Origin of the sequence: Luteibacter sp. W1I16 (genome assembly GCF_050434905.1) — a bacterium.
GTDB lineage: Bacteria > Pseudomonadota > Gammaproteobacteria > Xanthomonadales > Rhodanobacteraceae > Luteibacter.
Genome location: NZ_JBNDJJ010000001.1, coordinates 3,558,831 through 3,616,501, shown reverse-complemented (window position 1 = coordinate 3,616,501; position 57,671 = coordinate 3,558,831). Strand labels below are relative to the sequence as shown.

The following is a 57,671-nucleotide window of genomic DNA, read 5'->3' as shown; positions in this document are numbered from 1 at the left end:
GCGATCGGACATCAGGAGGACCTCGATGTCCTTGGCCTTCAGCGCTTCGAGCTGCGGGCTGCCGGCGGCGGCCGCGTAGCTATCGGCGGTGACGTACCAGATGGTGTCCTGCCCCACCGCCATGCGGCCGATGTAGTCGTCGAAGGAAACCGTCTTCGCCGAACCTTCGCCCTTCGTGGAAGCGAAGCGCAGCAGCTTGGCGATGCGTTCGCGGTTCGCCGTGTCCTCGACGATGCCTTCCTTCAGCGTATTGCCGAAGCCAGCGAGGAAGGTGGCGAACTTCTCCGGCTCGTCGCGCGAGATCTTCTCGAGCAGGTCGAGCACGCGCTTCACGCAGGCGCTCTTGATCCGCTCGAGTTGGCGGTTCTGCTGGAGGATTTCCCGGCTCACGTTGAGCGGCAGGTCGTCGGCATCGACGACACCACGGACGAAGCGCAGGTAGTTCGGCAGGAGTTCTTCGGCGGCGTCCATGATGAAGACGCGCTTGATGTAGAGCTTCAGCCCCTTGCGTTCGTCGCGTCCGCCCATCATCAGGTCGAACGGCGGCTGCTCGGGCACGTAGAGCAGCGTCGTGTAGCTCTGGTTGCCTTCGACGCGGTTATGCGTCCAGGCCAGCGCATCGTTGAAATCGTGGCCGAGCGCCTTGTAGAAGTTCTGGTATTCCTCGTCGGTGATCTCGCTCTTCGGACGCGACCACAAGGCGGACGCCGAGTTGATCGTCGTCCACTCGGTCGGGTCCGGCTTGCCGTCCTTTTCGGCCGGCATGCGGATCGGGAAGGCCACGTGGTCGGAATACTTGGTTATGGCGCTACGCAGCGTCCAGGCCTTGAGGAACTCGTCCTCGTCGGCCTTCAGGTGCAACACCACGGTGGTGCCGCGCTCGGTGACGTTGGTGTCTTCGAGGCTGTACTCGCCCTTGCCGTCACTTTCCCAGCGGACGCCCTCGACGGCGGGCAGGCCGGCGCGACGGGTGATCACGGTGACCTTGTCGGCCACGACGAAGGCGGAGTAGAAGCCTACGCCGAACTGGCCGATCAGGCGGGCGTCGGCTTTCTGTTCGCCGGAAAGCGCTTCCAGGTAACGCCGGGTGCCGGAGCTGGCGATCGTGCCGATATTGGCGACGACCTCGTCCCGGCTCATGCCGATGCCGTTGTCGCGGACGCTGATGATTCGCGCCTCCGGATCCCAGCTGACCTGGATGCGCAGGTCGGCATCGCCATCGGTGAGGCTGGGATCGGCCAGCGCTTCGAACCGCAGCTTGTCGCAGGCGTCGGAGGCGTTGGAGATCAGCTCGCGAAGGAAGATTTCCTTGTGCGAGTAGAGGGAGTGAGTGACCAGATGCAGGACCTGGGCGACTTCGGCTTCGAACTTACGGGTTTCCTGGCTCACGGTGCCGTTCCTTCAAGGTGGGACAGACACCGGATTATGTGGGCGGGGCGGGGCCGAAAAAAGGGAGGCCGGGCGGTGGGACTTCCTGGCCGGGCGCCCCGCGCCCAGATCGCCGACAGGGCCGGCTCCCACCAGGGCTTTGGTGGGAGCCGACCCTGTCGGCGATCGGCTAGCCTCAGCGTGCGTTCTGCAACGCGGCGATCCGCTCCTCGATCGGCGGATGGCTCATGAACAGGCGCTTCAGGCCCGTGGCCAGGTGTCCGGAAATACCGAAGGCCTGGATCGTCTGCGGCAGCGACGTGTCGCCATGGTTGGCCGACAGGCGCTGCAGGGCCGAGATCATCGAGGCCCGGCCGGCCAGGTTGGCGCCGGCCGCGTCGGCGCGGAATTCGCGCCAGCGCGAGAACCACATGACGATGATCGAGGCGAACAGGCCGAACACGATCTGCAGGACCATCACCACCACGAAGTAGCCCATGCCGCCCTCGCCGTCGCGATCGCGGCCACCGCTGAGCCAGCTGTCGACGACGCGGCCGACCACGCGCGCCAGCACGATCACCAGGGTGTTGAGCACACCCTGGATGAGGGTCAGGGTGACCATGTCGCCGTTGGCGACGTGGCCGATCTCGTGGCCGAGCACGGCCGAGACCTGCTCGCGGTCCATCTGCTGGAGAAGCCCGGTGCTCACCGCCACCAGGGCGTTGTTACGGCTCATGCCAGTGGCGAAGGCGTTCATTTCAGGGGCGTCGTACACCGCCACCTCGGGCATGCCGATGCCGGCCTTCTCGGCATGGCGGCGCACGGTCTCGAGCAGCCAGCGCTCGGACTCGTTGCGCGGCTCGGTGATGACCTTGGCGCCGGTGGACATCTTCGCCATCCACTTGGAGATGGCCAGGGACACGAAGGCGCCGCCCATGCCGAACACGGAGGCGAAGACGATCAGGCCGCCGATCCCCATGCCGCGCTGGGCGGCCCACTGGTCGATCCCCAGCACATGACAGACGCTGGTGAGCAGGACGATGACCGCGAGGTTGGTCGCGACGAACAAAGCAATACGTTTGAACATGGCTTGTCTCTCTCATGGCGGCTGGCGTATGGCGCCGCCTGGTACAAGTTTTCGGGGCGAACGCTGAACATTCAATGCCGGAGGCCCCGGCTCCCAACGGAAAGGCGTCCCGGAGCGGGTGGCCGGATACCGGCATCGCCTAAACTGTGCACCCGGCGCCGTACGGCTAATGAGAAACCTCTCAACCCGCTTCCCGATGACACACCAACGCTACCGCGGACGCTTCGCGCCCTCTCCCTCCGGCGCCCTGCATTTCGGCTCGCTCGTGGCCGCGGTGGGTAGTTGGCTGGTCGCGCGCCACGCCGGAGGCGAATGGCTCGTGCGCATCGAAGACATCGATCCACCACGCGAGGTTCCCGGATCGGCCGCCGCGATCCTCTCGACCCTTGACGCCTTCGGCCTGTCGCCCGACCGGCCACCGGTCTACCAGTCGCTCAGGGGCGACCTTTACGAAGCCGCCTTCGACAGGCTCCGCCACGACGGGCACGTCTTCCCCTGCTGGTGCAGCCGTTCCGACCTGGCCGACCATGGCGGCATCCATCGCGATGGCCGCTGCGTCGCACCGCCCGACCCGGCGCGACCCGCCGCCTGGCGCCTGCGGTCGCCCGACCTGACGATCCGCTGGCACGATGACCTGCAGGGTCCCCAGGAGGAAAACCTGCGCGAGGTCGCGGGTGATTTCGTGATCCGCCGGGTCGAGGGCTTCTGGGCCTACCAGCTCGCCTGCGTGATCGACGACGGCGAACAAGGCGTGACGCACGTGGTACGCGGCGCCGACCTGCTCGATTCGACCGCCCGGCAGATCTACTTGCAGCGCCTGCTCGGGCTGCCGCTTCCGGGCTACCTGCACCTGCCCCTGGTCCTCGATGACGAGGGACGCAAGCTGTCCAAGTCGACGGCCGCGCTGCCCGTGGACCCCGCCGACCCGCTGCCCGCGCTGCGCCACGCGCTTGGACGGCTAGGCGTCGAAGCGCCCGCCGGCGCGACCGGCCCGGCCAGCCTGCTGCGCGGCGCTCTGAACGGATTCGAACCTGCGGCGCTACGCCGCAGTAGCCTTACCCCCAGCCCGACGTTATAAGAATCGTTTGCCCGGCGACGGGCCATCACAGGAATCAGGCGAGGATGAAGCAAGGCATCACGCAGCGCACGGCACTGGTGACCGGCGGCACGGGCGGCATCGGTACGGCGATCGTGCGCTACCTTGCCCGGCAGGGCCACCGGGTCGCCACGAACTACCGCGACGAGGCCCGCGCCGCCGCCTGGCGCGAAGACATGATCCGCGATGGCATCGACGTGGTGATGGTGCCGGGCGACGTCTCCGACCCCGTTTCGGCGGAAGCCATGATCCGCGCGGTGGAAGACCTCGCCGGTCCGGTCGAGATCCTGGTCAACAACGCCGGCATCACCCGCGACACCACCTTCCACAAGATGGATTACCAGCAGTGGACCGAGGTGGTGAACACCAACCTCAACGCCTGCTTCAACGTCACCCGCCCGGTGATCGAAGGCATGCGCTCCCGGCAGTGGGGACGCATCGTCCAGATCAGCTCGATCAACGGGCAGAAGGGACAGTACGGCCAGGCCAACTACGCGGCGGCCAAGGCGGGCGTGCACGGCTTCACCATTTCGCTGGCACAGGAAAACGCGCGTTTCGGCATCACCGTGAACACCGTCTCGCCGGGCTATGTCGGCACCGACCTGGTGATGGCCGTGCCCGAGGACATCCGCGCGAAGATCGTCGCGCAGATCCCCGTCGGCAGATTGGGCAGGCCCGAGGAAATCGCGCACGCCGTGGCCTTCCTCACCGCCGAGGAATCCAGCTGGATCACCGGGTCCAACCTCGCCATCAACGGCGGGCACTACATGGGCTGGTGACGGCTAGATCCGCAAGTCCGTCATCGAACGTGGCTCGCGGATCGTCACCCCATTGTGGTGTGCCCGGAACCTCGCCATCACCTTGTACGCCACGCGGCGCGCACGCATCACGGAACCGAGCGGGCGGTGCGCGGCGATGCCGTGCCAGGGACTGAAGGCGAGGCCATCGTCGATCGCCGCGCGCCGGACGGCGTTCCACGCCGGCTGGGGCGGCAGCACGATGCGCGCCACGTCGATGTAGGGGCTTTTCTCTTCCGGCCACGCCACTGACGCATCTTCGATCGGCATGGTTTCCGGGTCGGTGCAGAACTGCACGCGCACCTCCCATTCACCGCCCTGGCTGGCGAAATGCTCCACCATCGCCTCGCGCAACCCGTTGCGCTTGCCGTTGACGTTGAGTTCGGCGTCGGTGAGCGCGGTGAGGTTGGGCGAGTGCGGCGCGATGGACAGCTTCACCACGTAGTCGCCGAATCGCAGGGGTGCCTGGCTGTAATAGGTGTCGCCCAGAGGATGGGTCTCCGGCTGGCCGCCCAGGTTCAACAAGGTGGCGCTCCTGCCGCCGAAGGCCTCGATCACACGCTCGGTGCCGCGCAGCACCGCCGATAACGCCTTCTTCGCGCCTTCGGCCCGGTCGGTCGTGGCCGCGACCAGCCTCAGCGAACTGGCGAAGCGCTTCGCGTTCGGGGCGGAAAACACCGGCCCGTTGACGAGGACGAAGTCCTGGGTCACGTCGCCCTCGCTGCCCGGCAGGCGTTCGCCTTCCACGCCGATGATCTTCACCGCCATCCCGCGCGGCGTGGAGACACTGTCGTCGAGAATATCGCCCGGGACGGTCGACAGGCGCATGACCAGTGGGTAACGCCCCTCCCGGGCGAAAATGCCCTGGGCGAGTTCCCGGGGCAAGTCGCCGGGCACGACCAGTTCGCCGGTAAGCAATGCATGGCTCTTGGCGTGCACGGAACGGTGCGCGTGCTTGTCGTGTTCCAGCGTGGTCTGGTTGATCCGGGTGAGTGTCTCGATCAACTGCTCGACGGTTTCGGCCTCGTCCGGCTCGACGCGCTCCAGCGACTCGTCGAAATGGATCGGCGGCGGGTGCAGGGAGAGGGGCATGGCGGGGCTCGCGCGGCTGGGTCGCACGATCTTGGCCCCGCTGTCGTGAAGGCTCGGTGGGTGGCCGTTACATGAGCTTGTAGCTGAACGTGAGGTTCCAGCGCTTGTCCCGGTCGTTGCTTTCCGGCGGTTTGTCGCCGGTCGGCCACGCCAGGGCGAAGTCGATGGAATAGTGCTTGCTGTCCGAGGCGCGCACGCCGACGGCAGCCGAATCCAGCCGGTCGATCAGCGGACGGGCCCCGTTGAGGTAGACACGCGCCGTCTGGTACGCGACATAAGGAACGACGGATTTGATCCACTTCGCGCCCGAAACGAAGCTGCGGTTGGCCTCGGCGGACACAGCCCAGCCACTATCGCCCGCCGCGTCGCCGGGGTCATAGGCATAGGCGAACGAAGGGCCACCGAAGTTGATCTGTTCCGTCGACGGGAGCGCATCGTCGCTGTACTGGCCCGTGCCGCGCAGCACCGTGCCGAACCGGTGCGCCCATTCCTTCGACCAGCCGAAGTTCGCGGTATAGCGCGTGAATGCGACATCCGGCATGGCGATGCCCAGCACGCCGATGTTACTCACCGCCCTCGAATACGCCCCCATCCCGTCGAACCCGTGCGCGATGGCGAACGCGAACTGTCGCGACGTCTTCTCACCGACCTTCAGCCAGGACAGCTCCGCGTTGAGCACGCGAACGCTCGATTGCAAGGCGAGCATCACGCCGGTGTCGACATTGCGATAGCGGTCGTCCTGGCGCGACGCATAAATCCCCATCGTGAGGTTGACCCGCTGTGTGTTGTTCAATACCAGCGGATAGATCGCCGAAAGCGCGAGCCTCTCCTGGGTCAAGCGGTGATCGAGGTACGACGGCAATTGCTCGTCGGTGTCAGGCTGTCCCCAGTAACGGCTGGCGTCCAGCTTGGCCTGCCAGCCACGGGAACCGATCGGCTGGAGATACGCCGCCGAATAAAGCCGCTGGCCGCCGCCGTTGGGAAACAATGTGGAAAGACTCAGTTGTTCGCCGAGGGGCGTCGCACCGTTTTCGAGAACGGACAACACGCCCTGCACGCCCGGATGGTTGAAGTCGAGGCCATAGGTCAGGTCGTAGCGTTGCCGCTTCACGTCCAGGTCGAGCCTGGTCGCACCATCAGTCGTCGTGGGCGGAGCCACGTTCGCGGTGACCTTCAGGCCCGGCAACTGGCCGAGCAATTGCGTGTAGCGCTCGAAGGTTTCCTGACGTAACGGGCGCTCGCCGACGATGTGCGCGGCCATGGCGCGAATGCGCGGCTCCAGGTTCCCCGCGTCGCCGCGCACATCCACGTTGGCGACGTAGCCTTCCACGACCTGGATCTTCACCACGCCACCGGCGAGCGTCTGGCTCGGCACGAACGCGAACGACAAGGCGTAGCCACGCGCCTTGTACATCGCGGTGACGCGATCGGCCGCCGCGACCAGGTCGCCGACGGTCGTGTCCTTGCCACGCATTGGCGCGAACACGGCCGCGACCTCGGCGAAGGGTATCGACTTCACCCCGGTCACGTCGAAACGCGAGGGTGTCAGGTGCGTGGCGAGCAAGGCTTCCAGCGCCCGGGTGGGCGCTTGTACGTTGACCTTCACCGACGGTGCCTGCTGCGGCGTCTCCGTGCGGGGAAGGGTCTGCAAAGGGTTGGCGGGGGCGCGTACCTGCGCCTGTGAGGAACACACGACGGTCATGCCCAGAAGGCAGCCGAACCATCGATTCATGGACTCTCCCTGATGACTGACTCGTGGCGTGGGCCGAACGCCCTGCACGTGGCCCGAAGGCCGCGAAGGGTGGCGCATCCGCGCCACCCTTCGCCGCTGCCGCCTTAGCGGCGCTTACCGAACAGGCCCTTCAAGGCGCCGCCATTATCGGCATCGGCCGTGCCTCCGATGGCCCCACCCGTCAGGCCGCCAACCAGGCCACCGACGACACCGCCCACGGTGTTGGTCACGCCGCCAACGACGCCACCGAGCCCAGCCGTGCCACCGGTGCTTCCGCCGCCGGCCGCGCCGGTACCCGTCACGCCAGCGACACCGTTGACGACCGTGCTGACGGCTCCGGTGACACCGGACAGCGCACCGCCCGAGTTGACCGCCGCGGTCGCACCGTTGCCGATGGTCGTCACGGCACCGCCCAGCGTCGTCGTCAACGGCGCCAGTGGTGCGAGCGTGCCCGAACCGACACCGGACACCGTGTTGCCCAACGCGGCGACCGTGCCTGTCGCACCCGCGAGCGTGGTGCCCACGGTGTTACCCGCACCCGGGGCGGCGGTACCCAGGCCCGAGGACAGGCCCGTGCTCAACGGAGCGAGTGCTCCGCCCGCACTTTCCACCGTGCCGCCAAGGGTCGAGGTGAGCCCACCCAACTGGCCCGGCACCGGTGCACCGGCAAGGTTCGCGCCCAGGCTCGAAATGCCCGTGCTCGCACCGCCGACCAGGCTGCCCGAGGCATTGCCCGCCGCGGCGACGAGATTGCCCGAAGGAACCGGCGACGTGCTGTCACCGACGGCACCGGCGATAGGCGTCACCACATCGCTGAGGGTCTGCGTCAGCGAGCCTACCGCCGACGATTCCAGCACGCCGTCGAGCTTCCCGCCGACCTGCTCGACACCCGAGCCGACGAAGGACACCGTGGTGCCCAAGGCGCTCGTGATCGGGGTGATCGGGGTACCCGCTCCCACGGTGCTCACGCCACCGCCCAGGTCGTTCACCGCGCCACCCACCTGGACCACGACGTTGCCGAGGCTGTCCGTGGTCGTACCGATGGGATCGGACGTGTTGCCGATCTGGCCGAGGCCATCGCTGATGCCGTCGCCGAGGGTGGTCACGGCGCCACCTAGGCCATCGACAGCACTGCCGACGCCACCGGTGAGGCCACTCGTGCCACCGAGGATGGTGGTCGAAGGCAATTGCGTGCCGATGCCGGAGACCGCGCCGCCAATGGCGGAAACGATATTGCCGGCTCCCGTGGCGATCGTGCCCACGGCGTTGCTGGGCGGGGGCGTGCCTGTGCCGCCGCCTCCACCACCGCCGTCACCGCCGCCACCCGTGCCACCGCCACCTCCGCCGGTGCCACCACCACCACCGCCGGTGCCACCACCACCCGTTCCGCCACCGCCGCCACCGGTGCCGCCTGTACCTCCGCCGGTACCACCCGTGCCGCCACCGGTCCCTCCGCCGGTTCCGCCGGTTCCGCCGCCTCCGTCGCCGCCGCCGTCACCCGTCCCGCCCGCACCGCCGGGGTTGATCGTGCCGCCGCCCGCACCGCCTCCCGACCGCGTGGAGCCGTGGCCGCTACACGCCGTGATGGATACCGAAGCGGCGAGGATGCAGCTCGCCAGCAAGGTACGGGTAAGGATTTTCGTGAATTTCTGCTCGCTCATGATCACTCCTTGGGCGCATGCGCCCTGGGTAGTGCCCCCTGCCATATGGGAGCCGAACATCGACTGTGACCCTCGTCACACCCGTACTCATGAGACGCCCAGACCGGCAGCCGAAGTGCGCAAAAGCGGCAATCCGGGGGTATTCCGCCATGAATTTTCGGCAAAAAGCGGTGGCGGGGGGAGCTGGCGGGTGGGAAGCGGGCTGGCCCGCGATTCGCCACCCTCAGGCAAGTGAACGAGGCCATGCACCGCAGTCGAGCGAGCGGCGACAAGCCTCACCGCAAAGCCTGTTCGCCAGCACGAAAATCGAGGCATCGCGGGCGAGCCCGCTTCCCACCCGGCAGCTCCACTCGCCGCGCACCTAACCAACGCGAGGGCGAAGGGAGCCGAAAACGCGGAAATAAAAAAACGCCCCGGCAAACCGGGGCGTTCCGTGAAACCGTATCCGGCGAAATGCCGTTTCAGTGCACGGTGAAAAGCTTGTCGAAGCCCGCGATGCGCAGGGTGTTGCGCAGGTCGGCGCTCGCGTTGACGATGCGGATCTCCGCGCGGTCGCCGCCCGCGTGCTCACGCAAGAGCATGAGCATGCCCAGTGCGGAACTATCCATGCCGACGACCTGTTCCAGGTCCAGCACGTAGCTGCGTGCCGGGCTGACATCGCCCAGGCAGGCGTCGTGGAAGGCGCGATGGATCGAGAAGTCGAAGCGCTCGCCCAGGTGAAGGGTGAGGCAGCCCTGTTCGGTATCGTGATGCACGTTGATGGCCATGGATGCTTTCCTCAGAACAGGTCGATGTCGCCGGCAGCCATGGACTGCTGGAGGGCGGGGCCGCGCGCGCGCAGGCGGGCGCGCTCACGCTGCTCGGCCAGGCGGGAACGGACGCGCTGGGCGCGGGCGCCGAGTTCGCTGGCGTCGGACGGCGCGCAGGCCAGTTCCTCGATGTCGCGGGTGCAGTCGGCGGTGATTTCCTGGAGTTCGACCAGGCGCGAACGGGTCTGATGCAACAACTGGCTGAGGATGTCCTCGAACTGCAGGGAGCGGATCGTCGTGGAGACGTCGTTGCCCAGGCCACGGTTGATCGAGGCGGCTTCGTCGGCGGCCGCGCTGGTGCGGGCATTGGACTCGGTGATGGTCGCCATCATCTCGTCGATGCCGCCCTTGGCGGACAGCGCCACGTTCATGTCCTGCGACGCCATGTGGCCGACCAGCTCGCGCAGCTGCTCCATCGCCGTGCGCGAACGCTCCACGTGCGTGCCGATCTTCTCGTTGAACTGGTTGCTGTGCTGGGCGAGGTTGCGGATCTCGCCGGCCACCACCGCGAAACCCCGGCCGGACTCGCCGGCGCGCGCGGCTTCGATCGCCGCATTCAGCGCCAGCAGGTTGGTTTCTTCCGCGATCGTGTTGACGTTCTTCAGCAGCGCGAACACCGCGTCCATTTCCTTCGCCATGCCGTCGATGCGATAGACGATGCGCAGGCTCTCCCGGGACAACTGCACGATCAGGCCGACGAAGTGTTCTAGCAGACCGGCGGTGCGGTCGGCGAAGTCCCGCACCGAAATGCCCTTGCCGCCGCCCTCGATGATTTCGCTGAGCAGCTTCTGCTGCTTGCCGGTCTTGTGCGAGAGGCCGTTGAAACCACCGCCCAGTTCAGCCACCGCATCGCGCAGAAGGTCGAGTGCCTGGTTGAGTTCGCGGCTGGCATGGCCGAGTTCGTCGACGATGGCGCTGCGGACGTCTTCCATCGCTTCGCGTACCGACGCTTCGTCGCTGGCGTGGCTGCTCAGCACCACTTCCACTTCGGGCACAGGGGCGGAACGCAGGCTGATCGCGATCCAGGTCGCGGTCAGGAGGGCCACCACGACCGGGGCGACCCAGGCCGAATGGAACACCAGGACCAGTACCAGCGCGATCGCACTGGCGGTGAAGCCGACGGAGTGTTCGTTCTTCGGGATCAACATGATGACGTCTCGTTGTTCAGGTGCCGACGCGGGCGGCGGCGGGCACGGGGGTATTGGCAAGCGCGAGCAGGCGCGCGGCGATGGCGTCTAGCGGCAACATCTCACTGGCGGCGCCCGCCTTCCACGCGGCGCCGGGCATGCCCCAGACCACGGAACTGGCTTCGTCCTGGACCAGGGTCGGCGCACCGATTTCCTTGAGCTCGCCCAGGCCACGCGCGCCATCGTCACCCATGCCGGTGAGCAGGCAACCGATGGTGGCGGCGCCGACGCTGGCCGCCATGGAGCGGAACAACACATCCACGGCCGGCTTGTGCCGGTTCACCGGCGGACCATCGTGCAGGCGGCAAACGTGGCGCGCGCCGTCCCACATCACCAGCAGGTGCTGGCTGCCGGGCGCGATGTACGCATGCCCCGGCTGGATCGGCTGGCCGTCGCGGGCTTCGCATACGCGCATCGCGGAGCACGAATCCATGCGCGCCGCGAACGGGCCGCTGAAAGCCGCCGGGATGTGCTGGGTGATGACGATGGGCGGTGCCGTGGGCGGCATGGCCTCGAGCACGACACGAATCGCCTCGGTGCCGCCCGTGGATGCGCCGATGGCGATGATCCGCGTGCCACCACGGCTGCCCGCCGTCTGCGCGCGCGGCAGCACCGCATCGGCGGAAAGGCGCGGCGCGACGTCGAGCTTGACCACGGCGGCACGCTCACGAGGCTTGGCTCCAGCGGCGAGCCGCACCTTGGCGCAGATCTCCGGCGCATGCTCCATGAAGGTATTGGCCAGGTCAGCCGCGGGCTTGGTGAAGAAATCCACCGCGCCCAGTTCCAGTGCACGCAGGGTCACGTCGGCGCCCCGCTCGGTCAGCGTCGACACCATCACCACGGGCATCGGGCGAAGGCGCATCAGGTTGTCGAGGAAGGTCAGGCCGTCCATGCGCGGCATCTCGACGTCGAGCGTGAGCACGTCGGGATTGAGTTGCTTGATCTTGTCGCGGGCGATCAGCGGGTCCGCGGCGGTGCCGACCACCTCGATGCCCGGATCGGACTCGAGCATGGTCGACAGCACCTTACGCACCAGGGCCGAATCGTCGACGATGAGAACACGTACTTTCTGCATGGGCTCTTGCAACTCGGTGGTGGAACGAAGATGAGGCGAGGCCCCCCGACGGCACGCGTCAGAACAACTCCACCTCTCCCTTTATCGGATCGTCGGCCAATCGCTTGAGGTATCGTTTCTCGCGATCGGCCAGGCTGTGGTCATGCGTGGAGCGCAACTGGCGCACGCGGACCTTGCCGCTCACCGGGAAGAACTGGACCTGGCGCGGATAGATATCGCCCACGTCGGCCGCGCACAGTTTCAACTTCTCCGTGGCGATATAGCGCTGCACGAAGGCGATGTTGCGCTGGCCGATGTCGGTCATGGTGGCGAGCACGCGGCCGCCGCCGAAGATCTTCACTTCGAGATCGTCACGCTTGCCGCCGGCCTTGAGGATGGCGTTGATCAGTTGTTCCATGGCGTCGTTGCCGTAGCGCGCCGCGCGGCCGACGGTGGAACTCCAGCCGTCTCGCTCGCCCGCCGGCTCGGGCAGCATGAAGTGGTTCATGCCACCGATGCGGCGCCGCACGTCGCGCACGCAGGCCGAAACGCACGAACCCAATACCGTGGAAATCATTTCTTCCTGCGTGCTGACGTAATACTCGCCCGGCAGGATCTTCACCGTGACCACTTCCTGCGCCGGGTCCCAGAACCGGCGCACGTGCTCGAATCCCGGCAGCACGCTCTTCGGATCGAAGCCCTGGAAGGTTCGCGGTTGTACGACGAACGTGTCGCTCATGTACGCTTCCGGTAGACCGTCCGGCCGATCAGGTCGAAGTCCTCGGACAGTCCGTACATGGATTCCGAGTGACCGAGGAACAGGTAGCCGCGGCTTTCCAGCATGCCGGCATAACGGGAAAACAGGCGCTGCTTCGTCGGCTTGTCGAAGTAGATGACGACGTTGCGGCAGAAGATCGCGTCGAACTTGCCCTGCATCGGCCACTCGTGCAGCAGGTTCAACGGTTGGATGGAGACCAGTTCGCGCAGGCGCGGATGCACCAGCGCATAACCGTCGTACGCACCTTCACCGCGCAGGAACCAGCGCTTGCGCCGGGCATCGCTCACACCGCCAAGGCGGTCGATCGCGTACATGCCCTTGCGCGCGGCTTCGAGGGCCTGCGGCGAAAGGTCGGTGGCGAGGATCTTCGCGTCGACGTTGGCGCCGGTGCGTTCGAGTGCCTCGGCGAGGACCATGGCGATGGCATACGGCTCTTCGCCCGTGGAGCAACCCGCGGACCAGATACGCAGGCGGCCACCGCCCCGCTTCTCCTCCAGCCAGCGTGGCAGGAGTTCGTCCACCAGCATGTCGTAATGGTGCATCTCGCGGAAGAACGAAGTGACGTTCGTGCTGATGCAACTGGCCAGCTCGCCGAGCTCGGAAGCGGGATCGCGGCGCAGCAGGTCGCAGTAACCGGCGAAGCCGGAGAGACCCAGGGCGCGAAGCCGGCGCAGCAGTCGACCCTGAACCAGTTGGCGCTTGTGTTCGCCGAGCGAGATACCGCAGTGCTGAAGCACGAATTCGCGGAGGAAGGTGAATTCCGCTTCGCCGAGATTCGGCCCCGTCGCGCTCGCCAGCCCGACGGTATCGCCGTTGTTGACGAGCGCGTTCATCGATCAGAACTCCTTCCACGCGCCGGCGTCGGCGGATTCCGCCGGACGCGGGGCACGCGGGGCCGGCGCGCTGCGCACGGCGGCGAACACGGTTTCCATTTCTTCCTTGGCGACGTCCTTGCGGACACCCTTGCCCGCCGGCTTGGCCGAGGCCTGTCCCGCGATCTGGAAGAAGGCGACCTGACGGCTGAGTTCGGTGGCCTGCTCGTGCATCGCACGGGCGGCCGCGGCCGATTCCTCGACCAGCGCGGCGTTCTGCTGGGTCATCTCGTCCATCTGCAGCACGGCGTGGTTCACCTGGTCGATGCCTGCCGACTGCTCCGAACTGGCGGCGGCGATCTCGGCGACGATGTCGGTCACCTTCTTCACGCTCTCGACGATCTCGGCCAGGGCCTTGCCGGACTGGTCGACCAGCTCGGAACCGGTCTTGACCTTGCTCGCGCTGTCGTTGATGAGGCCCTTGATCTCCTTGGCGGCATTCGCCGAACGGCCGGCGAGGTTGCGCACCTCGGTCGCCACGACGGCGAAGCCACGGCCCTGCTCACCCGCGCGCGCCGCTTCCACGGCGGCGTTGAGCGCCAGCAGGTTGGTCTGGAAGGCGATCTCGTCGATCAGGCTGACGATGTCGGAAATCTTCTTGCTCGAGCTGTTGATCTCGCGCATGGCGACGACCGTCTGCGCGACGACCTCGCCACCGCGCTCGGCCTGTTCGCGGGCGCCACGGGCCAGCTGGTTGGCATGGCTGGCGTTCTCGGCGTTCTGCTTCACCGTGGAGGTCATTTCCTCCATCGACGAGGCGGTTTCCTCCAGGCTGGAGGCCTGTTCCTGGGTGCGCTGCGAGAGGTCGTCGTTGCCGCGCGAAATCTGTTGCGCGGCCGTGCTGACCGAACCGGAGCCATGGCGGACTTCCGAGACGATGGCGCTGAGGCGCTCGTCCATCGCACGGAACGCGGCCTGCAACTGGCCGAGTTCGTCGCTGCGGGTGACCTGGATGTCGTGGCCCAGCTTGCCTTCGGCGATCTCGTGCGCGACGTTCACCGTCTGCGCCAGGGTGCGTATGATCGAGCGGATCACCAGCACGGCGATCAGAAGGCAGACGAACAGACCGATGGCGAGCGACGCGATGCTGAGGGCACGAACAGTCTTGTACTGCGCGCTCTCCTTGGCGTAGATGGCGGCCGCCTCGTCACGCTTGGCTTCGACCACCTTGGTCAGCTGGTTCTGGCGATCCATCAGCAGCGGACGGACCTGGAGTTCCAGTACGTCGGACGCACCCTGGTCGCCCTGGTTCAACGCGTCGACCATGTCCGACTTCGCCTGGGCGTAGTCGGCGTTCGTCGCCTGCCACTTGTCGTAGAGCTTCTTGATGTCGGCGGACATCGGAATCTTCAGGAACTCGGCCTTGGTGGCATCCATGTCGGCCTGGTACTTCTGGAACTCGGCGACCTTCTGCTTCACCTGGTCGGGATTGCCGACCTTCGCCGCGGCCTCGCCCAGCACGATGAAGGACATCAGCGAGTTCGTGTTGATGCGGGTCAGCATCTCGGAAGGAACCAGTTCCTCCTCGTAGATCTGGCGCATGCCTTCGTTCTGGAAGTGCATCGCACCCAGGCCGACGGCCGCGCCACCCAGGAGCATGAGCGTGAGCAAACCGAGCACGCCGTAGAGGCGGCCGCGGACGGTCAGGGCGGGAACTTTGAACTTGAACTTCTTCATCACGATTCCAATCGGCAAAGTGCGGCAAAGGCTAACCGGGCATTACATACCGGCTGGCCGTGGCCGCCGGCGTTCGTAGGCTCAGGCGACGGCTTTCACTTCCGGCGAGGCCAGGGCGACCTCGAGCATCTGGGCGTCTTGCGGTTGCAACAGGCGATCCACGTCGAGCAGCAGCACCATGCGCTCGCCGACGGAGGTCAGGCCCTTGAGGTATTCGGTATCCACCGTGGTTCCCATGTCGGGGACCGGGCGAACCGCCGCCGGCAGCACGTCGACCACATCGGAGACCGCGTCGACCACGACGCCGAACTGACGCCCGGCGACCATCACGATCACGCAGACGGTGGTGGCGGTGTATTCCTCGGAAGCCAGGCCGAAACGCAGGCGCAGATCGAGCACGGGAACGATGGCGCCGCGCAGGTTGAGCACGCCCAGCACATAGGACGGTGCCTGCGGAATGCGCGTGACCGGTGTCCAGCCACGGATCTCGCGAACGGCGAGGATATCGACGCCGTATTCCTCGTTCCCGAGGTTGACGGTGAGGTATTGCGCGGCCTCATCGGACGCATCGGTAGCGGTGGCGTAGCTGGCTTGCTGATTCATGTCGTTCCCACGGCGGATCGGATCGGCGGTTCGGGACCCCTTCCCCAGGGGTATCGGCCGCTGCCGCAGGGACTTGAGGGGGAAGTACGCCGGATTTGGCAAGAGGCCCGGAGGGGCGACTCTGGTGGGATGCCCACTCCGGGCGAACCTTTGCTCTGGTGGGAGCCTTGCTCTGGTGGGAGCCGACCTTGTCGGCGATCCCGCGGCAGCGGGCCAGGTCACGGCAAGCACCCATCGCCGACAAGGTCGGCTCCCACCAGCCTGGGGCAAGCACCCATCGCCGACAGGGTCGGCTCCCACCACATCGGGCTGCCCTCTTAAATGGCTGCCACTTAGGCAGCCAGCACAGCGACTCAAGCAGCCTTGCGCCGCCCCTGCATGCGAACCAGCCCCGTCACATCCGCGATCAACGCGACCGAGCCATCGGCCAGGATCGTCGCACCGGAAATCCCGGCCACCCGGCGGTAGTTGGCCTCCAACGACTTCACCACCGCCTGCTGCTGCCCGATCAACTCGTCGACGAACAGGCCGATACGTGTCCCCTCGCCTTCCACCACGATCACGATGCCCTCGTCCAGCGCACGCCGGCGGCCCGCGCAACCGAAGACGTCGAACAGGCGGACGATCGGCAACCAGTGCTCGCGGAAACGGAACAGCTCGCCACCACCGGCCACGCTGCGGACAGCATCCGGCTTCACCTGCACGGATTCCACGATGGAGACCAAGGGCACGATATAGGTCTCCTCGCCCACCGCGGCGGTGAGGCCGTCGATGATCGCGAGGGTGAGCGGCAAGGTGATCGTGAACGTGGTGCCACTGCCCTGCACGCTGCGGATGCCGACGGTGCCGCCGAGATCCATGACGTTGCGGCGGACCACGTCCATGCCCACGCCACGGCCGGAAAGGTCGGTGGTGGTGGCGGCGGTGGAGAAACCCGCCTCGAAGATGAGATCGGCCACGGCGTCGTCGGACATGCCGTCGCCCGAGGCGATGATGCCGCGCTGGATGGCCTTGGCCACGATGGCGTCGCGGTTCAGACCGGCGCCGTCGTCGGCCACTTCCACCACGATGGAGCCGCCACGATGGAAGGCCTCCATGCGCAGCGTGCCGGTGTCGCCCTTGCTCGAGGCGAGGCGCTTCGAGGGCATTTCCAGGCCGTGATCGATGGCATTTCGCACCAGATGGACCAGCGGATCGCCGATCTTCTCCAGCACGGTCTTGTCCAGTTCGGTCGTCTCGCCACGGAGGTCGAGCACGACCTTCTTGTCGAGCTTCTGCGCCAGGTCGCGGACCAGGCGCGGGAAACGGTTGAACACCGTGCTGATCGGCAGCATGCGGATGCTCATGACGCTTTCCTGCAACTCACGCGTATGGCGCCCGAGTTGGGCGAGGCCATGGCGGAGCATTTCCAGCTGCGACGCGTCCACACCGTCGTGGAACTGACTCAGCATCGACTGCGTGATGACCAGTTCGCCGACGAGGTTGATCAGGGTGTCGATCTTCTCGATACCGACGCGGACCGAGCTGGATTCGCTGTTGGCGGCCGGCTCGCGCACGGCACGGGGCCCGGCGGCGGCAGCCGGTGCGGCGGCGGCCGGTGCCGGCGCGGCGACACGCGGCGTCAGCGTGAGGTCGCAGTCACCGTCCACCCAGTCGAACACGCCCTCGACGGCCGTGCGCTTGGCGCCGGCATCGAGGCGGAGCGTCCAGCCGAGGTAGGACGACGACGCGTCCATATCGGCCAACGAGGGAAGCTTGCTGGCATCGCATTCGACGCTCAGCGGGCCGAGGGCGGCGAATTCGCGGAACATGCGCGCCGGGTCGTTGCCGGTCTTCAGCAGGTAGTCGAACGGACGGAAGGCGATGTCCCAGCCTTCGATCGCTTCGGCCGGTGCAGCAGCCTTCGCGGCCACGGGCGCGGCGGAGCCACCGGACACCATGGCCGACAACTCGGCCAGCAAGGCCTGGCTCTCGGCGGTGGCCGCTGGCTGGCCCGCCATCGACAACGCCAGCATGTCGCGCACGGTGTCGCCCGAACGGAGCAGCAGTTCCACCACGGCCTTTTCCATCGGACGGCGGCCACTGCGGACCTCGTCCATCAGGTTTTCCGCCACGTGCGTGAAGGCGGCCACGTCGGTGAAGCCGAACGTCGCCGCACCGCCCTTGATCGAATGGGCAGCACGGAACACGACGTTGATCAGTTCCGGATCGTCGGCGCCCTCGTCCAGCGCGAGGAGGGCCTGCTCCATGGCGTCGAGACCGTCGAGGCTCTCTTCGTGGAACGCCTTGTGGAATTGCGCCAGATCGACTTTGGACATGGGTGGACCCTGGATTGCCGGAACGTCTTGGAACGGATTAACCGAGCACGCGGGCCACGGTGGCCAACAGCTGGTCGGGATCGAACGGCTTCACCAGCCAGCCGGTAGCACCGGCGGCCTTGCCTTCCATCTTCTTCTCGGGGTTGGACTCGGTGGTCAGCATGAGGATCGGTACGCCGCTGTAACCCGGACGCGTGCGGATCTCGCGGACCATCGTGATGCCGTCCATCACCGGCATGTTCACGTCGGCGAGGATCAGGTCGAACTTGTGGTTACCCGCCGAATCCAGGGCCGCCTGGCCATTGTCGGCCTCTTCGACATCGTGACCGGCGCCACGCAGGGTGAAGGCGACCATGCTGCGCATGGAAGCCGAATCGTCTACCGCAAGAATCTTTGCCATGGGAGCACCTTCAGTTCACGCCGGCTTGGGCCGGCAGTTCAATCAAAGCATCGAGGCCGAGCGTGGACACGCCACGGCGGAGGGTGTCGCTGACCCCTGTCCAGGCCACGGGAACGCCCGCGGCACGCGCATCGCGCGAGAAGGCCGCGAGCACCTGCAGGGCGGCGGTGTCCGTCTGGGCCACGCCGGCCGCGTCGATCTCGACCGCCTGCCCCGCCGACAGGGCGGCCAGCAGCGTCTCGCGTAGGGCCGGAGCGCTGCCGATGCGCAGGTCCGCATCCAGCGTGAGCGGGGCGCGGGGCGTGTCTTTGGAGGATTTCTTCGCCATCGTCCGTACCGTTGGGACCCTTGGTGGGCAGCGCCCGAGGGGTCGTTCGATGGGCTTATCGGCTTGGTGGGGGAAAGCTTTAGGGGGATCTGCGCGGCGCCCAGGCTTTCAGCAGCAGTCCAGCCCAGGATCCAGCACTACACTGCGTACGAGACTAAAAAATTGCACCAGCCCGGCTTATCGACGTGGAGGTCAAAGAAATCCTCATAGTAAGTAAGGCCAAGGCTCTCGAGGCGACGAATAAACGTTTGCTGAGCCTCAATCCCAAAGAGAGGTCCAAATGAAATTAAATCGCTACTGATACCCCGACGTCCCCCCAGATTTGAGTAGCGCCCCGGTTTCGAGTTCAATCCCCCACCAGAAGGAGATTGGACGTGAAGAAGCGTTTTTCCGAAGAGCAGATCATTGGTTTCCTGCGTGAAGCCGAGGCCGGCATGCCGATCAAGGATCTGTGCCGCAAACACGGCTTCAGCGAGGCCTCGTACTACCTGTGGCGAAGCAAGTTCGGCGGCATGAGCGTGCCCGAGGCCAAGCGGCTGAAGGACCTGGAGTCGGAGAACGGACGCCTTAAAAAGCTGCTGGCCGAGCAGCTTCTGGAAAATGAGGTCATCAGGGAAGCTCTGCGAAAAAAATGGTGAGCGCACCGGACCGGCGCGAGCTGGTGCGCTATCTGATCGGCAAGGAACTGAGTGAACGCCGGTCGCTGGCGATCGCCGGCATGAGCGCAAGCGCTTACCGATACGAACCGCGGCCCGACCCCAATGTCGAGCTGCGCGAGATGATCTGCGCGCTGGCGAATCGCCATAAACGCTACGGCGTCGGCATGATCTACCTCAAGCTCCGCCAGACCGGACAGATGGTCAATTACAAGCGAGTTGAGCGCCTGTACCAGGAGGCGAACCTGCAGGTGCGTCGGCGCAAAAGGAAAAAGGTACCTCCGGCCGAAAGGCAGCCACTGCTCCGGCCCGCGGCCGCGAACGAAGTTTGGTCCATCGATTTTGTCTTCGATCGCACCGCCGAAGGGCGCGTCTTGAAATGCCTGACGATCGTCGATGACGCCACGCATGAGGCTGTCGCCATCGAGATTGAGCGGGCGATCTCAGGTATCGGCGTAACGCGTGTCATGGATCGCCTGGCCGTCACTCGGGGGCTGCCGAAAATCATTCGCAGCGACAACGGAAAAGAGTTCTGCGGCAAGGCCATGGTCGCATGGGCGCACGAACGCGGCGTGCAGCTGCGACTGATCGAGCCTGGCAAGCCGAACCAGAATGCCTACATCGAGTCGTTCAACGGAAGGCTTCGCGATGAATGCCTCAACGAACATTGGTTTCCCAGCCTTCTGCATGCCCGAACCGAGATCGAAAACTGGCGACGGGAATACAACGAGGAGCGACCGAAGAAAGCACTCGGCGGACTGACTCCCGCTGCTTACGCGAAACAGTTACATTAATCCCGGACTCAAAATCGGACCGCTACTGAAGGCGGGGGGACGTCGCTAGCTCGACGCGCTGCGACGGATCGATTTCTTCCCCGCTTCAGGCCTCCCACTTTACGTGAACTTCTCGAGATCCTCGAGCAAAAGGCGTCAGTTCTCACGACCGAGAAGATTCCTGAATCGCCTGGAGTGCCGCCCCCTCGATTTGCAACCAATCACGGAGCTGCTCCATCCATCCTGGAAGTGAGGAATCAATATCCACTGCACTCCAGGTCAAAACGAACTCATCTAGCCGAATTAAGCCATACATTGGATCTTCTTCCGGATCTCTCAGCAATTCAGTTAGAACCCCAATCTCCAGCAACGAAGTCCGTGCACCTGATCAGACCCCGTCCGCTCACAAATCTGCTCGACCATCGCCAACAGCTCATTCGTCGATAGACGAGGCTCAGTAGCCATCGCGACAACATGCGTGAGAAAAGGGCTGACGAACTCCACAACCTCTAACCTAACGCTCGAAAAAATTGCGACGCGGTCAGGTGAGAGGATGTCGGGTAGCCCCGGAACACCCGTCAATCCTCGACGGACGACTTCCCAGTTGACCAGTCGACGCTCCATCAAACTATTGAAGACATTGTCAATCATGGTGTGATCAGGCCTTCTCTCTCGTCAGTCAAACAGCTTCACGCGACTCACGGGATAAACCTCGAACGGGACCCCAAATTCACAAAACCGTTCGCGCAGGACCTCATCAAGGCCTGGACTAAAGGTACCCAAATTCTCGATCACTTCAAATTTTTCTATCCAGTCTCTGGCTACCTTCGTGGCGAGGACATCAAGGCCTAACCACGCGTCTGACAAGTCGTTAGAAGGAAAAGGATCGATCCTCGAAAGTTCTTCGATGTAAGAAAGGATGTATTCACCCTCGCCTTGCCCATCTGGTAACGAGGGCGACCAGATCAGTTGACAGACAGCCAACCTATATAGGGTATCTACTGCGGCCTGCCATCTGCCGCGCGTGTCCGTTACCGCCACAAGTCCGGACGTAAACGATTCTGCTGAATAATCGGAGAGGCAAAGTAGATGCAACTTCCTTTGGATCACTTGTAGTGACGGCCCGGTCATTGAAACCTCGATTTCTCTTGCGCATAGCCGATCTCGTTGGGACTTAGTTTGCCAGAACACCTCTGGTTACGTCCGGACTACGCTAAGGGGAGGCAACAGGTCCAGTTGCGATTTGAGACAAGGATAAATCTCTCCTTCGTAGGAACTATCTTATTCTGCGAGAATCTCGGCTACATTAAGCGGGTTTCCTTGGTCATCCTGGAATGAGTGAAAGCCTTCTTCCGCCTGCGCCGGCCACAGATCGTCTGTCAACGACAGTGCCTCAAGTTCGACTATCCTTCCATTCTTTCCAACCCATACGACAAAACTTGCCAGCGCTGGCACAGGTAACTCGCGAATCGCATTGACAGTTGGAGGATAGCTACTTACTGGGAGACCGTTTCCTCCCCGCGGAACAACAACCGGAATAGCCCTTTCGTCACACGCAAGATGAGTTGTAACTCCACCAGCGAAGACATCGCGTCGTAGTACCGAAAGGTACGGAATCTGCTCTCTGAGCTGCCGAATCCAATCTTCGTCACCCCGTAATGCGAGCCGAATAACGCGGCACTCAAAGGCTGAAATAGTGTCCATCACTCTTCTCACGGATAAGGATACTTCGAGTTATTGACATCACCAGACAGCGTTCCGATACGAAAGACGCCGTCCACAGTCGTCCCTCGCACCCAAACAGGCGTACCGCCAACATCCATCCAGGTGGTGACAACTGTCCCGGGTTTGCCAACGAATTGCTGAGCAGCCTCATGCACAGCCTCAAGAGCCTGCTCTGGACTTCCAAATTTTGCAACGATCGGCTCCAAACTGTGGGTCGGATTTTCAAACAGGTGGACCATTTTAGACGTGTTCTGCCCGTAAACCGCGAGCGGGTTCGCGCCACTTTGTGGAGACGACCCCAGTGTTGGTACATTTGGCCAACTGCCGGCTTCAGCTTCAACAACGGTAGTGGTCGCCGGCACCTTGCCTTCATTTCCAGCGAGAAGCCAGGTGGTTTTTCCTAGAAGGTCTCCGACCCAAGTCCCCTGCGCTGCCGCTGCGGACATCCCATCCGTATACTGCGGGGACGCGCCACCGAGCTGCTTCGGAATGAACGGATTGGTTGGATTCGGCCCCTCATCATTTCCTACGAATGGCAGGAGAGAATTACCGTACTTTGCTCCCGCACCAGACAGGTATGCGCCAGTCTCACCGTCTTGCGGAAGACTCGCATAGACCGAAGCTGCGACGCCGCCGAGGAACCCGATATTGCCGAAGTACCCGGATTGCTCGAGATGATGATCGGTCGTCTGATCTCCATGCATCTCGCGCGGAACAACTGGACTGTCAGTGTACGATTCCAGTGCACCAAGCCCTTGGTAACAGGCCGAAGATCCTCCAGCGTTGCAAACAATTGCCAGCGCCACATCGTTCTGCACCGACTGCTTTTTTGCCTCAGCAACAGCATTGGAACGGCAGGATTCGGTAGTACACGCCGCCAACGCGTTGTTCAGGTCATCGATCTGAGCGTGCGTCAGATAGTTGTATTTGGTTCCGTTGAGAGCCGCCGTTGACCCGCTGTCACCGCCCACCACAGCACCGATGGCCGCACTGCCTGCCTGCATGAGAGCCTTGAACTCGGGGTCGGTGCGCTCCACTCCATGGCTCTGCAGATAGTCTGCCATCGTGTTGATGGCAAGTTGATTGGCCATGGCTCCTGCGGCCGCCTTACCTACATCACCTCCACCCAACGCGGCAACGGCTGCAGCCACTGCACCGTGTAGCACTGTTCGTTGAGGGCTTCCTTCGGCCCATTGCATCTTATCGGCGACGTCACCAGCAGCGCGAAAACCAACTTCCGCGGCAATCTCCCCGAGCTCCTGACGCTCCTGAATCTTCTTTTCGTCGAAGCCGTTTTTGAGCGCGGCGTCGTCAAGCGTGGGTCCACGATCCAACCCGCTCAGATCCTTGTCCGGATTGTTACGGACGATGATCGTTCCTTCAGCAATACCCGATTTTGTATCGCTACTGCTGTTGCCGTGCTGCGGCGTCGCCATGGAAATAGCTCCGCCAATAGCGCCAGCGATATTGCTGGACATCGTGCTGCCGCCGCTGATGCTCACCTGGCTGGCGCTGTACTTCGACTCGTTATGCAGGTCCTCCCAAATCAGGTCACCTGTGTTCAGCACGTTTTTCGACGGGCCCGCCGTACTGGCGATCTGCCCACCGACAAGGTGCGTCGTTCCGCCCACATCGATCTGGAAGCCGCCTTCACCTGCCTTGATGCCGCTGACCTCGTTGACACTCGTGTAGTGGCTATCCACCTTGCTCGCGGCGTAGTAGGCGCTACCGCTGACGAAGCCACTCTGGGTAAGGCCGACCATCACCTTTCCACCAGCCTGCATCGTCTTGCTGGCGTAGTCGTCCGTGTCCTGTTCACTGCGGATCGTCAGGTTGTTGCCAATGTTGGCGACTACCCGATCGCCCTTCAGTTGCGCACCTTCGATCGTGGTGTCGTTACCGCTGACAATGGTCAGTTTGTCGTCGGCATTGATGGTCGTCTCCGCATGCGTACTCCCGTTGCCATGGGCCTTGCCGCTACCCACGCTAGCCGACGCATAGATGCCAAAGCCGTCTGAGCCGAAGCTGACGCCTATACTGCCCGACGCGTTCTTCGAATCGTTCTTGAGGCTGTGGCCCTCGGACTGGCTCAACAAGTTAATGTCGTTGGTGGCTGCCAAGGCCACATTCTTTCCGGTGACCTCGCCACCGATGATCGTAAGATCGCCTCCCGTAGCGCCGATGGTGACGTTGCCGCCACTGGTGATGTGACCACCATAGGAGGTGCTGTCATGCGTCGTGGTCTTGCTACTGGCGCTACTGCCACCGATGCCGACCTGGATATTGATCCCCGTTGCGCCGGCAGCACCCTGCGCACTCGTGACCTCGCTGATGCCCTGGATCGCCTGGACGCCATCCTTGACCTCATAGGCGGCCTTGGCGGCATAAAGCGCCTTCAACCGATCGTCATCGGTATCATTCGCCCGGACGGCGGAGTTGCGCACGTCCATGGCGAGGTCGTAAAGACCACCACCCAAGCCACCTGTGACACCACCCTCGCTATGCTTCTGCGACTGCTGCGTATCAAGCGTATCCAGCCCCGCATCGATCGTGACGTTCCTGCCGACGATCGTCGTGCCCGTCTTGCTGATGACGTCCGTTCCCGTAAGGTGAAGATCGCCACCCGCCGTCAAGGTGACTTCGCCATCGGTGGAGCCCACGACACTGCCCGTATGGGTCACCTGGTGGGAGCTCTCGGAACGGCTGTCCTTCGCCTGCCCGTACAGTTCGTTCATTCCGCTCTGGGAATAACCCGTCTTCGTGACCGTCTTGCTGTGGCTGTCGTCGTAGATATCGACGGCCGTGGTCAACTGCAGATCGTTGCCCGCTGCGATCACCACGTCGTGCGTGCCCGCGATCTTGGCGCCTTCGCCAAGCACGTCATGGCCTGCGGCAACCGAAATCGAGTCGCCGCTGAGCAGCGTGCCATTGGCGACGTGCTGGGTTGTGTCGTCGTTGGTGACCGTCTTCTTTCCTGCCTGCACGATGCCACCACCCCGATTGAGGGTGAAGCCGGACTTCTTGACCGTCTTGTCGTGGGTCTCGTTATAGGTATCGGTGGTAGAGAGAAGATCGATATCGTGACCGGCGGCCAAGGCGATATCTCCTGTCGCCTTGACAGTCGCCCCCATCGTCGTCAGGTCATTACCCGCCACCATGTGGACGTTGTCGCCGCTCAGCGAGGTGCCGATCGCCAACGTCTGCTCGCTGGTGTCGTGCGTGGTCGTCGTCTTGCTGCCGAAAAGACCGCTCTTCTTTTTCTTGGTATCCGTGACGACCGTGTGCGTCTCGTCCTCGGCCGCGAGCGTCAAGTCGTGACCCGCTGCCAGCGTGATGTCGCCGGTCTTGGTCATGACTGTCGTCGCGTCCAGCGTGGCGTCGTGGCCCGCTGCGATCTGGACGCCTGTGCCCGCGTCCACCGTGACGCCACGTACGGTCTCGTCCGTCGTGGTCTGGGTGACGTGCTTCTTGCCCTCCTTCCAACTTGCCGTCGTCGTGCTGCTGTCGGTGACCGTCGTCAGATCGAGGTCATTCCCCGCTTGTAGCGCAGCGGTGCCGCCGGCCTTGAGTTGCGTACCTTCGAGCAACGCGTTGTTGCCCGCCGCAACGGCCAGGTTGCCACCGGCGTCCAGACTCGTGACATCGTGTGTCACCTTGCCCGACGAGCCATTGGCGGCCGCCGTCAACGAAAGATCGTGGCCCGCCAGCAAGGCCATGTCGCCGCCGGCCTTGAGTCCGCCCGCCTGCACGGCAAGGTCGTGCCCGGCCTGCAGCGAGAGAGAACCACCCGCATCCACCGAACTCCCCTGCGTCTGCGTCGTCCAGCGCGTCCCACTCTGCACCGCACCCAGGGTCAGGTCGTTGCCTGCCTGCAACGCCGAGTTGCCACCCGCCTTGAGCGTCGACACGGACAAGCTCAGATCATTACCCGCAACCAGCGAAAGATCCTTCCCCGCACTAAGCGTGAGGCCTTCGGCTTGCGTCCCGGTAAGCGTGCTGCTCCATGCATAGGGATGGGTCGTGGTCACCGTCGATTCCAACGACAGGTTATTCCCCGCCCCCAGTGCCAGACTGCCGCCAGCCGATACCCCCTGCCCGCTCAGCGTCAGGTCGTGCCCCGCCGTGAGCAGCGCGTCACCGCCCGCCGTGACCTTCGTGTGGTCGAGCGACAGATTGTTGCCCGCGCTGATCTGCAAGCCCTGCGTCGCGGTGATGCTCGCCCCATCCATGCCGCGACCGACCAGTCCACCCACGTTCTCCGAACGAATATCGCCGCCGGCGATCAGGCTGACACCCGCACCGTCGATGCGCCCATTGATGTTCGTGATGTTCCCGGTGGCGCTGATCGCCGTAAGGCCGTCGCTGGAGATGCGGCCCGTGTTGAGCAGATCCTGCGCGGTAAGCAGCGTGCTGTTCTGGCCCTTGATCAGGCCGTCGTTCGACAGTTTGCCCGACGCCTCGATGCTCACGTCCTTACCGGCGATCACGGCGCCCTGCGCCGTCAGTCCAAGGCTTCCGCTGGCCAGGTACACCACCGGCACCAGCACTTCGTGGCCATCCACGTTCTGCTGCACCATCCAGACGATGTCCTGGGTGAGTGCGCTGACCTGGGCGGCGGTGAGGGCCACGCCCACGCTCAGGCTCATGGCCTGGGCGACGTGCGTGGCGTTGTTCATCAGCGACTGGTATTCGTCCAGGCCGCTGGAGTAATCGGCCAGGTAGGTGCGCCCGGTGAGCTGGGTCACCTGCTGGGTGACGAGCTGCTGCTCGTAGAAGCCGTCGCCGAGGCGCATCATGGTGCGCGCCGGATCGACGCCGAGCTTGTCCAACAGATAATCGCTGCTGATGAACTGGCTGTAGTCGATGAAGCGGGAGTTGGTCTCGATCAGGTAGTTGCCGCTCGGCGGATGGCCGAGCAATGCCGTGAGGTAAGCATTGCCGAGTAAGCCGACGTTGCGCGCGGACGCGCCGTTGGCGAGGGCGGAGAGCGAGTCCGCGGCCACATTGCCCACCGCGCTGCGCTCGCCCGCCGAGGCGGCGGTGATCTGGCCCCCAGCAGAAGGCCCATCCACCGCGACGCTTTCACCCGCGCCGCCACCGCGGACGCTATAGATGCCACCCGTCGGCAAGGTCACGCCAGCCAGGGGCTGACCTGCGCCGCCGAGCACCTGCGGGGCATGCCCGGTGGCCGGATCGACCTGCGCGCCAACAGGCAGACCTGCCGCACCTTGTGCATTGCCCTTGTTCACAGACGCTAGGCCGATGACCTGTGCGTTCGGATCGAGGCGCGTGTTGCCGACCGGGCGTCCATCCGGCGTGACACCGCCGTTGGATACATTCACCCCGCCGATGGCGACACCCGCGGAGCCTGACATCACCGCGCCCAGCGCGGTGTAGTTGTCGTGGATGTAAGTCGAGGGATCGGTATTCGGGCGCCGCGTATACGATTCCGTGTCGCCGCCCGCGTTGTCGCACAGACTCTGATCCGTTCCGCAGCCGATATGATGGGTGACCGCGACGGTCTGAATGGTGCGGCCCGCGGCCAGCGACTGGTTCGCGACGTTCTCGTTGCCGAACACCATCCCCGTACCACCACCCGCTCCCTGCTGGTTGACGGCGAGGAAGCCATTGGCCGAGATGGTCGAGGTGCTGTTGGTGACGGAACCGTACAACGAGATGTTGCCGCCCGCGACGATCTGCGACTGTGCACTGGCCGCATTCACCACCGTCTCGTCGATGGTGTGGTACTCGGTCCAGGTTTCGTACTCCTGCACCTTGTTGATCGCGTATTTGTAATCCGAGCGCGGCAGCGGCTGCGATGCCGCCGACTCCTCGGCCGTCAGCACATGGCTGGTCGTATTCAGGACGCGGCGCACGTTGTTGATCTGGTTCGCCGCCAGCAGGATGCTTCCCTGCGCCTGGATCGACCCGGAGATGTTGTCGATCTGCCCCGCGCGTGTGTCGAACAGCCCTTGCCCGTTGCGCGCCGCGCCGGCCACGTTGATGTTGCCGAGGCTGAAGATCTGTGCGTCACGGTTGAGCAGGTAATTGGTATAGATGTCGACGTTGTTCGTCGCGGCGATCGTGCCGCTCTGGTAGGCCGCGTTGCCGGTGGCCTGGCCAAAATCGGCGCCGTTGATCACGGTTCCGGCCTGGATGGTCACGTTGGTGCCCATGATGCTGCCGGTGTTGTTCACCGTGCCCGCATGCAAACCTACGGTATTGCCCTGGATACTGCCCGCGTTGGTGATCGTCCCGCCCGTGTTGAGCTGGGTGTTGGCCGAATTGAGCAACGCGCCGGCACTGTTGGTGATGTTGGCGGCGCTGATGGTCAGGCCATTCACCGCCTGGATGCTGCCGTTGTTGACGAACTGCCCGTCCACCGCGAGGCTGAAGCCGCCATTGGCCTTGATGCTCGAGCCCGCCGCCTGGACGTAGTCACCCACGAGGTGCATGCCCAGCGTGTTGTTGGCGACGATGGCGCCCTGGCCGACGAGATTCCGGATGTCGAGCACGACGTTGCCGACACCAGCGACGCCGTCGATGCCTGCCTGCACGGTGCCGCCGCTGTTGTTCAGGCTCGCGAGGGTGAGGTTGAGCTGGCGCCCCGCCGTGATCTTGCCGCCGGCGTTGATGGCCGACGCGCCCGCGTTGACGAAGTTGAACGTATTGCCGGCATAGACGGTGCCGTTGCTGTTATCCAGCTGACCGGTGCCGAGGGTCATGTTGCCTGCGGCGACCAACGTGCCGCCCTGCGCATTCGAAACCGACGTACCCGAGAGGTTCACATCTCCCTGCCCGCCCAGCGTGCCGCCGCGGTTGTCGATAACGCCGCCTGATGTAACCTGGGTTAGCGCGGCGCTGGCATTGGCGATGCGGCCACCGACGTTGGAGATCGACGCCGAACTCAGCGTCGTCGCGCCGTTGGCCTCGATGCTGCCCGCGTTGTTGTTGAGGCCGTTGGTAGCACGCAAGTCGATGGCGCCACGGCTTTGCAGGTGACCACCTGTGTTGGTCAGTGTGTCCGTGGCCTGCACGTTGAGCTGGCTGCCGGAGATGACGCCGGCGTTGTTCACGCGCGTAGCGTTGAGCTTGGCCAGCGTTCCCGCGGCGATCGTACCGCTGCCGTTGTCGAGGGTGCCGCCGACGCCAAGGGTGACGGCGCCGGGTGCGGACTGGATGGTGCCACCCGCATTGGCGAGGCTCGCCGCGGTGAGGGAAAGATCGCCCGCCGTCGCCTGAAGCAATCCGCCCGCGTTGTTCACGCCATTGGTGATCGTCGTGCCGAGCGTATTGCCCGAAATCGCGCCATTCGCGGTATTGCTCAGCGAAGCGGCGGCGACGGTCGTGTTGCCGTGCGCGTTGATCAGGCCGCCATCGTTGGCGATGCCCATCACCGCCGTGACGCGCGTGGCGCCGTTGCCCGCTAGGGTGCCTTGGCGGTTGTCGATGTCCTGGTCGGCTTTCACGTCGAGCAGGCCATTGCCTGCCAACTGGATGTTGCCGCCGTTGTTGACCACCCGCGCGCCGTGCACGGTGAGATCGCTACCGTTTGTGGCGATGGTGCCGCCACTGTTGTCGAGCGTCCCGTTGGTGCCCAGCGTCCAGGCCGACGTTCCGGTCTGCAACAGCCGGCCGCGACCGTTGTCGATCGAGGCGGCGGTGAGCAGCAGCGCGTTCGCCTGCATGCGTGCGTCGTGGCCATCCACGCCACGGTTCACCAGTGCGCCGGCGGCCTGGGCCGTGAGCACGCCACCAACGGCGAGGTCACCGGCCGTGTGATCGATGTTCCCCGTGCGTGCGGTCAGCGTCGCGTCGCCGCCGGCACGCTGCGTACCGTAGGACAGGTCGACCGCGTTCGCCGCCGCACTCAATGCGTGACCGGCGAGCATGCTGCCATGTGCGGTCAGCGACGAATCGGCCGACACATGCAGGTCGCCCACGGTGGCCAGCGTACCGTCGTCCTTCACGCCAGCCGCCAATACACCGGAGGCATCGATACTGCCGCCGTGCACGGTCAGGTCACCCGACGACAGTGTGCGACCGTCGTTCTTCACGGCGGAACCGTCGAGCGTGATGGTACTGGCGGAGAGTGTGCCCGCCTGGCTCAGGATGGCGCCGCTGGTCAGCGACGCGGTCTGTGCGGAAATGTCGCCCTTAGTTTCAAGGTCGCCGTCGGCATGGAGCGTCAGGTCCGTTGCGGCAAGCTGGCCACTTTGCCGGACAGCACCCGTGGCGGTCCCGTCGAGGCCCGCGGCCGACACCACGGTGCCACCCAGGACGAGATCGCCCTGCCGGGCCTGCAAGGTCATCCCGCCCTGCTGTGTACCCAGCGTGCCCGTGCTGGTGACGCTGCCGCCTTTCACGTCGAGCGACGTCGTGGCGACGAGCTTGCCTGCGTTCGCGACCGCATCCGTCACGTCGATGGCGACGTCGGCCGCGCCAGAGAGTTCCGCGGAAGCACCCTGCGTGAAGCTGGCGGCCCCGAGCGTGACGTTCCCACCTGCGTAAGCGGTGCCACCATTGATCAGCGCGTTTGCCGCGTGCAGGTCGAGGCTGCCATCGGTCGAGATGGCGCCGGTATTGCCGATGCTGCCCGCCTTGACCGACAAGGCGTTCGAGGCCAGCAAGCGGCCCGCATTTTTCGCCGCCCCGGCCGCGTCGATCCCGAGCACACCGCCTGCCTGGGTCGTGCCCGACAGATCGATGTCGCCCTGCGTCGCCAGCGTCAGGTTCCGGGCGCTCGCCAACGTGCCCTTGCTGTCGATAGCGTTCGCCGTGATCGACAGGTCACCGTTGGTCTGCAGTTTTCCGTTGGTATCCTGCGTCAAGGCGCCGCCGCTCTGGACCGTGAGCCCTTGTTCCGATGCGAGGCTGCCGCGGTTGTCCACGTCGCCGGACGAATGCACGTCGAGCGCGCCCGTCGTGTAGACATTGCCCGTGTTGTGCAGGTCGCCTCCCGCATCCACGGCGAGCGCACCCGTCAGGGAGGTATCGCCGCCGAGCACCATGTCGCCAGCCGACACGAGTTTCGCGGCGCCGGCGCTCATCGAGCCGGACTGCACGAGGCCGCCCGCCGACGTCACATCCAGCCGGCCGGCGGAGACGGTCTTGCCGCCCAACGAAAGGTCGCCCTGGCTGGTGACGAGCGAGACATCGCCAGCGGTGCTGCCGAGCTGCCCTGTGCTGTTCAGGCTGCCCGCGTGGACGTCCAGGCCATGGCCGCCGACGATGGCACCGGCGCTGTCGAGCGCCCCAGCCACTGCCAGTGTCAGGGCGCCATCGGCGTTGACCTGCCCATCGCCGGTCTGGCTGAAACTTCCGGTATCGAAGGCCAACACGTTGCCCGCGTAGAGCGATCCGGCGCTGGCGATGTCTTGCGAAACGGTCAGGGCGAGGTCGTGTCCCGCACTGAGCGCCGAACCCTTCGCTCCGTCGACACGCACCGCATGAACGGCGGCGTCGCGCGCGGCGACGATCGCCGCGGCCTGCGACAACGTGCCGGCGATGTCCGCGCGCACGTCGCGGGCGGCCTGCACGCGGCCGGCGAGCGAAGCCGTGCCAGCCTTGAGAATGAGGTCGTTGCCCGCATCCAGCGTGCCCGACGTCGTGACGTTCGCCGCATCGACCGAGAGATCGCCGCCGGCATGGGTCGTACCAGCCTGGTCGAGGCTCGACACATGCAGGGTCAGTGCGCCATCGGCGTAGACATCGCCACGAAGCACCATCGACTGGGCGGCGTCGAACACCCCGTTGCCCGACGCGTAGATCGAACCGGCAAGCGTCATCGATTGTGCGGATGCCACGTCGATCGTGGCGGCGGTGAGCCTGCCATCGACCAGCATGTCGCCGGCCGAACGGGCGTGGAAGACAGATGCCGCCGATGCCAGGCCGCCGAGATGCAGGTCGCCCGTGGTGGTCAGCGTCGCTGAGCCCGCCGTACTCCCGAGCGAGCCTTGGGAGTCGATGCGCGCCGCATCGATGGCGAGGACCTGACCGCCGACGACGCTACCCGCATTGTCGAGGGCATCGCGCAGATGGAGCGACGCGGTGCCGCCGGCGCTAGCGGAACCCTCCGCTCCAACGGACATGGCATGGGCAGTCAGGTCGAGCACGCCGCCCGCGTAGAGCTTCCCCGTATTGTCGACGTTGCCGTCTGCGGAGACGGTCAGGTTGTGGGTAGCGGACAGCTCGCCGCTGTTCGCCATCGCACCGCCGCGGACCATCGCATCACGTCCCGCGACCACCGTGGCGGCATTGACCAGCGTGCCCGGCGTGGATAGTGAAACATCCCGGCCTGCTTGCACGTTGCCCGCGAGACGGAGCGACTGCGCGTTGAGGGCGACGTCGCCACCCGCATCGATCTGCTTCGAACTTTCCACCGAAGCCGCGCGCAGATCGAGGTCGGTACCGGCGTGCAACGTGCCGGTGTTGCCCACGGTACCATCCGCGCCTAGCGTGAGCCGGCCATCCGCGTAGAGCGAACCCGCGTTGGCGACATCGCGCACCGTGTGCACCTGCGCATCGCCGCGCGCATAGGTTTCGCCGCTGTTGTCGAGTGAGCCGACGTCAGCGCCGAGGTTGCCCGTCGTGAGCTGACCCTGCTGGCGAAGCGCACCCGGTGTCCGCAGGCTCAGCGTGCCCCCCACGACCGTGTTACCCGCCAGGGTGACATCGGTGGCACTGACCAGCGAGGCGTTGCCCTGTCGCGTGCCGAGTTCCCCGCGGCTCGTAATCGCGTGCGCGGCCAAAGACAAGCCATCGCCACCGACGAGGCTGCCGCCGTTGTCCACGTCGCCGGCCACGGCGATCCGTGCGCCATGCACGCCGTAAAGCTGGCCCTTCACACCCTGCGTCAGCGATGCCGCATTCACGGTCACACCGCCGGCCGCGTACAGCGTGCCCTGGTTGAAGAGCGTGCCCGCTGTATTCACCGCCAGATCGGCGCCCGAGGAGACGATCGCCGCGGACTGGTTGATGAGGTTCGCCGCCTGCAGGTCGAGCCGGCCTCCCGACACGATGACCGCGCCGTTGTTCAATTGGCCAGCCGTACGCAAGGCCACGTCGCCACCGCCTTGCACGGCACCTTGCAGGCTGGCGTCGCCACGACTCGACAAGGCCAACGCACCACCGGCATCGACGATACCGCTGCTGTTCACCGTGCCCGCATCCAGGGCAAGTCCGTTACCCGCATGCAGCGTGCTCGCCGCGGTGGTCTCGAGGAGGCCAGCCGCCGCGACGTTACCGCCGCCCAGGCCATAGAGCGTGCCGGCGTTGCGCAGGTTGCCCGCGCGGAGGTCGAACGACCCGTCGCTGTAGATCAACCCGGTGTTGCGCAGCTCCTGCGCCGCATACACGGCCAGGTTTCCGCCTGCGCTCAGTCGACCCGATACGTCGGTATCGCCGGCGACATTCACAGCCAGTCCACCACCCGCGATGACACGGCCCGGCACCGTGAGGGAGTCGCGGGCGGTCAACGAGACATTGCCATTCTGCGTACCGAACGTGCCTTCCACGGTCACCGGACCCGTGGCGTCGAGGGACGCGTTGCCCAGCGCCACCGTCGTGCCGCCGATTCGCACTTCGCCCGCGCTGCTCAGGGTGAGGTCACCCGCCTGGGCCGCGATGGCGCCGCTGCTGACCACGCCGACACCCGCCTCGGTACCGACGAGGCGGATCTTCTCCGCATACATGCCACCAAGCGCCGCCACGTCGATGGCGACGGCGGGACGAGCCGCGTCGGCCGCATTGACGCGCACGCCGGCGTCGGCATAGTTCACGTCGTTGCTACCGCTGACGACGTTGAGGTCCTTCGCCCAGAGGCTGCCGTTCACCTGCACCGCGCGAGCGATGAGGTCGGTGCGATCCACCACCGAGCCGTCAAGGCCGCCGCTACCGATGGCGATGCTGCCGCCGGTGACGTGGAAGGCGTCGAGGCTACCGCTGCCGCCGAACACGGGGGTGCCCGTGGTGAGCGTGAAGCGCTGGCTGTTGATCACGCCGCAACCGTCGCAGGTGATGCCATACGGGTTGGCGATCACCACCGGGGCCGCCTTGCCGCCCACCTCGATATAGCCGCGCAGGTTGCTCGGGAGCGTCGAGGTCACCTCGTTGAGGATCAGCGATGCTTCGCCACCCTTGAGGTTGTCGTTGCCGGCGACGTAGCCACCGAGCTGGGTCCGCACGATGCCCGCGCTGTTGTTGAGGATCACGCCGCGCTGGTCGACGTCGAAGCGCTGGTACTTGTTGTGCGATACGCCCTTCGCGTTCGGGGCGACGATATTCACCACGGGCACGCCGTTCGCCGCCGAATCCATCGTCGGCCGGTGCGCACCCGCCGCGGCGTCGGGCGCCTGCTGCGCCCACGACACGACGGGTATGCCCAAGGTCGCCAGGGCGATGGCGAGCGCGAGCGTGCGCGCTATGGAAATGGCCACTTCACCCTGCTGGCGCATCATCGTTTCCTTGATCGTCTTCATGACCCATGCCCCTTGTCGGTGCCGGCTCCGGCACCCTTGCCCGTATTCAGTACTGGTAGATCAGCTGGAAGCCGGTCGCCGGCTGTTCCGTGTCGAACCCACGCGGCGCGTGGATGCGCCGCCCGGCGAAAAGATCCCAGCTCAATCCGCGATAGCTGCCGCGCAAGCCGAGGACCGCGCCCGTCAACTGGCGATGTCCCTCTTGCGTGGACGGTCCCGCGACGCGGCCGATGTCTATCCCGAGGTACGGCGCGAGCACCCCGAGCGGCAGCGTGACGGTGTTGCGCAGGTACGCGCCGCGCTCGCCGGCCAGCGTCTGTTCGCCATCGAAACCGCGCACCGAATAGCGGCCGCCGATGGTGATCAGTTCGGCGGCGGGCAGATGGTCGGTGGAACGCTGCAATCGCAGGCTGCTGTCCCAGATGGCCTGCCGTCCGGCGAGGTTCAGTGGCTGGCTCAACGAAAGGTCGAGCGTGGTCAGGCCGTAGCGGTTGGTGGGGAAACCCACTTGCGGGTCGTAGCCGATCCACTGGCTGCCGAACCACGGCGTGCCACGCTGGTAACCGAGACGCGCGTCCAGCTGTGCCTGGCCGATGTAATGACGATGCACGAGGGCGAGTTCGGCGCTGGCGACGCGCTGTCGCTGAATGCCCACTTCGACACCCTGGATGTAGCTGTGCGCACTGCGCGCGGCCAGCCGCATCTCGAGCGAGGTCTTGCTCGACGTGCCACGGGTGAGCAACCGCTGCACCGTGATGTCGCTCGACGTCGACGTGCCGGTGGAACGAAAGCGGCTGTTGAAGCCTTCGATCCACTGCCTGTAGCGATAGGTGGAGATCGAGCCGCTGAAGGTCCACCACCCCCAGGGAACGCTGTACGTCGCGTTCTCGCTGAAGGTGCTGCCGCGGTCGGCATGGGTGAACAACGCGTGGCCCGCGCCGATCGAGAACAGGTCGTTCAGGCCAAGCGGATTGTCGAGGGACACATTGAGGTTGCCCTGGTTCTTGCCCGTGCCCTTGAGCCCCGAGTCGCCCGCATCGGCCACGACATGCCACCGGCGTGTGGTGTGCACCGTGAGCACCACGTCGGATTCACCCACCTTGTCGGCGGGCGCGATGTCCATGGTCACATCCTGCGAAGGAACCCGCTTGAGTTGTTCGAGGCCTTGCTCGATGGCATGCAGGTTGAGCAGGTCGCCTTCGCGGATGGGGAACGCGGTACGCCAGTCGAGTTCCGGCGAGCCGGGAGCGAATCGGATATGCCGCAAGGTGCCGGGCACGAGCAGCATCCGCAGGTGGCCCTGCGAGATGTCCTGGGCCGGCACCCCGACGCGCGTGGTCACGAAGCCACGCGCGATCATCAGGTTGGAGAGTCGGCGTTGCAGCGCTTCCAGACCGTCGCGTCCCACGCACTGGCCCACGAAGCGATCGAGGTAACGTTGCGCCCAGGCGAAATCCGCCACGCGCTCACCTTCCAGGCGCAGGCTCTGCAAGGGAAAGCAAGGCTTTTCCTTCGGCAAGGGCGCATCGAGCCGCTCGACGTTCGCCGGCGGGCCTGCCTGGAACGGCGCGTCCTTACGCTCCGCTTCCTTCTGTTCGAGCTGCTGTGCGCGACGCAACTGCTCTTGCTTGTCCAGCGTGGACTGCTGCGCCGGCACCGTACCGCTGGCACCGATCGCAAGCAGGGAAATCAGCCCGTACGTCGTTGCGCGCCAACGACCTTCCCCTGTAACCCTCATCGCGTACTGCTCCTACCATCCTGGTACGTGGGACGCGGTAACTCTCTCGAGCGGCCGTGCCCCGGCTCTTCGGGAACAGGTGATCGGCAGGAAGGAGTGAAACTTTAGGCGGCGGTGCCACCAGGTCCCCGAGGACCGGTGGGAGCCGACCCTGTCGGCGATGGGTGCTTGCGATGATCTGGCCCGCTGCCGCGGGATCGCCGACAAGGTCGGCTCCCACAGGGTCTATTCCTACCCAGGTCTATTCCTACCCGGATCTACCCGACGCTGTGGTGGGAAGCCGCTTCAGCGGCGATGGGTGCTTGCCTCAACCTGGCCCGCTCGCGGGATCGCCGACAGCGTCCGCTCCCACCGAGCCAACAGGTCGGTTTCAACAGGGGCTGTGCCGAATTATGAAATCAGATTTCTTTATTGTGATATTTGGTGATTTTCACCAGTAAACATTAAATTCATTGACAACGTTGTCATACGCAGGAAAGACTCCATGGGTCTTTTCGCGCTACGACGGGCTTCTCGTCCCCTGCGCGATCGCTTCCACGCACGGGGTAGTCGTCCATGGGGAAGGTGGTTAACCAGCCAGTGTTCGCGCAAGCCGCGCCGTCGCGGCGGCCGGTCCTGGCGGCGGATGTCGGGGGGACCCATGCGCGCGTCGCGCTGGTCCTGGGACGGGGAGACTCGCGTTCGCCCGTGCAGGTACTCGTCCACCACCGTTATGTCGGCGCCGAATGGCCAAGCCTCGCGGCCATCCTCGACGACTTCCTGACCACCCATGCCCCGTTGGCCCCGCTTGGCATCGAGCGCTGCGCCATCGCCATCGCCGGCTACGTGCTGGGCGACCATGTCGCCAACAGCAACCTGCCCTGGCGCGTCTCGCTCCCGGAAATCCGCACGGTGCCCGGCATCGAGGCGCTCGACGTGGTCAACGACTTCGAAGCCGTGGCCTACGCCAGTCAGTTCATCGACCACGCCGACACCACCACGATCCTGCCTGGCCTGGGCGACGGCGCCGGTGGCCCGGTCCTCGTCATGGGGCCGGGTACCGGTCTCGGCTCCGCCGTACTCCTGCCCGGCGCTCCTTACGCGCAGGTCTTGCCGACCGAAGCGGGCCAGATCGCGCTCGCGCCGGGTAACGATCGCGAGATCGAGATCCTGCGGATCCTCGCGCGCACGCGCCCGTACGTCTCCTACGAATCGATCCTCTCCGGTCCCGGCCTGCTCGACACCTATCGCGCCATCGCGGAACTGTCGGGACGGGAAGCCACGCTCACCTCGCCGGATGCGGTCAGCGCGGCGGGCCTCGCCCATGCGGATCCGTCCGCGCATGCCGCGCTGGACGTATTCTGCGGCGTACTCGGTGGATTCGTCGGCGACCTGGTGATGCTCTACGGCGCGCGTGGGGGCGTCTTCCTTGCCGGTGGGTTCCTCCCGCAGATGCGCGATTTCCTCCTGGCCAGCCGTTTCCGCGAACGCTACTTCAACAAGGGCGTGATGCGTCCCTTCCTCGAACAGGTTCCGGTACGCCTCGTCGAACATGGGCAACTGGGCGTCGTGGGCGCGGCCACGCTGCACGCCGCAGCCCGCGTGGGTTCCAGTCACTGAACAAGCCGATGGCGGCGCCCGCGAGGGTGCCGCCTTGTTCGTTGCGGCCCGGCCCAGCGCAACGAATCGCCGATCGGGGGCCTTGGTGGGGAGTCGAATCAGATGAAGAGTGTCAACGGAACCCGTGCCGCGGGCCGATTCGCACGTCGTATGCTGGCCGCTTCGGTCGCACTCGCGTTCGCACACGGTGCGATGGCGCAATCCTTGACTGGCGGCCTCTACGGCCACGAATCCGCGGGTACCGGCGTGACGGTGCGCGTGGCGAGCAGTGCCACGGGCTTCAGCAAGGACGTGCTGCCGGATGCCGACGGACGCTACTCGCTCAACGGCCTCAATCCTGGCCAGTACCAGGTGAGCCTGGTCCGCGACGGGCAGCCGCTGGGTTCGTACGACGTCGTCGTGAACCCGAACCGAAACTCGTCCGTGCCCGAACTAGGCGCCGCGCCCACCACGGTGTCCGCCGCGGAAGCACGTGACCTGGGCGGCGTGCAGGTCTCGGCGAATACGTTGGCGAGCACGATCACGCCGATCGACGTCAGCACGCCCGAACTGAGCACCAGCTACAACTACAAGCTGATCGACGCCCTGCCCGTCGATCGCAGCCCGGAAAGCGTCGCGCGCCTGGACTCGAGCGTGCGCTTCGACCAGCACAACACGGGTTTCGTTTCCATCGGTGGCGCCAGCCCGGCCGAGAACCGCTACTACTACAACGAATTCGACGTCACCAACGACAAGACCTCGCTGGGCTCGACCACGTTGCCGGCCGAGGCGATCAGCGACACGCAACTCATCACCAACGGCGCCGGCGCCTCCTGGACGAACGCCACCGGCGGCGTGCTGTCCTCGACCATCAAGCAGGGCACGAACGATTTCCGCGCGGGCTATTCGCTGTACTTCACTCCGCCGACGTCGCGCTGGCTCAACCCGCGCGGACACAACACGCTCAACTCCATCGGCGATTACTACAGCTATGCCTCGGCCAACAACCACGACGGCATCGCCCAGCAATACCTCTGGGCGTCCGGCGCCCTGGTGAAGGACAAGTTGTTCTTCTTCGCCCTGCTCGGCAACGAGCCGGCGTCGCGGGCGCAGGCATACAACCAGACGCAAAAGGAAACCACGAGCAGCCGCGACAAGAACTACCTGCTCAACCTCACCTGGAACATCAGCAACGACCAGTCGCTGAACGTGCTGGCACACCGCGATTACAGCCAGTCGTTCAACAACTTCTACCAGCTCGAAGAAAACTACGATCCGAAGTCGGCCGGTGACTATCTGTCCTGGAGCCAGACGCGAACGGACAGCCGTTTCCTGATCGGAAATTACCACTGGCAGATCAACGACGACCTGGCGCTGCGCCTGATGGGCGGCTACCTCGGCTCCATCGTCTACTCGCCCAATTCCAGCGACGAGAACGCCGACTTTCCGTATGTGACCTTGTACGACTCGGCCACGCAGGTCCAGACCAACATCGGCCACAACAACAACCCCTTCAGCTATTCGCCTTCCGATTACTGGCGCCGGGGCTACAAGGGCGACCTCACCTGGCAGCTGGGCGATCACAAGCTGGTCTTCGGCGGCGAGTACTACAAGCACTCGCTCAAGAGCAGTACGAACTCCGTGCCCGCGGGATGGTTCACGTACTACAACCAGGCCAACGTCGCGTTGCAGAACGGATCGACCTCACCCGCCGACGGCCGCTACGTCACGCAGTACGTCGACCTGGAAGGCGGGTCGTTCCAGACCATCAACAAGGGTGCCTACGTGGAGGATTACTGGCAGGCCGCCGATCGCCTGTTGCTCTACGGCGCCATCCGCTGGGACAACTACATCTACAAGGACGGCGTGGGCAACCAGTTCATGCGCCTGCCGATCACCTCGCCACGGCTCGGTTTTTCCTGGGACGTGGAAGGCGACAGTTCGCTCAAGGTGGGTGGCAGCCTCGGCAAGTACACCATCCCCCTGCCCTCGTCCTTCAGCTTCGGTGTCGCCGAACCGCGCACGACCTACACCAATTACTACACCTATACCGGCGTCGATCCGGCCACGCAGGCGCCGCTGGGACTCAGCCAGATCGGCAGCTCCTACATCACCAACCAGGGCGTGCCGACACCTGCGCAGATCGCCGCGACCAACATCAAGGCGCCCTACCAGTACGAAGCCCAGCTGTACGCACAGAAACAGCTGACGCCCGAATGGTCCGGCCTCGTCCAGCTGGGCTGGGTGGACCTGCGCCGCGTGGTCGAGGACACCTGCTACGGCGGCGGCGTGCAGGCCTATGCGCAAAGCCAGGGCTACCCCGGATACGAGCAGAACAACCAGACCTGCTGGCTGGTCAACCCCGGTGAGAACTTCACCCTAAAGCGCGATTACGACGGTGACGGCGAGGTCGAGCCGCTGTCCATTCCGGGCGCCGCGATAGGCCTGCCGAAGCCCAAGCACAAGTACTACAACCTCAAGCTCGGCCTCACGCATGCTTCCACACCGGCGGAGCCGTACTTCCTCAACCTGAGCTACACCTACGCCCGTGAGTACGGCAACACCAACGGCCTGATCGACGAAGAGCGCCGCAACGCGGGCTGGATCGGCCAGACCACGGCCTTCAACTACCCCGGCATCATGGTCGGCAGCAACGGCGACCTTGCCGGCGACATCCGCCACAGCTTCACGGCAACGGGCACCTACGACTTCGCCAACGGCTTCTCGCTCGGTGGCGTGTTCTCGGCGCACTCGGGTGCGCCGACCAGTTGTATCGGCACCTACCCAAACCGCGACGATCCCGCCTACCAGCCGGGTGCCGCCTCGCACTATTGCGACGGACAGATCGAGAAACAGGGTGACGACAAGCGCCTGCCGTTCTTCTGGCAGCTCGACCTGTCCGCCTCGTACCACTGGAAAATCAACCAGGCGAACGACCTGAGCTTGCAGTTGCGGGTGACCAACGTGACCAACCGGCAAGGCACCATCGACATCAACCAGGTCTACGACACGGGTACGCTCAACGCCGACAACACGTCGATCGACAGCGTGAACTATCACGCCGCCACGTGGCAGATTCCCCGCACCACCAGCATGGTGCTGCGCTACACGTTCCAGTAAGGAAGCGACCCCATGACACAGGCTCCGATCATCCGCGGCGCGCGCCGCTGGGGTTCCCTCCTCGCCATCGGGGTGATATGCCTCGGTGGCGGTGTCGCCCATGCCACCGCTCCGCCCCTCATCCCGATACCGGCGGAAGTACGCGCGGCGAGCGGATCGTTCGCTGTCGACGCGCACACGATGATCGCCTACGCGCCGGGCGACACGAAGGCCGAAGCGGCGGCCCGCTACCTCGCCGAGGAGCTTCGCCGCAGCCGTGGCGTTACCCTGGCGGTAACCGCCACGGCACATCCGGCCGCCCGCTCCATCGTGTTGCACAGCGACCCCAAGGCGTCCGTGGAGCAGCGCGAGGGATACTCGCTGGATGTGCACAGCGACGGCGCCCGTATCGTCTCGCGCGATGCGGCAGGACTGTTCTACGGAGCGGTGACGTTCTGGCAGCTCGCCACCGCTGACGGCGGGCGGGATGCGACCCGCATCCCCGGCGTATCGATCCGCGACTGGCCACGCTTCGAATGGCGCGGCCTCATGCTCGACGTCGCCCGCCACTTCCACGACGTGGCGACGGTGAAGCAGGTGCTCGACGCGATGGCGGAACACAAGCTCAATGTCTTCCACTGGCATCTCAGCGATGACCAGGGCTGGCGCATCGAGATAAAGCGTTATCCCCTGCTGACGAGTGTCGGCGGGTGGCGGACTCCTCCGGGCGCGGGAACCCATGGTGAGCCGGCGCGTTACGGCGGCTTCTACACACAGGAACAGATCCGTGAGGTCGTGGCGTATGCCGCTGCCCGCCACATCACCGTCGTACCCGAACTGGACATGCCCGGCCATGCGCAGGCGGCCGTGGCGTCGTACCCGGACATCGTGGGCGTCAACGGCGACCATCCCGCCGTATCGGTGGACTGGGGCGTCAATCCCTACCTCTACAACGTCGACGAGAAGAGCTTCACCTTCATCGAGAACGTGCTCGACGAAGTGATGGCGCTGTTCCCGTCGACGTACATCCACCTCGGCGGCGATGAGGCGGTGAAAGACCAGTGGAAGAATTCGCCAACTGTCCAGGCCAGGATGAAGTCGCTGGGCATCACCGATGAAAACGCCTTGCAGAGCTGGTTCACCGACCGCCTGGGCGACTACCTGGCGAAGCATGGCCGCCGCCTGATCGGCTGGGACGAGATCCTCGAAGGTGGGCTCCCGCGCACGGCCTCCGTCATGTCGTGGCGTGGCGTGCAGGGCGCCATCGACGCGGCGAAGAAGGATCACGACGTAGTGCTCGCGCCGGCGGGTTGGATGTATTTCGACAACCTGCAAAGCGATCGTGCGGACGAACCCAACGGCCGTCTCTCGGTGCTGGCGCTGGAGCGTGTCTATGGCTTCGAACCGGTGGACGCTTCGCTCACACCGGAACAGGCACGCCATGTGCTGGGCGCCGAGGCTACCCTCTGGAGCGAATTCATTCCGTCGGCGCGGCACATACAGCATGCCCTCTTCCCCCGCGTCGACGCGATGGCCGAGATCGCGTGGTCGCCGCGCGAGACGCGCAACTGGCAAGGTTTCCTGCAACGCCTTCCTGCGCAGATGCGGCGTTACGCGGCGCTCGATATCGCCGCGTCCGACACCGCGTTCGCGCCGGCCATCCACGTGGAAGGCGACATCGCCACGATCCTCCGTAATGGAAAGGCGACGATAACCATCGACAATCAGACAGCGTTCGGCACCTTGCGCTACACCACCGACGGCGGCGCGCCCGGAGCGGATGCGAAAGCCTATACCGCGCCATTCACCGTGAGCCTCCCCACGACCGTGCGAGCCGTCACCTTCGCACCCGATGGAGCGGCCATCGGGAGCCTACGTACGCGGACCGTCGATCGCGACAACCTGCTGACACGTCGCAATGGCGAACTCATGAAATGCCCGGACGGCAGCCTCGGCTTGCGCATGCCCCTGCTGCCAGACCTCGGCGCGATGGATACGCCCGTGTACGACATCGACCTCTTCCATGCCTGCTGGGTCTACCCGAAGGCGCCGCTGGATGGGGTGACGGGCATTCGCATCGAAGCGGCCCGCTTGGCGCGCAATTACGGGCTCGCGCACGAACTGTCCAAGGTGGTCTCGTATCCGTCGAAGACGGCCCATGGCGAACTCGAGGTCCATCAGGACAGCTGCGCCGGAACGATGCTGGCCAGCTTTCCGCTACCGGAGGACAAGGCGCTCGGCGAACCGATCGTGCTGGAGGGCAAGCTGCCCGCGCTGCGTGGGGAGCACGACCTCTGTCTTCGCGTGACCGCACCGACGGACGGACCGCTGTATGGTCTGGGCTCGGTGAAGCTGACAGGAAGCCATCCACGATGACGTACGCACGACTCGCCCGCCACCTGCTCGCCTGTGCCGCCACCGTCGCGCTCGCCGGTGCCGCGCACGCGGCGGAATCGGCCTCACCGGAGCAAAAGGCGAGCGCCCTCGTCGCCCGCATGAGCCTGGACGAGAAGGTCGGCCAGTTGCAGAGCGCGGCGCCCGCGCTGCCGCGCCTGGGCATTCCCGCGTACGAATGGTGGAACGAAGGCTTGCACGGTGCCGCGCGCGCCGGTTACGCCACGGTGTTCCCCCAGGCCATCGGCCTCGCCGCGAGCTGGCATCCGGAGCTGATGCGGCAGGTGGGCGAGGTCGTCTCGAGCGAAGCCCGCGCCCGTTTCGACGCCATCGGCGCGGGACACGATCACGGCCGTTACGAGGGGCTGACGATCTGGTCGCCGAACGTCAATATCTTCCGCGATCCCCGCTGGGGACGTGGCCAGGAAACCTACGGCGAAGATCCCTACCTCACCGGCAGGCTCGCCGTGTCGTTCGTGCAGGGCATCCAAGGGCCGGACCCGGCGCACCCGCGCGCCATCGCCACGCCGAAACATTTCGCCGTGCATAGTGGTCCCGAGGCGGGACGCCACGGCTTCGATATCGATGTCTCTCCCTACGATCTCGAAGCAACCTTCCTGCCCGCGTTCCGCGCGGCGGTGACCGAAGGACAGGCGGGATCGGTCATGTGCGCGTACAACGCGTTGCATGGCACGCCGGTATGCGCCGACGCCACGCTGCTGGGCGACATCCTGCGCAAGGGCTGGGGCTTCAAGGGGTATGTCGTCTCCGACTGCGACGCCATCGACGACATGACCAAGTTCCACTACTACAAGACTGACAACGCCGCCTCGTCGGCCGCTGCGATCCGCGCGGGCACCGACCTGGATTGCGGCTATGCCTATGCCGAGCTGACCGCGGCGGTCAAGCGCGGGGATGTCGATGAGTCCGTGCTCGACGACTCGCTCGTCCGCTTGTTCGCGGCGCGGTACCGCCTTGGTGAACTCGGAGCCACCACGGTGAAACCCACCACCGTCGACATGAAAGCGAACGCCGCACTGGCCCTGCGCGCGGCGCTGGAATCGACGGTCCTGCTGAAGAACGACGACGGCGTCCTTCCCTTGCAAGGAAAGCGGCGCATCGCCGTGATCGGCCCGAACGCCGATACGGTGGAAACGCTGGAAGCCAACTATCACGGCACGCCGCGCGTGCCTGTCACGCCCTTGCAAGGTCTCCGTGCACGATTCGGTGCCGACCATGTGAGTTACGCGCAGGGCGCCCCCGTCGCGTCCGGCGTGCCGGTGCCCGTACCGGAAACGGCGCTGCGGACCAGCACCGCCGCCGATGCCGCCATTGGCCTCACCGGGGAATATTTCGATAACGCGGCCTTCGATGGCGCGCCTCGCACCACCCGCGTGGATCGCAGCGTCGATTTCGACTGGGACCACATCTCACCCGTCAACCTGCCCAAGGGCCCTTACGCCGTACGCTGGACCGGGGCGATCGTGCCGCCGGGACCCGGCGACTACACGTTGGCCGTGCACGTCGAGCGTTGCTTCGATTGTGCCGGCCACGATGCCGTGCGGCTCTTCGTCGACGGTAAGCCAGTGATCGACGATAAGGGCGACGACAAGCACACCCAGGCGGTCCTGCATTTCGACGACACCCGCCCGCACGACGTGCGCCTCGAATTCGTCCACGGCGGTGAAGACCAGGGCGTGCGCTTGCAATGGCTGGCACCCGCCGCCGCTCAACTCGCCGAGGCGGAACGCGCGGTCGCGGCGGCCGATGTCACGGTGGCCTTCGTCGGCCTGTCCCCCGATGTGGAAGGCGAGGAGTTGCACGTGGACGTCCCCGGCTTCGATGGCGGCGACCGCACGGACATCGGCCTTCCCGCCCCCCAACAAGCCTTGCTGGAACGCGCCGCCGCGAGCGGCAAGCCGCTGGTCGTCGTGCTCATATCCGGAAGCGCGGTCGCACTCGACTGGGCGAAGGAGCACGCTTCCGCCATCGTCGCCGCATGGTATCCCGGGGAAAGCGGCGGTACCGCTATCGCACAGGTATTGGCCGGCGACTACAACCCGGGCGGGCGCTTGCCCGTGACGTTCTACCGTTCGGTTCGCGACCTGCCCCCCTTCACCAGTTACCAGATGAAGGGCCGCACGTATCGCTACTTCGAGGGAACGCCGCTATACCCGTTCGGCCACGGGCTCAGCTACACACGTTTCTCCTACGCGAAGGCCAGGGTGTCCGCTGCCGGCATCGACGCGGGACAGGCCCTCACGGTGAGCGTCGAGGTGCGCAACAGCGGGCAGCGCGCGGGTGACGAAGTGGTGCAGGCTTATCTCGGCTACCCGCCCGGCGATGCCCTCGCGCCGAAGCGGTCCCTTGTCGGCTTCCAGCGCGTGCACCTCGCGCCCGGCGAAAGCCGCCGTGTGACCTTCGAACTCGACCCGCGCCGCTTGAGTTCGGTGGACGCCGCCGGACAGCGCGCGGTCCTGCCCGGCGACTACGGCGTCTTCCTCGGCGGCGGCCAGCCGGGCGATGCCTCCGGTGAGCGTGCCGGTTTCACGATACGTGGACGGCAGGCGCTGCCGCGATGAAAGGACATCGGATGAAACATCCCACCCTCATGCGGCTTGCCGTCGCCTTCGCGACACTCGTCGGCATGGCGCCGTGCGCCTTCGCCAATCCGCCGGTCAGCGTGTCCGGCGCGCACTTCATGCGCGAGGGCAAGCCCTACCAGATCATCTCGGGCGACATGCATTTCCAGAGGGTGCCGCGTGAGTACTGGACCGACCGCTTGCGCAAAGCGCGCGCGATGGGGCTCAACACCGTCACCACGTACGTGTTCTGGAACCTGCTCGAGCCCTCGCCCGGCCATTTCGATTTCAGTGGGGGTAACGACGTCACCGCCTTCGTGAAGGCGGCTCAGGCGGAAGGCTTGAACGTGATCCTGCGTCCCGGCCCTTACATCTGTGGCGAATGGGACGCTGGCGGCTATCCCGCGTGGCTGTTCGCCGATCCCAGCCTGCGCGTGCGGTCGCGCGATCCGCGCTTCCTGGCTGCCTCCGACCGATATCTGCAACGTCTCGGCAAGGAGCTGGCGCCGCTGATGGCGAGCCACGGCGGCCCCATCGTCGCCACCGAACTGGAGAACGAGTACGGCTCGTACAACGACGACAAGATCTATCTCGGCGACATCCGCGCCATGCTCGAACGCGCTGGCCTCGCCGACGACCTTCTGTTGACCTATGACGGTCCGGACCTGCTCGCCCATGGCACCTTGCCCGACGTCACCGCGGTGATCGACTTCTCACCGGGCGAGGCGAAGAAGAGTTTCGAGATGCTCGAACGGTTCCGCCCCGGCTCGCCACGCATGGCGGGCGAATACTGGGCCGGCTGGTTCGACCAGTGGGGCGGCAAGCACGCCGCGACCGATGCGAAGCAGCAGGGCGACGAGTTGGCCTGGATGCTGAAACAGGGCTATTCGGTGAACGTGTACCTCGTACACGGTGGCACCAGTTTCGGCTTCATGAACGGCGCGAACTTTCAGGCCGGTCCTTCGGACCACTACGCGCCGCAGACCACCAGTTACGACTACGACGCGGCGCTCGATGAAGCCGGCCGGCCGACGCCGAAGTTCACGCGGTTCCGCGACATCATCGCCAAGGCCACGGGGGCGACACCGCCACCCTTGCCCGCGGCGCCGCCGGTACGCGTCCTGCCCGACTTCACGCTGGGCGAATCCGCGTCGCTCTGGGACAACCTTCCCGCGGCGCAGGCCTCCGACCTTCCCAAACCCATGGAAGCCTATGGCCAGGCCTATGGTTATGTGCTCTACCGGACCACGGTGCGCGGCCCCTTCCACGGCTCGCTCTACCTCGGCGACGTCCGCGACTACGCCGCGGTCTATCTCGACCGTCAGCCTCGCGGCACCGTCGAGCGCCGGCTGAAGCAGGTAGCCGTCGATATCGACGTCGACTCTGGCGAGCACACGCTCGACATCCTGGTGGAGAACTCCGGGCGCGTGAACTACGGCCCCCATCTGGAAGATGGCCGCGCGGGGCTCGTCGATCCGGTGATGCTCGGCGAAACGATCCTGCACGGCTGGCAGGTGTTCCCGCTGCCGATGACGTCGCCCGACACCTTGCGCGGCTGGACCACCGCCAGGGTCGAGGGGCCCGCGTTCCATCGCGGAACGGTCACGGTCGATACGCCGGCGGACACCTTTCTCGATGTTCGCGCCTTCGGCAAGGGATTCGCATGGCTCAACGGTGCCAACCTCGGCCGGATCTGGTCCATCGGTCCGCAACACGACCTGTACGCTCCCGCGCCTTGGTTTCACAAGGGCGTGAATCCCGTGGTGGTTTTCGATTTCGAGACACGCGACCGGCCCGTCATGCGCGGCGTCGACCGGCGCCTGTGGTCCGAGCCGCCGAAGACGCCTTGAATCCTTTCCCTTTCGCGCCGCCATCAAGGAGATCCGTTCGATGACGAAGCACCCCTCCCTCCGCCGCCTGGCATCCTGCCTTGCGGTCGCCCTGCTGGCATCCCTGCCCGGCGTGCCGCACGCCGAATCGTTTACGGACGTGAAACCCTCGCCCCAGCAGGTCGCATGGCAAGACCTCGAATTCGGCGTGATCGTCCACTTCGGAACCAACACCTTCCTCGATCGCGAATGGGGCGATGGCACGGCACCCGCCTCCGTGTTCCATCCCGACAAGGTCGATCCGGACCAGTGGGCGCGCGCAGTGAAAGCAGCCGGCGTGCGCTACATGGTGCTGGTCGCCAAGCATCACGACGGCTTCGCGCTGTGGCCCACGGAACAGACCGACTATTCGGTGAAGGCCAGCCCCTGGAAAGGCGGCAAGGGTGACCTCGTGCGCATGGCCTCGGATGCCGCGAAGAAGAACGGCCTCGGCTTCGGCGTCTATCTTTCGCCGTGGGACCGCCACGATCCGCGCTACAAGGACTCGGCCGCCTACGACAAGTACTACCTCTCGCAGATGGAGGAACTGGTCCAGCATTACGGTCCTCTGACGGAATGGTGGCTCGATGGCGCCGGCAGCGCGGGCCACGTCTACGACTTCGCAAAGTACGTGGAGACCCTGCGCACTTACCAGCCGAACACCATGGTCTTCGCGGACGTCGCCTTGTTCGACTACGGCGACATCCGCTGGGTCGGCAACGAACAAGGCGTGGTGCAGGGTGAGAACTGGAACGCCATCGACCGGCATGGGCAGCTTCGCTGGCGGCCGCTGGAAGTAGACACGCCACTGCACAAGAACCATTGGTTCTTCAGTTCGAAACCGGATTTCGCCACGTCGTTGAAAACGGTCGACGAACTCATGGACAACTGGGAGAACAGCATCGGCAAGGGCGGCCAGTTCATGCTGGGCGTCGCGCCCGATACGCACGGCCTGCTACCGGACGCCGATGTGCGGCGGCTGGCGGAATTTGGCAAGGCACTCAAGGCGCGCTATGGCGACGAGGCCAACCTGGCCGCGACGCATGGCACCGTCGACGACAACGTCGCCGCGGCGCTGGACAACGATCCGGCCACCTTCTGGTCGGCGCCCGCCGGTTCGGCGAATGCCACGCTAGAGGTCGACCTCGGTCGCGAGGTGACCTTCGACCATGCCATGAGCATGGAGTGGCTGGATGGCGGGCAGAACGTCCACGGCTATGCGGTGCAGGTATGGGATGGCAAGGAATGGAAGACGGTCGCGCGGGCGCAGGCCATCGGCCATATGAAGATCGATGCCTTCGAGCCGGTGACGGCGCGGCGGGTGCGGTTGAACATCCTTTCCGCGGTAGGAACGGTGCGGATTCGGGAGTTCAAGCTGTTCGAGGTGGGGCGCTGAGGGCCCCCGATCGCCGACAGGGTCGGCTCCCACCGAGCGGCTGATGCGCTGAGGGGGAGTCCATCGCCGACAGGGTCGGCTCCCACCGGGTGAGGGGTCCCACCGGGGTGAGGGATGCCTGGTGGGAGCCGACCTTGTCGGCGATAAGCCTTCCTACCCCTCACGAACGAAGCTAGCTACAACGCCACGGCGCGCCCTCTTGCCTCTCCCCCGCTTCCTCACCGCACCGCGTCAGGCAGCTCGTCCCAGATCTTCGGGTCCTCCGCCCCAAGCACCCAGGCGCAGAAGCCCTGCAACCCATACTGTTTCGCCACGTCGTACCGGTCGCGGAAGGCTCGCGCATCCGGAAGGAACACCCACTCGCGCATCTGGTCTCGGTAGAAGTAGAACCACGACTCGTGTTCCACCGGGTCCCACTGCATCGTCGCACCGAACTGCTTGGCCAGCGGGAACGATGCATCGGCATCGATGTATTCCGCCGAGATGTTCGAGTTCTCCTTGCCGTCCGCGCCCACCGGATTGCCGGCGAACCAGTGGTAACCATAGAGACCGATGCCCAGCGACAGTTTCTCCTTCGGCACCACCTTCATCGCGTACTCCAGGTGCTCCATCACCCACGGCATGCCCGCGACCGGGCCGGGCGTGGTCCAGCGCGTGTGCTGGTCGTAGGTCATCAGGCAGACCAGGTCGAGCACCTTGGCCAGCTCCTTCAAGTCGTACGCGCCGCGCCAGTATTCCCACATCCACTTGCCAAAGGCGCCGCGGCCGGCATAACCCGGTGCGTTCGGCACCACCGCCATGCTCAACTGGAGCCCATGCTTGTGCAGCGCCTCGTAGGTCTGCTTCGTCAGCAAGGTGAGCGCATCGCGGTCCGTCCAGGCGATGTTCTCGAAATCGAACTGGAAACCGCTGAAGCCGTGCAGCTTCGCCTGCTCGATCATGCTACCGATCATCGCCTTCTTGGCGGTCTCGCTGGTCAGCAGCGCATGGAACTTCGCGCGGTCGCCGCCGGCCGAAATGATCGGCATCACCGGCAACTTGTGCGCCTTGGCGATCTTCAACACATAGGCATCGGGTGCGCCCGAAACCAGGCCGTTCTCGTCGACGCCGTACCACGTCGGCACCAGCACGTCGATCTTGTCGACGTGGGCCTCGAACGAAGCGATCGATTTCTGCGATTCCATCATGTAGAACAGCGCCACCGGCGCCTTGGCGAATGCGGCGAACGGCATCCACAGGAGGCAGGCGAGCAGCGCGATGAGCGGTCGTTTCATGGGGTGGCCTTGGATGGATTCGCCAGCGTGATGCGATACACGTACGCATCGCTGCCGACGGGGTGGGAGGGGAGACGGAGGTGCAGGCCCGCGGCATCCTGTGTGAACGGGACGTCGCTGCCATCGGGAAGCAGTTCCACGCGCTTCACGGTGTCGCCCGGCTGGATCGAACGCACCGTGGCCTTGCCCTTGGCGGGCCAGCCCAGCTCAATGACGTAGAGCTTGCCGTTGCCCGTGGTGAAGCGGAAATCCTCGGCCGTGTATGGCTTGGTCTTGGTGTCCTGGAACGTGCCGCCCACCACCTCGGTGGGGCCCTCGCCGAACACGCGCCACGGCTTGCTTCCGTAGATCGCCTCGCCGTTGGCTTTCAACCAGCGGCCGACGCTGCGCAAGGTGTCCTGCGCGCCCTGCGGAATGGTTCCATCCGCGCGCGGGCCGATGTTGAGCATCAGGTTGCCGTTCTTGCTGACCACGTCGGCGAGCAGGTGGATGATGAAGGCCGGCGACTTGTAGGTATCGTGTTCGATATAGCCCCAGGAGTCGTTGCTTATCGAAGTATCGGTCTGCCAGTGCGTGGCGTGGATGCCGGTGAGCTGGCCGCGTTCGATATCCAGCGTGCCCGCGCCCTCGGGGAAGTCGCCGAGCTTGTAGTTCACCACGACGCCGTCGCGTTTCGCGCCGTCGTTGTAGTAGTACGACAGCATCGTCGGCAACGTATTGCGGAACGTCGGATGTCCGATCCACCAGTCGAAATAGATGAGATCCGGGTGGTAGTCGTCGATCAGTTCGGCGGTGCGCGCAAGCCAGTCGTCGAGCCAGGCCTGCGAGACATAGGTCCAGTCGTCCCCGAGGTTTTCATCTTTCTTGCTGAGATGATCCACGGCCGGACCGTACAACTCCGCGTTCGCCGGATCGTTCACGTCCGAATCGAAGTGGCGGCCGCCGTCGAAGAACCAATCGTGCTCTGCGCGGTGCGACGAGACGCCGAAACGCATGCCCTGTCCTCGCACGGCCTTGGCCAGCAAGCCGATGACATCGCGCTTCGGGCCCTTCTTCACCGCCGTCCAGTCGGACAGCTTCGAGTCGTACATGGCGAAGCCGTCATGGTGCTCGGCCACCGGCACCACGTAGCGCGCACCGGCCTCGCGAAACAGCGCGGCCCATGCGTCCGGGTCGAAATGTTCCGCCTTGAACATCGGCACGAAGTCCTTGTAGCCGAAGCGGGACTGTGGCCCATACGTGGCCACGTGATGGGCGAATTCCTTCGTGCCCTGCTGGTACATGTTGCGCGAATACCATTCGCTGCCGAACGCCGGCACCGAATAGACGCCCCAGTGGATGAAGATGCCGAACTTGGCGTCGTCGTACCACGCGGGCGATCGATAAGCCTGCAACGACGTCCAGTCGGGACGGAACGGCCCCTGGCCGGAACCCTTCGCGACCCGATCCAGGATAGCCCGGCGCTCGGGGGCGAACTTCGCCGAGGCCTTCTGCCAGGCCAGGTCCTGGGCTTGCGGCGACATGCTGGCTGCCGTGGGCGCGGTCGCCCCGTCGGCGTGGACAGCGCTGGCCAGAAGGCCCGCCACAAGGAACACCAATCGTCGTCGCATGCAGGGACTCCTTCCGGCAAAAAAGAACCGGCGGCGCCGCAGGGAGGCAGCCACCGCCGGTGCGCGCTAAAGCTTGAAGTTCAGGGTCATCGAGTAGGTACGTCCACTCTTGTACTCGCCGATCGGAGCGTACTTGATGTCGGCGTACTGGTAGTACGTCGAATCCAGCAGGTTCGTCGCGCTGAGCGTGATGCCGGCCCACTCGTTGATCTGGTACGACGCGCTCAGGTCGAGCTCCTTGTACGCATCGGCGAACACGTTGGAGTTGAGCCGCCCCACCTGCGTGAAATACGGCGAACGGCGGCTGTAATTGATGCGCGCCGACCACGGGCCGTGCTCGTAGTAAGGGATGATGTTGATCGTGTTCTTCGACAGGTACGGCAGGTTCAGCTTGTCGCCGTTGGTCTGGGTCTGCGTGGTGGCCTTGCTGTACGTATAGTTGGTCTGGATGCCGAAGCCGTGGCCGAGGTCCTGCTGGTAGATCAGGGAGAGGCCGGACACCTTCGCGTTGGACGCGTTGATCGGCGAGGTCACCGAGTACACGTTGGTCTGGCCGGTGGTAGGGTCGGTGATCGAGCGTTCCGACGTCGTGGTGACGATATAGCTGTCGATCTTGCGCACGAAGCCCTCGACCGACAACAGGCTGGCCGGCGCGAAGTACCACTCCGCCGACAGGTCGAAGTTCGTCGACTGGTACGGCTTCAGGTCCGGATTACCCGCGCTGGCCGTGAAGTTGCCCGTGGCCGCACCATTGAGCGAGGTGGCACCCGCCAGGTCGCCGTAGCGCGGACGCGCGATCACCTTGGCGACGGACAGGCGCAGGACCTTGTCCTCGTCGAGGTCATAGGCCACGTTCACCGACGGCAGGGGCTTGTAATAGTGCGTGCTGTTGGAAACGCGGTTATAGGTGCCGCCGTCGCTGTTGACGTAGTAGTTCGACGTGTCCTTCGTGTCGACGTAGCGCACGCCCACGTTGCCGCGCCAGCTGCCGGACTGGTAGTTCATCTGTACGTACGCGTCCTTGGTCACCTCGGACACCCCGAACATCGCCGGGTAGTTCGGCGTGTACGGCCCCTGCGGCTGCGATTTCAGGTAATCGACGACGCTGCTCTGGCTAGCCGTCGGCCAGTCGGTGAGGTCGCCACTGGCGTGCAGGCCGTCGAACAGGCCGCTGGGAGTCGAGCCCGGGTCGAAATCCGTCAGCGAGATGGGATCGGTGGTGTTGATGCGGTTACCGCGCGATTGCGTACCGTTGAAGTGGTTGGTGTACTTCAAGCCCATCTGGATCTGGTTGATCGGCCCCCATTCCAGGTCACGCGAGGCATCGAACTGCGCATAGCGCTCGCGATCCGTCGTCGTCTCGTAGTAGATGCCGCCCGCCTGGTTCTGGCCCGGCAGCGACGTGTCGCCCGGAGGCGATCCCGCTGGCGATCCGACCAGTCCCCAGTTCGCCGCCGAACCGTTCTGGTAACCCACGCTGGTGTTGCGCCCGTCGTACCCGAAGTTGTACCCGCCGTTCTGCAGCAGGTACTTCATGAGGTATTCGGGATCCTTGCCACCGCTGGCGCTGGTATAGCCGACCTGGCTGGTGAACACCCAGGCGTCGCCGTTGAAGTCGTGGCGCAGGTTGATGCTCTTGGTCGAGACCTCGGTCTTGCGGTAGTTCGCGTCCAGTTCGGCGTACGGTTGCCCGTTCCCGGTGGTGGAGGACACCGTGCCGGAGGTGATGTAGCCGTTGGCGACGTTGATGTCGGTCAGCTTGTTGAGGTCGCCGCAGCCAGGGCAGACGTAACGCGACTCGCTGAAGTTGTCGTACTTGCCCTTGACGTACAGGCCGGTCAGGTTGAACTCGTTGTGCTCGTCCGGGCGCCACTGCAAGGTGGACTGCAAGCCGTTGCGTTCGCGCGTCTGCTGGAAATACGCGCTGTTGATGCCCACGGGGATCTTCGCGTTGGCGTAGTTCTGGTCGCCCGTGACATTGGGATTGCCGGTGATGTTGGCGCCGGTGGTATAACCGAAGAACTCGATGCCCGCGCGGGACAGGTTTTCCTTGTCGTGGGTCACGCTGGTGAGGACGCCGAACGTGCTGTCGGCATTCTTCCAGCTCCACAGCGCCGATGCACGCGGATTACCCTCCGCCGAACGGTCGTTGTAGTTGTAGCCGAGCGAGCCGCGCAGCGTGTTCGCCGGCAGGTCGAGGGGCTTGCGCGTATGGATGATCACCGTTCCGCCGATGCTGCCCTCGTCGATACGGGCCTCGGGCGACTTGTAGACCTCCATCAGGCCGATGATCTCCGGCGAGAGCAGCGAATAGTTGAACGTGCGGCCGCTGGTGTCCGTCGGGTTGCCGCCCCAGTCGCCCGAGGCGATGGTCTGGCCATTCAACAACACGCGGTTCAGCGCCGCGTCGGTGCCGTTGACGCTGATCTTCTCGCCTTCACCGAACTGGCGGTCCACCGTGATGCCGGGCAGGTGCGAAAGAGATTCGGCGGCATTCGTGTCCGGGAACTTGCCGATGTCGGTCGCGCTGATCGCATCCACGACCGCGTTGGCGTTGCGCTTGACGTCGATCGCCTTCTCCAGGCTGCCGCGATAACCGGTGACGGTCACCGCCTGCAATTCCTCCACGCGCTTGTCGGCCGCCTTCTGCTGCGCCGTCTTCGGTGGGTCCGCCGGGGCGGGTGTGGCGTCCTGCGCGTGTGCGGCAGTGGCGAGTCCACAAAGGATGCTCGCGCACAGCAAGGTCTTGCTGATGGTCATGGATGATCTCCCCGAACGCTGTATTCCGGATACACGCCTTCCGCCCTGCCCGGGCAGCGCATGCTTGTCTTATGGAACCGCGCCGCTGGCGACGGCGCGGGGCGTTACCCCTCTCATCCAGCGATGAAACGAACCGGCCCCGCGCCGACAACGTTGTCATTTTCCGGATGCGACGTTCTTGCGATCCGTTCACTGGCGAACTGAGTATTCAGATATGTTTCAACCGATTCAAGTTGCACCGCAGCATTCGACAGGAATCGTTCAGGCCTCTAGACAAGTTCACATATAAACGTAGTATTTATACCTGCGCAGTACGCGCCAAGGAGCAACCATGCCGTCGCAGCACGCGAGCCAGACTCCCGCCCCACGCAATCAAGCGCCGTTATCCCGGCTTGCGTTCGGCGGCGCGCCCGTGGGCAACCTCTATACGGAGGTGGACGAGGCCACGGCACGGCAGACGGTCATCCACGCCTGGAACGGTGGGATCCGCCATTTCGACACCGCGCCCTATTACGGCTTCGGACTGAGCGAGACACGCATCGGCGACGCTCTTGCCGGGTTGCCGCGCAACAGCTTCACGCTGTCCACGAAAGCAGGCCGCGTGATCGAGGATGCCGCGGGACGACGTGGGCAGGACGACGGGTTCGCCGTGAACGGTCGCGCCGCACGTTTCGACTACAGCCGCGATGGCGTGCGCCGGAGCGTCGAGGCAAGCCTGCGCCGCCTGCGCATCGACCGCATCGATATCCTCTTCCTGCATGACATCGGCGCACTCACCCACGGTGAACGGCACGCCCGGGTACTCGCTCAGGCCTTGGACGAATCGCTGCCCGAGATGGCGCGCATGCGCGACGAAGGGCTGGTCGGCGCCATAGGCCTCGGCGTGAACGAGGAAGCGGTGTGCCTGGACGTGATGCCGCGCTTTCCACTCGACACGATCATGCTCGCCGGGCGCTATACGCTGTTCGAACAGTCCGCGAGCGAAGCGGTGATGGCGCGCGCGCAGGCCGATGGCGTCACCGTGCTGATCGCCGGGCCCTATAACTCCGGATTGCTCGGCGCTGCCGACGGTCCCGGCGCGACCTACGACTACGCGCCCGCCGCACCCGATGTCCTGGCTCGCGCACGGCGCTTCTACGAGGTCTGCGCACGTACCGGTGCCGAGGTCGGTGCCGCCGCGCTCCAGTTCCCGCTCGCCCACCCGGCCGTCGCCAGTGTCGTTTGCGGCTTGCGTTCCATCGCGGAAGTCGATGCCGCCCTGCTCCGTCAGCGCGCGGAGATTCCCCCGGCTACCTGGAAGGCATTGCGCGACGAAGGCCTGCTCGCACCGGGAGTGCCGACGCCGTGATCGTCGATGCCCACCGTCATTACTGGGATCCTTCGCGGCTGGACTACGGATGGCTTGCCCATGCGCCGGCGGCGCTGCGTCGTGCCTTCCTGCCGGACGACCTGCCGGGGGATACGGACGCCTGCATCCTCGTGCAGGCGGCACCCGACGAAGCGGAAACACGCTTCCTCTTCGAGATCGCCCGCGACATGCCCGGCGCCATCGGCGTGGTGGGGTGGGTCGACCTGGAGAGTCCCGATGTCGAAGACCGGCTCGACCGTCTGATCGCCGATGGCGGCGGACTGCTCCGCGGCGTGCGGCCCATGGTGCAGGACATCGTCGATCCCCAGTGGCTGGCCTCGCCATCGCTCGACAGGGCCTTCGACCTCATCGCCGAACGCGGCCTCGTTTTCGACGCGCTCGTCGACAACCGGCACATGCGAGCGCTCTATGAGCGGCTAGGCAAACATCCCGGCCTGAGCACGGTGATAGATCACGCCGCGAAACCGGACATCGCCGCGGGCGCGTTCGCCGAATGGTCCGGAGCCATCGCGCGACTCGCGCAGATGCCCGATGTGCATTGCAAGTTTTCCGGGCTGCTCACGCTCACCGGCCCGTCCACCGATCCGCTCGTGTTGGAACCCTATGTGGCCCATTTGTTCGAGATGTTCGGTGCCGAACGCCTCGTCTGGGGCAGCGATTGGCCCGTGCTCACGACGCACGCGACCTATGCCACGTGGAAGACCTGCGCCAGCGAGCTCGTTCATCGCCACGCGCCAACGGCGGCGGACGCGGTGTTCGGCGGCAATGCGTTAGCTCTCTACTCGATCCACGACGCTTCGAGGAAATCCGCATGACGATTCTCTCCCGATCCACGAGCGGCCGCCTCGCGGGCAAACGCGCGCTGGTCACCGCCGCCGGCGCGGGCATCGGCCGCGCCACCGCCCTCGCCTTCGCAGAGGAAGGCGCGACAGTGCTCGCCACCGACATCGACGAGGCGCAACTGGCCAGCCTCGCCGCCGAACATCCCGGCGTGACGACACAACGACTGGACGTGACCGACGCGGCGGCGATCGCCCGCGTCTTCGCCGAGGCCGGGGCCATCGACATCCTCTTCAACTGCGCGGGCTACGTGCACGCCGGCACCTTGCTCGATACCGACGACGATGCATGGCGCCGCTCCTTCGCCATCAATGTCGACAGCATGTTCCACACCTGCCGCGCGGTGTTGCCCGGCATGCTCGAGCGCGGTGCGGGCAGCATCGTGAACATGTCGTCGGTCGCCTCGAGCATCAAGGGCGTGCCGAACCGCTTCGCTTATAGCACCACCAAGGCCGCCGTCATCGGCCTCACCCGCTCGATCGCCGCCGACTACGTGGCGCGTGGCGTGCGCTGCAACGCCATTTGTCCCGGCACGGTGAAGACGCCTTCCCTGGCGGCACGTGTCCGTGCGCTCGGCGGTGACGAAGAAGCCGCATGGCGCGGCTTCACCGATCGCCAGCCGATGGGCCGCCTGGGCGAACCGCGGGAAATCGCCGCGCTGGCGGTTTACC

General features: G+C 65.2%; 33 protein-coding genes (2 of these 33 cut by a window edge). 12 read left to right on the top strand and 21 right to left on the bottom strand.

The window, feature by feature from the left end:
* Positions 1 to 1,389: the 5' portion of a molecular chaperone HtpG gene (gene htpG, locus QFZ41_RS15855; RefSeq protein ID WP_429199627.1), read on the bottom strand. The gene continues 477 nt to the left of window position 1, outside the view; only the first 1,389 of its 1,866 coding nucleotides appear in the window; it begins with the start codon at positions 1,387 to 1,389; the stop codon falls past the left edge of the window.
* Positions 1,390 to 1,564: 175 nt separating this feature from the next.
* On the bottom strand, positions 1,565 to 2,455 hold the full coding sequence (htpX, locus tag QFZ41_RS15850) for a protease HtpX (protein ID WP_429199626.1): 891 nt from the start codon (positions 2,453 to 2,455) through the stop codon (positions 1,565 to 1,567).
* A gap of 196 nt (positions 2,456 to 2,651) precedes the next feature.
* Between htpX and gluQRS the strand changes: the two genes are divergently transcribed.
* Together gluQRS and phbB are read left to right on the top strand one after the other, a co-directional pair.
* Positions 2,652 to 3,533 (top strand): tRNA glutamyl-Q(34) synthetase GluQRS, encoded by an 882-nt coding sequence (gene gluQRS, locus QFZ41_RS15845; RefSeq protein ID WP_429199625.1) that lies wholly within the window; start codon positions 2,652 to 2,654, stop codon positions 3,531 to 3,533.
* Positions 3,534 to 3,589: 56 nt separating this feature from the next.
* Positions 3,590 to 4,330 carry an acetoacetyl-CoA reductase gene (gene phbB / locus QFZ41_RS15840; RefSeq protein ID WP_306850686.1) on the top strand — a complete coding sequence of 247 codons (741 nt, stop codon included), beginning with the start codon at positions 3,590 to 3,592 and terminating at the stop codon, positions 4,328 to 4,330.
* A gap of 3 nt (positions 4,331 to 4,333) precedes the next feature.
* Here the strand turns inward: phbB and QFZ41_RS15835 are convergent, their stop codons facing one another.
* From QFZ41_RS15835 to QFZ41_RS15775, 13 genes are all read right to left on the bottom strand, one after another.
* Complete coding sequence (locus tag QFZ41_RS15835; protein ID WP_429199624.1) at positions 4,334 to 5,440, bottom strand: catalase family protein; 1,107 nt, start codon at positions 5,438 to 5,440, stop codon at positions 4,334 to 4,336.
* A gap of 67 nt (positions 5,441 to 5,507) precedes the next feature.
* Positions 5,508 to 7,172: a ShlB/FhaC/HecB family hemolysin secretion/activation protein gene (locus QFZ41_RS15830; protein WP_429199623.1), complete on the bottom strand. Its 1,665-nt coding sequence runs from the start codon at positions 7,170 to 7,172 to the stop codon at positions 5,508 to 5,510.
* A 104-nt stretch (positions 7,173 to 7,276) separates the two neighbouring features.
* The gene (locus QFZ41_RS15825; protein WP_429199622.1) at positions 7,277 to 8,833 is read right to left on the bottom strand and encodes a collagen-like triple helix repeat-containing protein; all 1,557 of its coding nucleotides are present in this window, start codon (positions 8,831 to 8,833) and stop codon (positions 7,277 to 7,279) included.
* A 461-nt stretch (positions 8,834 to 9,294) separates the two neighbouring features.
* The gene (locus QFZ41_RS15820; RefSeq protein ID WP_429199621.1) at positions 9,295 to 9,600 is read right to left on the bottom strand and encodes an STAS domain-containing protein; all 306 of its coding nucleotides are present in this window, start codon (positions 9,598 to 9,600) and stop codon (positions 9,295 to 9,297) included.
* Positions 9,601 to 9,611: 11 nt separating this feature from the next.
* Positions 9,612 to 10,790: a methyl-accepting chemotaxis protein gene (locus QFZ41_RS15815; RefSeq protein WP_429199620.1), complete on the bottom strand. Its 1,179-nt coding sequence runs from the start codon at positions 10,788 to 10,790 to the stop codon at positions 9,612 to 9,614.
* A gap of 16 nt (positions 10,791 to 10,806) precedes the next feature.
* On the bottom strand, positions 10,807 to 11,904 hold the full coding sequence (locus QFZ41_RS15810) for a protein-glutamate methylesterase/protein-glutamine glutaminase (RefSeq protein WP_429199619.1): 1,098 nt from the start codon (positions 11,902 to 11,904) through the stop codon (positions 10,807 to 10,809).
* A 58-nt stretch (positions 11,905 to 11,962) separates the two neighbouring features.
* A complete protein-coding gene (cheD, locus tag QFZ41_RS15805) occupies positions 11,963 to 12,622 on the bottom strand; it encodes a chemoreceptor glutamine deamidase CheD (RefSeq protein WP_429199618.1) in 660 nt (219 codons plus the stop codon).
* Positions 12,619 to 13,494, bottom strand: a complete 876-nt coding sequence (locus QFZ41_RS15800; RefSeq protein WP_429199617.1) for a CheR family methyltransferase — start codon at positions 13,492 to 13,494, stop codon at positions 12,619 to 12,621. Before QFZ41_RS15800 ends, cheD begins: the two co-directional genes overlap by 4 nt.
* Positions 13,495 to 13,497: 3 nt before the next feature.
* Positions 13,498 to 15,210: a methyl-accepting chemotaxis protein gene (locus QFZ41_RS15795; RefSeq protein WP_429199616.1), complete on the bottom strand. Its 1,713-nt coding sequence runs from the start codon at positions 15,208 to 15,210 to the stop codon at positions 13,498 to 13,500.
* Between the two features lie 81 nt (positions 15,211 to 15,291).
* Positions 15,292 to 15,813, bottom strand: coding sequence for a chemotaxis protein CheW (locus QFZ41_RS15790; protein ID WP_429199615.1), 522 nt, complete (start codon positions 15,811 to 15,813; stop codon positions 15,292 to 15,294).
* A gap of 353 nt (positions 15,814 to 16,166) precedes the next feature.
* A complete protein-coding gene (locus tag QFZ41_RS15785; RefSeq protein WP_429199614.1) occupies positions 16,167 to 18,131 on the bottom strand; it encodes a chemotaxis protein CheA in 1,965 nt (654 codons plus the stop codon).
* Positions 18,132 to 18,168: 37 nt separating this feature from the next.
* Positions 18,169 to 18,531: a response regulator gene (locus tag QFZ41_RS15780; protein WP_306850379.1), complete on the bottom strand. Its 363-nt coding sequence runs from the start codon at positions 18,529 to 18,531 to the stop codon at positions 18,169 to 18,171.
* A 10-nt stretch (positions 18,532 to 18,541) separates the two neighbouring features.
* On the bottom strand, positions 18,542 to 18,859 hold the full coding sequence (locus tag QFZ41_RS15775; protein ID WP_429199613.1) for an STAS domain-containing protein: 318 nt from the start codon (positions 18,857 to 18,859) through the stop codon (positions 18,542 to 18,544).
* 374 nt (positions 18,860 to 19,233) lie between these two features.
* Between QFZ41_RS15775 and QFZ41_RS15770 the strand changes: the two genes are divergently transcribed.
* Positions 19,234 to 20,309 (top strand): IS3 family transposase gene (locus QFZ41_RS15770; protein WP_429198855.1). Its coding sequence is split into 2 segments (ribosomal slippage): positions 19,234 to 19,492 and positions 19,492 to 20,309, totalling 1,077 coding nucleotides; the frame shifts between segments, so codons are not numbered across the junction.
* A 654-nt stretch (positions 20,310 to 20,963) separates the two neighbouring features.
* On the opposite strand, the gene QFZ41_RS15765 is transcribed toward QFZ41_RS15770, so the two are convergent.
* From QFZ41_RS15765 to QFZ41_RS15755, 3 genes are all read right to left on the bottom strand, one after another.
* Positions 20,964 to 21,419: a hypothetical protein gene (locus QFZ41_RS15765; protein WP_429199612.1), complete on the bottom strand. Its 456-nt coding sequence runs from the start codon at positions 21,417 to 21,419 to the stop codon at positions 20,964 to 20,966.
* 581 nt (positions 21,420 to 22,000) lie between these two features.
* The gene (locus QFZ41_RS15760) at positions 22,001 to 34,492 is read right to left on the bottom strand and encodes a hemagglutinin repeat-containing protein (protein WP_429199611.1); all 12,492 of its coding nucleotides are present in this window, start codon (positions 34,490 to 34,492) and stop codon (positions 22,001 to 22,003) included.
* A gap of 46 nt (positions 34,493 to 34,538) precedes the next feature.
* Positions 34,539 to 36,230 (bottom strand): ShlB/FhaC/HecB family hemolysin secretion/activation protein, encoded by a 1,692-nt coding sequence (locus tag QFZ41_RS15755; protein ID WP_429199610.1) that lies wholly within the window; start codon positions 36,228 to 36,230, stop codon positions 34,539 to 34,541.
* A gap of 555 nt (positions 36,231 to 36,785) precedes the next feature.
* Here QFZ41_RS15755 and QFZ41_RS15750 point away from each other — a divergent pair.
* The 6 genes from QFZ41_RS15750 (at position 36,786) to QFZ41_RS15725 (ending at position 49,147) form a co-directional block, all read left to right on the top strand.
* Positions 36,786 to 37,829 carry a glucokinase gene (locus QFZ41_RS15750; RefSeq protein WP_429199609.1) on the top strand — a complete coding sequence of 348 codons (1,044 nt, stop codon included), beginning with the start codon at positions 36,786 to 36,788 and terminating at the stop codon, positions 37,827 to 37,829.
* A gap of 102 nt (positions 37,830 to 37,931) precedes the next feature.
* Positions 37,932 to 40,928 (top strand): TonB-dependent receptor, encoded by a 2,997-nt coding sequence (locus QFZ41_RS15745; RefSeq protein ID WP_429199608.1) that lies wholly within the window; start codon positions 37,932 to 37,934, stop codon positions 40,926 to 40,928.
* 12 nt (positions 40,929 to 40,940) lie between these two features.
* On the top strand, positions 40,941 to 43,283 hold the full coding sequence (locus QFZ41_RS15740) for a beta-N-acetylhexosaminidase (RefSeq protein WP_429199607.1): 2,343 nt from the start codon (positions 40,941 to 40,943) through the stop codon (positions 43,281 to 43,283).
* Positions 43,280 to 45,883 carry a glycoside hydrolase family 3 C-terminal domain-containing protein gene (locus QFZ41_RS15735; RefSeq protein WP_429199606.1) on the top strand — a complete coding sequence of 868 codons (2,604 nt, stop codon included), beginning with the start codon at positions 43,280 to 43,282 and terminating at the stop codon, positions 45,881 to 45,883. The genes QFZ41_RS15740 and QFZ41_RS15735 overlap by 4 nt, the downstream gene beginning before the upstream one ends.
* Before the next feature lie 11 nt (positions 45,884 to 45,894).
* Complete coding sequence (locus QFZ41_RS15730) at positions 45,895 to 47,733, top strand: glycoside hydrolase family 35 protein (RefSeq protein WP_429199605.1); 1,839 nt, start codon at positions 45,895 to 45,897, stop codon at positions 47,731 to 47,733.
* Between the two features lie 40 nt (positions 47,734 to 47,773).
* Positions 47,774 to 49,147 carry an alpha-L-fucosidase gene (locus QFZ41_RS15725; RefSeq protein WP_429199604.1) on the top strand — a complete coding sequence of 458 codons (1,374 nt, stop codon included), beginning with the start codon at positions 47,774 to 47,776 and terminating at the stop codon, positions 49,145 to 49,147.
* A 218-nt stretch (positions 49,148 to 49,365) separates the two neighbouring features.
* Here QFZ41_RS15725 and QFZ41_RS15720 read toward each other — a convergent pair whose 3' ends face one another.
* From QFZ41_RS15720 to QFZ41_RS15710, 3 genes are all read right to left on the bottom strand, one after another.
* Positions 49,366 to 50,421, bottom strand: a complete 1,056-nt coding sequence (locus QFZ41_RS15720; RefSeq protein WP_429199603.1) for a glycosyl hydrolase family 18 protein — start codon at positions 50,419 to 50,421, stop codon at positions 49,366 to 49,368.
* Positions 50,418 to 52,031, bottom strand: coding sequence for an alpha-L-fucosidase (locus tag QFZ41_RS15715; RefSeq protein ID WP_429199602.1), 1,614 nt, complete (start codon positions 52,029 to 52,031; stop codon positions 50,418 to 50,420). The genes QFZ41_RS15720 and QFZ41_RS15715 overlap by 4 nt, the downstream gene beginning before the upstream one ends.
* A gap of 66 nt (positions 52,032 to 52,097) precedes the next feature.
* The gene (locus QFZ41_RS15710; RefSeq protein WP_429199601.1) at positions 52,098 to 54,791 is read right to left on the bottom strand and encodes a TonB-dependent receptor; all 2,694 of its coding nucleotides are present in this window, start codon (positions 54,789 to 54,791) and stop codon (positions 52,098 to 52,100) included.
* A 331-nt stretch (positions 54,792 to 55,122) separates the two neighbouring features.
* On the opposite strand from QFZ41_RS15710, the gene QFZ41_RS15705 reads away from it, so the two are divergent.
* The 3 genes in view from QFZ41_RS15705 to QFZ41_RS15695 are tightly spaced (each overlapping or abutting the next) and all read left to right on the top strand, a layout consistent with a single transcriptional unit that may run on beyond the window.
* Positions 55,123 to 56,139 carry an aldo/keto reductase gene (locus QFZ41_RS15705; protein ID WP_429199600.1) on the top strand — a complete coding sequence of 339 codons (1,017 nt, stop codon included), beginning with the start codon at positions 55,123 to 55,125 and terminating at the stop codon, positions 56,137 to 56,139.
* A complete protein-coding gene (locus QFZ41_RS15700) occupies positions 56,136 to 56,975 on the top strand; it encodes an amidohydrolase family protein (RefSeq protein WP_429199599.1) in 840 nt (279 codons plus the stop codon). The genes QFZ41_RS15705 and QFZ41_RS15700 overlap by 4 nt, the downstream gene beginning before the upstream one ends.
* A protein-coding gene (locus QFZ41_RS15695) for an SDR family oxidoreductase (RefSeq protein ID WP_429199598.1) crosses the window boundary here: on the top strand, positions 56,972 to 57,671 show its 5' portion. It continues 68 nt past the right edge of the window; the window shows 700 of its 768 coding nt (coding positions 1-700); the start codon lies at positions 56,972 to 56,974; its stop codon lies beyond the right edge, outside the window. Before QFZ41_RS15700 ends, QFZ41_RS15695 begins: the two co-directional genes overlap by 4 nt.

Coding starts and splice junctions, on each gene's coding strand:
- htpX (WP_429199626.1), bottom strand. CDS start 2,455: ATGTTCAAACGTATTGCTTTGTTCGTCGCGACCAACCTCGCGGTCATC.
- gluQRS (WP_429199625.1), top strand. CDS start 2,652: ATGACACACCAACGCTACCGCGGACGCTTCGCGCCCTCTCCCTCCGGC.
- QFZ41_RS15835 (WP_429199624.1), bottom strand. CDS start 5,440: ATGCCCCTCTCCCTGCACCCGCCGCCGATCCATTTCGACGAGTCGCTG.
- QFZ41_RS15830 (WP_429199623.1), bottom strand. CDS start 7,172: ATGAATCGATGGTTCGGCTGCCTTCTGGGCATGACCGTCGTGTGTTCC.
- QFZ41_RS15825 (WP_429199622.1), bottom strand. CDS start 8,833: ATGAGCGAGCAGAAATTCACGAAAATCCTTACCCGTACCTTGCTGGCG.
- QFZ41_RS15820 (WP_429199621.1), bottom strand. CDS start 9,600: ATGGCCATCAACGTGCATCACGATACCGAACAGGGCTGCCTCACCCTT.
- QFZ41_RS15815 (WP_429199620.1), bottom strand. CDS start 10,790: ATGTTGATCCCGAAGAACGAACACTCCGTCGGCTTCACCGCCAGTGCG.
- QFZ41_RS15810 (WP_429199619.1), bottom strand. CDS start 11,904: ATGCAGAAAGTACGTGTTCTCATCGTCGACGATTCGGCCCTGGTGCGT.
- cheD (WP_429199618.1), bottom strand. CDS start 12,622: ATGAGCGACACGTTCGTCGTACAACCGCGAACCTTCCAGGGCTTCGAT.
- QFZ41_RS15800 (WP_429199617.1), bottom strand. CDS start 13,494: ATGAACGCGCTCGTCAACAACGGCGATACCGTCGGGCTGGCGAGCGCG.
- QFZ41_RS15795 (WP_429199616.1), bottom strand. CDS start 15,210: ATGAAGAAGTTCAAGTTCAAAGTTCCCGCCCTGACCGTCCGCGGCCGC.
- QFZ41_RS15790 (WP_429199615.1), bottom strand. CDS start 15,813: ATGAATCAGCAAGCCAGCTACGCCACCGCTACCGATGCGTCCGATGAG.
- QFZ41_RS15785 (WP_429199614.1), bottom strand. CDS start 18,131: ATGTCCAAAGTCGATCTGGCGCAATTCCACAAGGCGTTCCACGAAGAG.
- QFZ41_RS15780 (WP_306850379.1), bottom strand. CDS start 18,531: ATGGCAAAGATTCTTGCGGTAGACGATTCGGCTTCCATGCGCAGCATG.
- QFZ41_RS15775 (WP_429199613.1), bottom strand. CDS start 18,859: ATGGCGAAGAAATCCTCCAAAGACACGCCCCGCGCCCCGCTCACGCTG.
- QFZ41_RS15765 (WP_429199612.1), bottom strand. CDS start 21,419: ATGACCGGGCCGTCACTACAAGTGATCCAAAGGAAGTTGCATCTACTT.
- QFZ41_RS15760 (WP_429199611.1), bottom strand. CDS start 34,492: ATGAAGACGATCAAGGAAACGATGATGCGCCAGCAGGGTGAAGTGGCC.
- QFZ41_RS15755 (WP_429199610.1), bottom strand. CDS start 36,230: ATGAGGGTTACAGGGGAAGGTCGTTGGCGCGCAACGACGTACGGGCTG.
- QFZ41_RS15750 (WP_429199609.1), top strand. CDS start 36,786: ATGGGGAAGGTGGTTAACCAGCCAGTGTTCGCGCAAGCCGCGCCGTCG.
- QFZ41_RS15745 (WP_429199608.1), top strand. CDS start 37,932: ATGAAGAGTGTCAACGGAACCCGTGCCGCGGGCCGATTCGCACGTCGT.
- QFZ41_RS15740 (WP_429199607.1), top strand. CDS start 40,941: ATGACACAGGCTCCGATCATCCGCGGCGCGCGCCGCTGGGGTTCCCTC.
- QFZ41_RS15735 (WP_429199606.1), top strand. CDS start 43,280: ATGACGTACGCACGACTCGCCCGCCACCTGCTCGCCTGTGCCGCCACC.
- QFZ41_RS15730 (WP_429199605.1), top strand. CDS start 45,895: ATGAAACATCCCACCCTCATGCGGCTTGCCGTCGCCTTCGCGACACTC.
- QFZ41_RS15725 (WP_429199604.1), top strand. CDS start 47,774: ATGACGAAGCACCCCTCCCTCCGCCGCCTGGCATCCTGCCTTGCGGTC.
- QFZ41_RS15720 (WP_429199603.1), bottom strand. CDS start 50,421: ATGAAACGACCGCTCATCGCGCTGCTCGCCTGCCTCCTGTGGATGCCG.
- QFZ41_RS15715 (WP_429199602.1), bottom strand. CDS start 52,031: ATGCGACGACGATTGGTGTTCCTTGTGGCGGGCCTTCTGGCCAGCGCT.
- QFZ41_RS15710 (WP_429199601.1), bottom strand. CDS start 54,791: ATGACCATCAGCAAGACCTTGCTGTGCGCGAGCATCCTTTGTGGACTC.
- QFZ41_RS15705 (WP_429199600.1), top strand. CDS start 55,123: ATGCCGTCGCAGCACGCGAGCCAGACTCCCGCCCCACGCAATCAAGCG.